Below are 46,598 nucleotides of genomic sequence, written 5' to 3'. Positions count from 1 at the left end.
GACACGGTGTAACTCCTTGAACAAAGATAACTGCGACGCAGGAAGAACCCTGGCCGAGACTGAGTGCAAAGAGCAGGAAAAATTCTTGTAGATGGTTGGATCGAAATTCAACATATCGTGTAGAGATTCTCAGTGACACAAGCAGCACAGTGGCGCCACCTTAACCCTTTTTCCGGGACGTGCCAATGCTTCTTGCGAAGGTTTCTCTGTTTTAAGGATCGGCGGTGTGACGGTTCGTCGCCAGACTGCGTAAATCATGGGGGATCGGCGAGAATTGCAGGCCGGACTTTGAACGTGGCGGCGCGCCCGGTAAGATGCCGGACAGAATTTTTCCACCTCGCTATTCAGGACACCCGCCATGAGCATCAAATCGGACAAGTGGATTCGCCGCATGGCGCAGGAACACGGCATGATCGAACCGTTCGTCGAGCGCCAGGTGCGCGGCAGCGATGACAGCCGAGTGATCTCCTACGGTGTGTCGAGCTACGGTTACGACGTGCGTTGCACCAACCACTTCAAGGTGTTCACCAACATCAACTCGTCGATCGTCGACCCGAAAAACTTCGACCCGGGCAGCTTCGTCGACATCCACAGCGACGTCTGCATCATTCCGCCAAACTCTTTCGCCCTGGCCAGCACCGTCGAGTACTTCCGCATTCCGCGCAACGTATTGACCATCTGCTTGGGTAAAAGCACCTACGCGCGCTGCGGCATCATCGTTAACGTGACGCCGCTCGAGCCTGAGTGGGAAGGTCACGTGACACTGGAATTCTCCAACACCACCAACCTGCCGGCGAAAATCTACGCCAACGAAGGTGTGGCGCAGATGCTTTTCCTTGAATCCGACGAGGAATGTGAAGTTTCCTACAAGGATCGCGGTGGCAAGTACCAGGGCCAGCGTGGCGTGACTCTGCCGCGTACCTGAGTCATCCATCCGGCAGATGTCGGGAATTCTTTGGCGGGCAGGCACTCTATGGGGTGTACTGCCCGTTTTTGCTTGTGCCGAAACGGGCCTTCGCCGAGGAGTGCCCTATGAAGATCGATCCGCATATCACTGCCGAACTGGCAAGGCTTGAGCCCAATCAGGTTGGCGTTTTAGCCTGGTCCTTGCTGGCACACCCGTCCATCAGCATGGCTGGCGGAATTCCTGGTCAACCTGATCCCGATACCCCCAATGAACAACCGACCGAACCGGGTGAGCCGACCCTGCCCGACGAGCCGCCTCCGGCACCTGTTGCCTGATCCCGATGGGAAATGCATGGCCAGTCAGTTGAAGTCCGCCAGGACTTCAACTGACTGGCCATATTTCGTTGTCGCCGATGACGAAAATCCTGCAGCTGTCTTCACGCTCGACCGGATAACCACCGGTAAACGCGCCGAATGCCGGCATCAGGCTGATGCGCTCGCCTAATCTGAAACACGCCAGGCGCAAGCTCTGCCGCCCCTTGCCATGCAGCCGATAGACCGGATGTACATGACCGGCCAATACATGCCGTTCCGGGTGCGGATCGGGTTCGTGTTGTAACGCAAATGGCCCGAGCAACAGCGGCTCCGGCACTACGCGAATGTTCAGCGATACCGGCGGATCACCCGCGCGTTTGTCGTGATTGCCACGAATCAGCGTCATCGGCAGATCAATGTGGCGCGAGCGCCATTCAGCCAGCGCGCTCAGAGTGCCCACCACGTGTGAGCCGGGGCCATGCAGGAAGTCACCGAGGAATATCAGTTGCCGGCAGGGCAGTTTCGCCAGCAATCGATCAATCACCGCAATATTGCTCGCCGTCGTGCCTTGAGGGACTGGCTGCCCGAGGCTGCGATAGGCGGCCGCCTTGCCGAAATGCACGTCGGCGATCAGCAGGGCTTGCTGCGCCGGCCAATACAGGGCTTTTTCCGGTAGCAGCCACAGCTCTTCACCGGCCAGGCGTACAGGGTAGGGCGCGTTCATGCCGGGCTACCCTTATCAGCGGATTTTTCCAGATCACCGACCATCCGTCTGATCCGATCCGCAAGTTTCTCCGAGCTCATGCTCTCGCGCATACGCTCAACCAGCAGGGGAAACCCCAGCGGCGTAGGGCGTTTGATCTGATGCACGTCCAGATTCATTTGATTGATGTGCTCCAGTGTCTGCTCCAGCCTGCGAATATCCAGTTCTTCCCGAAGGACTTCTTCCCCGGCCTGAGCCAGCAGCAGGTTATCGGCGTCGTATTGCTTGAACACTTCGAAAAACAATCCGCTGGAGGCCTGGACCTGGCGGGTGCTTTTCGGCGCGCCGGGGTAGCCGGAGAACACCAGCCCGGCAATCCGCGCGATCTCGCGAAAACGCCGCAAGGCCAGTTCGCCCGCGTTGAGGCTGGCGAGGACATCGCGTAATAAGTGCTCGGCGCTGAACAGCTCGGCATCGAGTTGTCGCGACCAATCCACTGGCGTGGCACTGAGCAACTCCAGACCGTAATCGTTGACCGCAATCGAGAACGTCACCGGCTGACGCTGACTGATGCGCCACGCCAGCAGGCTGGCGAGCCCCAGATGCACCTGACGCCCGGCAAACGGGTAGAGGAAAAGGTGCCAGCCTTCGCGGGACTTGAGCACCTCGACCAGTAAGTTGTTGGTTGCGGGCAGGCCAGACCAGCGTGCCTGGGTTTCCAGCAAGGGGCGTAACGCCTGCATTTCCGGCCCGGAAAACTCACCGTGTGCGGCAGCGGTGAAGCGCGTCACCACTGCTTGCGCCAGTTCATTGGAGAGCGGCATCCGCCCGCCATTCCAGCGGGGTACCGCGGCTCTCTTCGCGCTGCTGCGCTTGACGTAAGCGGTCATGTTTTCCACCCGTACCAACTCCAGCAAACGCCCGGCGAACAGAAAGCCATCACCCGGTTTGAGTCGTGCGATAAAGCCCTCCTCGACGCTGCCCAATTGCTTGCCGCCACCACCCTTGCTCCAGAATTTCAGCTGAATGCTCGCGTCGCTGACAATGGTGCCGATGCTCATGCGGTGCCGTCGCGCCAGACGTGCATCGGGCACACGCCAGATACCGTGCTCGTCGGGTTCGACTCGACGGTAATCCGGGTACGCCGTCAGAGACATCCCGCCATGGCGTACGAACGCCAGCGCCCACGCCCAATCGGCAAGTGTCAGGTCACGATAGGCCCAGGCGCCACGGACTTCTTCGTACAGGTCATCGGGTAAAAATCCGCCGCCCAGCGCCATGCTGACCAAATGTTGCACCAGCACATCCAGCGGCTTTTGCGGTGACAGGCGTGGTTCGATGCGTCGCTGCTCCACGGCATCACGGGCGGCGACGGCTTCGATCACTTCAAGGCTGTGGGTCGGCACCAGCGTCACCCGCGAGGTGCGGCCCGGGGCATGCCCGGAACGCCCGGCGCGTTGCATCAACCGGGCGACGCCCTTGGCTGAACCGATTTGCAACACGCGTTCCACCGGCAGGAAATCCACCCCCAGATCAAGGCTGGAGGTGCACACCACCGCTTTCAAAAGCCCGTCCTTCAAGGCCTGCTCAACCCAGTCGCGGGTGTCGCGCGACAAAGAACTGTGATGCAGCGCGATCAACCCGGCCCAATCCGGCCGCGCTTCAAGCAGTGCCTGATACCAGATTTCCGACTGCGCCCGGGTGTTGGTGAACACCAGACTGCTGACGCACACGTCCAGCTCGGCGACCACTTGCGGCAACATTTTCAGACCAATGTGCCCGGCCCACGGAAAACGCTCGAGGGTGGGCGGGAGCAGGGTGTCGATCGCCAGGGCTTTTTCGTTCTGACCCTGGACGCTGATGCCACCGCCCTGTGGGATCAGCACCTGTTCGGCGTGGGATTGATTACCGAGCGTGGCGGACACGCCCCAGACAATCAGGTCGGGCTGCCAGCGCCGCAGGCGGGCGAGGGCCAGTTGCAACTGCACGCCGCGTTTGTTGCCAAGCAGTTCGTGCCATTCATCAACGACGATCATGCGCAGTGTCGCCAGCGCCGTTTGCGCGTCGGCGCGAGCCAGCAGCAGGGTCAGACTTTCCGGGGTAGTGATCAGCGTGGTTGGCAGGCGTCGGCTCTGCCGGGCACGTTCACTACTGCTGGTGTCACCGGTGCGCAGGCCGATGCTCCAAGGGATCTGCAAGTCCGTCACTGGTGTTTGCAGGGCGCGTGCGGTGTCGGCGGCGAGGGCGCGCATCGGCGTGATCCACAGCACGGTCAGTGGTTCGGCAACCGGTTTGCGTTTGCGTGAGGTTTCAACGACGGGAGCGACTCGGGCGAAGCGGTTGAGTGCCGCAAACCACAGCGCATAGGTTTTACCGGCACCGGTACTGGCATGCAGCAGTCCCGATTCGCCGCGTTTGACCGCCGCCCACACCTGTTTCTGAAAGGCGAACGGCTTCCAGCCGCGAGCGCTGAACCAGGTTTTTGCGAGGTCGGAGGATTTCGCCATGCGGGCTGCGCGCGCTCTGGAGGTGTTCTTCCAGTGACCGCGGTAGCTGCTAACAAGTTTAATTTCGTCATTAGATGACTATCCCTGTGGGAGCGAGCCTGCTCGCGAAGGCGTCGTCACATTCAACATCATCGTTGACTGCCAGACCGCTTTCGCGAGCAGGCTCGCTCCCACAGGGGCCTGCGTTAATCGTTATTTGAGATTGCCGCTGAGGAATTGCTTCAGGCGTTCGCTTTTCGGATTGCCCAGCACTTCATCCGGTGCGCCTTCTTCCTCGACCAGACCTTGGTGCAGGAATAGCACCTGGCTCGAGACTTTACGGGCAAAGCTCATTTCGTGGGTCACCATGATCATGGTCCGGCCTTCTTCCGCCAGCCCTTGAATCACCCGCAACACTTCACCCACCAGTTCCGGATCGAGCGCCGAAGTCGGTTCGTCAAACAACATCACTTCCGGCTCCATCGCCAGCGCTCGGGCAATCGCTACGCGCTGTTGCTGACCGCCGGACAAGAACGCCGGGTATTGATCCGCCACCCGCGCCGGCAAACCGACCTTGTCCAGATAACGCCGCGCACGATCATCGGCTTCCTGTTTGCTGCAACCCAACACCCGTCGCGGGGCCATGGTGATGTTTTCCAACACGGTCATGTGGCTCCACAGGTTGAAGTGCTGGAACACCATCGCCAGGCGCGTGCGCAGGCGTTGCAGTTCATCGGCGTCGGCGACGTGCATGCCGTGACGGTCGGTGACCATGCGGATGGCCTTGCCGTCGAGGCTCATGGCGCCGTCGTTGGGTTGTTCGAGAAAATTGATGCAGCGCAAAAAGGTGCTTTTGCCCGAGCCGCTGGCGCCGATCAGGCTGATCACGTCGCCGGTCTTGGCCTTGAGCGAAACGCCTTTGAGCACCTGATGGTCGCCATAGCTTTTGTGCAGGCCTTCAACGGTCAGTTTGTACATGGGACAGACATCCTCAAGGCGAAAGTAGGTAGCCGCTGCGATAGGCTTCGGTGCCCGCAACGTGGGCGATGACCATGCCGGCCGTGGCCATGCGCCGTAGCGAGCGGGCGTACATCACGCCGGCGCTGGTGCAATGAATGGGGGTGACCCGGTCGTTGATCGGGTCGATGATTTCGGCAATCTGTTGCCCGGCCTCCATGTATTGCCCCGCTGTGGCGGTGTACACCAGCAAGCCGCCAACCGGCGTCGTCACCGGCTCGACCCCGGCAAGTGGCGTGGCGGGGTACGGCAAGCGTGGTTGTGGTTTGGTCTCGCCGACGATCGCATCGGACTGGATCAGGTAGTCGATCAGCGCCTGGCAGTCGCGACTGGCCATGGGATGCGTGACATCGCCCTGGCCGCGCAATTCGACGGTCACCGAGAAACTGCCGAGCGGAATCTCGAAGTGTTCGCCGAAACGTTCCTTCAATTGCCACCAGAGCAGGGTGAAGCATTCGTCGAACGATTGGCCACCGGAATCAGTGGCCAACAGGCTGGCCTGCGCTTCGATGTAACGCGCCAGCGGCTCGACCTGCGGCCACGCTTCGGGCGTGGTGTAGAGGTGAACCACCGATTCGAAATCGCAGTGCAGGTCGAGCACCATGTCCGCGTCGCAGGCCAGCCGTTGCAGGGTCAGGCGCTGGGATTGCAATTGCGTGCTGGCGGTCTGGCGGGCGAGGGCGTCGCGCAGATGGCTGCGGATCAGTTCGAGGTTGTGCTGCGGATCGTCCTTCAGCTTGCCCTCGATGGCATTGCCGATTTCCTCGCTGAGGTCGACAAACCAGCGGTTGAAGTTCTGCCCACTCTCCAATTCGTAACGGCCCAGCGGCACGTCCATCAACACTTGTTCGAGGCCGACCGGGTTGGCCACCGGCACCAGCACGATTTCGCTGCGCAGGCGCCCGGCGGCTTCCAGCTCCGTCAGGCGCTGCTTGAGGTGCCAGGCGACGAGCATGCCGGGCAGTTCATCGGCATGCAGCGAAGACTGAATGTAGACCTTGCCCTTGGCCTGCTCCGGGCCGAAGTGGAAGCTGTGGATCTGTCGTGCGGTCCCCGGCAGCGGGGCCAGCAGGTCATGGATCTGGTGTCGCATTACAAGGTTTCCTAGTGGGTCGGGCCGAGGAAGGCCAGCCATCGGCGTTCGGCGAGGCGGAACAGGCCGACCAGCGCAAAGGTAATGGTCAGGTAGATCAGCGCGGCGATGCCGAACGACTGAAAGGTCAGGAAGGTCGCCGAGTTGGCGTCCCGTGCGACTTTCAGGATGTCGGGGATGGTCGCGGTGAAGGCCACGGTGGTCGAGTGCAGCATCAGGATCACTTCGTTGCTGTAGTAGGGCAACGAACGGCGCAGCGCCGAAGGCATGATCACGTAGGCATACAGCTTCCAGCCTGTCAGACCATAGGCCTTGGCCGCTTCGACTTCGCCGTGGTTCATGCTGCGGATCGCCCCGGCGAAAATCTCCGTGGTGTACGCGCAAGTGTTCAGGGCGAAGGCGAGGATCGTGCAGTTCATCGCATCGCGAAAGAAACTGTCGAGGATCGGCTGCGCACGCACCGCCGCGAGGCTGTAGATACCGGTGTAGCAGATCAGCAACTGGATATACAGCGGCGTACCGCGGAACAGGTAGGTGTAGAACTGCACCGGCCAGCGCACGTAGAAGTGGCTGGAAACCCGGGCGATCGACAACGGAATCGACACCAGGAAACCGATGAAGATAGAGGCACTGAGCAGCCACATCGTCATCGCCAGGCCGGTAATGTTCTGGCCATCGGTATAAAGGAAGGCTTTCCAGTATTCCTGCAGAAGTTCGATCATCGTACGGCCTCCCGGGCACCGGCGGCGTAGCGGCGTTCAAGCCAGCGCAGGATGAAGTTCGAGGCACTGGTGATCAGCAAGTAGATCAAGGCAGCGAGGACCAGGAAGTAGAACAGTTGATAGGTGCTTTTACCGGCGTCCTGCGCGGCTTTGACCAGATCGGCGAGGCCGATGATCGACACCAGTGCGGTGGCCTTGAGCATCACCATCCAGTTATTGCCGATGCCGGGCAGGGCGAAGCGCATCATTTGCGGGAACACCACAAAGCGAAAGCGCTGGCCACGTTTGAGGCCGTAAGCGGTGGCCGCTTCGACCTGACCACGCGGCACGGCGAGGATCGCCCCGCGGAAAGTCTCGGTGAAATAAGCGCCATAAATGAAGCCCAGGGTCAGCACCCCGGCGCTGAACGGGTCGATTTCGATGTATTCCCATTCCATGTAGTCGGTGAGCGTCGTCAGCCAGGTTTGCAGGCTGTAGAAGATCAGCAGCATCAACACCAGATCCGGCACCCCGCGAATCAGCGTGGTGTAGAGCTGGGCGGGCAGGCGCACCAGTTTGATTTTTGACAGTTTGGCACTGGCGCCGAGCAGGCCGAGCAATACGGCCACCAGCAGCGACAACGCCGATAATTTGATGGTCATCCAGGTGCCTTCCAGCAGCAACGGGCCGAAGCCCTTGAGGCTGAAGGCGGAGAGCCCCAGATTTTGCAGGAGGGTTTCGAACATAAATCAGCAACCTGAGCGGATGGAAAAGGCGCCCATCGAGGATGGGCGCCGGGGCATTATTTGCCGCTGTACAGATTCAGATCGCCAAAGTGTTTCTTTTGAATCTCGGCGTATTTGCCGTCATCGTGTAACGCTTTGATACCTTTATCTAAAAGCGCCTTCAGCTCAGTGTTACCTTTCTTAATACCGACAGCGGTTTTGGCTGGCAGCAATTCGTTGTCGACTGGCTTGCTGACGTCATAGTCGGCGCCCTGTGGCGACTTCAAGAAGCCCAGTTCGGCTTGCAGCATGTCTTGAATGCCTGCATCGAGACGGCCGGAAGTCAGGTCGGAATACACCTGGTCCTGGTTCTGATAGGCCTGGGTTTTCACGCCGGCCTTGTCCAGTACGGCTTTGGCATAGGCTTCCTGAATGGTGCCTTGCTCGTAACCGACGGTTTTGCCTTTCAGGGACGCGACGTCTGCGGTGATGCCGGAACCTTTTTTCGACACGTAAGCGGTCGGGCCGGAGAACAGCTCGCTGGAGAAGTCGATGACTTTTTCGCGGGCCGGGGTCACGGTCATCGACGAGATCACACCGTCGAATTTGTTGGCCTTGAGGCCCGGAATCATGCCGTCGAAGTCACTTTCGACCCACTTGCACTTGACCTTCAGTTCGGCGCAGATCGCGTTACCCAGATCGATGTCGAAGCCCACCAGACTGCCGTCGGCCGCTTTCGACTCGAACGGTGCGTACGAAGGGTCAACGCCAAAGCGCAGCTCTTTGTATTCCTTGGCCAGCGCGGAGCCAGCGGCCATGCACAACGCCAGTGCAGAAAGGGTCAGCAATGCTTTTTTCATTATTCAATCCCTAAGAACCAATATGAGCGCTTGTGGCGCAGAATTATTGTTACTGGAACGCGTACGACCTATACAAAGTAGCAATTTCCGAACCAGAATCCCGAACAAGTGTTTTAAAAGGTGGGGCGGGGAAGGATGAGGGCGATTTGATGCCCGGAAATGGGCATCGCGATAGAGGTGCACCAAGTTAGTTCGTTTGACTTATTTCCTGTGGCGAGGGAGCTTGCTCCCGCTGGAGGGCGAAGCACTCCCACGCATTTCTCCAGACAGACCTGGATTTCAGGTTTTGCGACTGCTGCGCAGCCGAGCGGGAGCAAGCTCCCTCGCCACAGTTACTTTATTAGGTCATAGGTGATCAGTGTCCCGGGAAAGGGGGTCAGGCAAGGAGATCTTGCAGGGTGGCCAGACTATCCGCCTCATCCACAGTCTTGTCCTGCCGCCAGCGCAGCATCCGGGGAAACCTCACCGCAATCCCGCTCTTGTGCCGGCGCGACAGGGCAATCCCCTCGAACCCCAGTTCAAACACCAGACTCGGCTTCACACTGCTTACCGGGCCGAATTTCTCCACCGTGGTTTTGCGCACGATGCTGTCGACCTGGCGCATCTCCTCGTCGGTCAGCCCCGAATAGGCCTTGGCGAACGGCACCAGTGCGCGCTGACTGGATTCCGGCGGGCCGTCCCACACGGCGAACGTGTAATCGCTGTACAGGCTGGCGCGGCGACCATGCCCGCGCTGCGCGTAAATCAGCACCGCGTCGACACTGAACGGGTCGACTTTCCACTTCCACCACACGCCCATGTCTTTGGTGCGACCGACGCCATACATAGCGTCGCGGCCCTTGAGCATCATGCCCTCGACGCCCAGGCGCCGGGACGCTTCACGCTGCCGGGCCAAGTCAAACCAGTCGGTGCCGGTCAATACCGGGGAGGGCAGCAGCACCGGGTTGTTGCAGCGGGCAATGACTTCTTCCAATTGCGCACGGCGCTTGGTCTGCGGCTGATTACGCCAGTCTTCGCCTTGCCATTCGAGCAAATCGTAGGCGAGCACCACCACCGGTATGTCTTCGAGAATTTTCTTGTCGAGGGTTTTGCGGCCGATCCGTTGTTGCAGCAGGGCGAACGGTTGCACCGCGGGTGGCTCTGGCGATTGCGGATCGAAGGCGTCCTCGGTGCGCGGATGGGTGCTTTTCCACACCACGATTTCGCCGTCGATCACCGTGCCATCGGGCAAGCCGTGGACCAATACATCGAGTTCGGGGAAGCGTTCGGTGATCAGTTCCTCACCCCGCGACCACACCCACAACCGCCCGTCACGCTTGACCACTTGCGCGCGGATGCCATCCCACTTCCACTCCACCTGCCAAGCGCTCGCCGGGCCGATCAGTGTCTCGAACTCTTCAACCGGTTGCGACAAGGCATGCGCGAGGAAAAATGGGTATGGCTGACCGCCGCGCTGGGCATGTTCGTCGGCGGATTCGGCAGCGATCAGTTTCAAATAACTGGCCGCGTTCGGCCGATTGGACAGGTCGGTATAACCCACCAGTCGCTGCGCCACGCGCTTGCTGTCGAGCCCGGCCATCGATGCCAGTGCGCGGGTTACCAGCAATTTCGATACGCCGACACGGAAGCTGCCGGTGATCAGTTTGATACACAACATCAGGCTCGGCCGATCCAGTTGCGCCCACAACGCCGGCAATTGCCGGGAAAGGAACTCGGGCGTCTCACCGCGTAGCGGCAGCAGTTTGTCCTCGATCCATTCGGCGAGGCCGGCTTCAGAGCTGTGCAGATTTTCCGGGAGCACCAGCGAAATGGTTTCCGCCAGATCGCCGACAGCCTGATAGCTCTCCTCGAACAACCATGGCGTCAGCCCGGAGACTTCGACGGCGAGTTCGCGCAGGATCCGCACCGGCACCAGTTGCCGGGGCCGACCGCCGGACAGAAAGTACACCGCCCAGGCCGCGTCCTGGGGTTCGGCCTGGGCGAAGTAGGCTTGCATCGCCGCCAGTTTGGCGTTGCTGGACGTGGTGGCGTCGAGTTCGGCGTACAACTCGGCGAAGGCTTTCATGCGGGCATCTCGGCGATGGTCGGTTGAACGGCGATGTTTTCTTCTTCGTCATCACCGTATTCGGTGTTGAAACCTTGGGCATCGAGACCTTGTTCACGCAAATGACGCACCAGTACCCCGATCGAGCCGTGGGTGACCATCACCCGTTCGGCACCGGTCTGATTGATCGCCCAGAGCAGGCCGGGCCAGTCGGCGTGATCGGACAGCACGAAGCCGCGGTCCACCCCACGCCGCCGCCGCGTGCCGCGCAGGCGCATCCAGCCGCTGGCGAAGGCATCACTGAAATCGCCGAAACGGCGCATCCAGGTGCTGCCACCGGCCGAAGGCGGGGCGATCACCAGCGCCTGACGCATGATCGGGTCACTTTTTTTCACGTCACCGGCATAGATAGTTGGTGGCAGGTACACGCCGGCGTCGCGGTAGACGCGGTTCAACGGTTCAACGGCGCCGTGGCTGAGGATCGGGCCGAGGGTTTCGTCGATGCCGTGCAAGATGCGCTGGGCCTTGCCGAACGAGTAGCAGAACAACACGCTGGTTTTTTCTGCGGCGATATTCGCTTTCCACCACTCGTTGATTTCGCTGAACACCTGCGCCTGCGGCTGCCAGCGGTAGATCGGCAGGCCGAACGTCGATTCGGTGATGAAGGTGTGGCAGCGCACCGGTTCGAAGGGCGCGCAGGTACCGTCCGGTTCGATTTTGTAATCGCCGGAAGCGACCCAGACTTCGCCGCCGTATTCCAGACGCACCTGCGCCGAGCCGAGCACGTGGCCGGCCGGGTGAAAACTCAAGGTGACGCCGTGGTGGGTCAGGCGCTGGCCGTAGGCGAGGGTTTGCAGATTGATGTCCTGCCCCAGACGCGCGCGCAAAATCCCTTCACTGGCGCTGCTGGAAAGGTAGTGCTGGTTGCCGGTACGAGCGTGATCGCCATGGGCATGAGTGATCACCGAGCGCTCGACGGGGCGCCAGGGGTCAATATAAAAATCCCCGGCGGGGCAGTACAAACCTTCGGGGCGGGCGATAACAAGATCCATGTCGTTACCAGAAATGGGGGGCTTGTTAGCTATGAGGTTTGCGCGGGTGCAGAAGTTCTATGGATTTTTCGGAGATTTGAACGGCGAAAGATCGCAGCCTTCGGCAACTCCTACATTGATCTCTGTAGGAGCTGCCGAAGGCTGCGATCTTTTGATTTTGCTGTTTATTTACCCGGAATCAGGGTCAGCCGGTTTTTGCCATACACCCGGTCAAAGTTCTGCGGCTGCATCGGCAAGCCGATGTATTGCCCCTTCAACCACTGATCAATGCCATTGAGGTAATTCGGGCTGACCGGATTCCCCGACTGCCCTGTACCGTTCTGCCCCATCAGCGGTTCGGTCTGACCGAAATCGACGATGAAGCGCATCGATGGCGCACGCGTAGTGGTGAAATCCTGACCCCAGGCAAACGCCGCGGTGTTCAACGTGGTGTGATCGCCACCGGCTGCCAGTGGTCCACGAACCGTCTGGCCAGCGGCATTCTTCCACACGTAGCTGTGCAATTTGCCCCACTGCCAGGCTCTGTGATCGCCGCCCAACTGGCTGTCGCCCGCACTGATCGCCGCCGCCAGGCTACGTGCGAGGATCACCGCTTTATCCTCTTTCTGCGGTGTGCGGATGTCGTCCCAGAACGGACTGTCTTCGCGCCCCAGCAGATGATCGGCTTGCGCCGCGTAGGACAAATCGCCATTGGCGATAAACGTTTTCCACGCCGGGCTGGACTCCGGGCCGAGTTCGTCGAGGAAGATCTGCTTCATGCTTTCTTGCAGGAACAACTCATAGATGGCTGCATCCGCCGAGGTCGGGCTGAGCTTGCCGTCGAACGCCATCAACCGGGTGAACGCCTCGCGGGCCTTGCTGCGATCCGCTTCCGGCAATGCATCGATCGCCTGTTTCAGCGGTTGCTTCATGCCCGGCGCTTCGAAGACTTTCTTCAGCTTGGCGGCGAAGGTCGTCGTCTGGTCGTACTGCATGGCGATCACGCTGCGGCTGTCATGCTTGCCGCTGCCGGCCAGTTCCGCCAACCGCTCGCCGCGTTCCGGCGCGGCCCAGGAATTGGACAGTTGCATGCCGTAACCGTGGGGGATCACGCGCTGGTTGGCGGTGCCGAGCCAGCCTTGTGCCGGATCCTGATCGTAAGGGTGCAGCATCGGGTCGGCGTAACCGTCCCAGTCGTAACGACCTTCCCAGCCCGGCGAGGGCAGCAAACCTTCGCCTTCACGACGATTGGGGAAACGCCCGGTGACCTGCCAGCCGATATTGCTGGCATCGGCGAAGACCAGATTCAGCGCGATGGCGCGGATCTCGCGGCTCGCATCCGAGGCGCGTTCAACGTTCTGTGCACGGCTCAGATCAAAAAACGCGTCGAGGGATTTGTCATCGGTAAAGCTCGGCGTCTGCAACGCCAGGCCGAAACCGTTGCCTTGCGCCGCAGCCTGAGCACTGTTGAGCAACGCGCCGTGGCGAGTTTCGTACACCGCTTCGCGAATCGGCCGCTGGCCTTTGACGAAATAGGTTTCGTTGCGCACGCCCAGCGGCTGCCATTTGCCGTTGACCTCGTAGGTCAGGCTGCTGCCCTGACGACGGATTTTTTCCAGGAACAGGTCCTGGTTGTCGCCGAGCACGCTGGTCATGCTCCACGCCACTTTGCCGTTGAAACCACCCAGCACCATCGGCAAACCGGCGACGGTCACGCCTGCCGCCTGATATTTTGGCGCGCGGATCTGCACGAAACTCCAGAGCGACGGCACGGCCAATGGCCCATGGCTGTCGCTGGCCAGAATGCTCTTGCCGCTACGGCTGCGTTGCGGGGCAATGGCCCAGTTGTTTGAAGTCTGAGTGCCGAGCAGGTTCAGCGCTGACAGTTGCTGACTGGCGTTGCTCAATTCAGTCAGGCCGGGAATTTGCCCGTTGAGCTTGAGGCCTTGCAGCTTGTCGGCCTCGGTCAGCGGCAGATTCTCGTCCGGAGCGGACGGGGTCAACCAGGCGAGTTTGTCAGTGGTCACGGTTTGCGCGAGCACCAGGGATGAAATTTCTTCCGGCAGGTTGGCCGACTGGCTGAAGTTCAGCAGGGCGAAAATCAGCGCCGAATCTTCCGGCTTCCAGTATTCAGGCTTGTAGCCACTGGAGGCGAGATCGCCCGGCAACTTGTCGGCGTAGCGGAACAGGTAGGCGTTGACGCCCCGGGCATAGACTTCGAAGAAACGCTTGAGGCGTGGCGACGAGGCTTTGTACAGCTCACCGGCGCTTTTCTTCAGGTTGACCGCACGCATGTAGCGGTCGGCATCGAGCATCGACGCGCCGGACATTTCCGCCAGACGGCCCTGAGCCAACAGGCGCAGGGTGACCATTTGATTGATGCGGTCGCTGGCGTGGACGTAGCCGAGGGTGAACAGCGCATCGTGGAAGCTGTTGCTTTCGATCAGCGGCATGCCCATGGCATTGCGGCGCACCGAAACGTTCTGTGCCAGCCCCTTGAGCGGTTGCACGCCGGAGGTGGGCGGGAGAGTGTCCTGAGCGTTCCAGGTCTGGCAACCGGACAGGCTCAAGACACCGGCCACTGCTGCGGCAACGCCGAACCGGGGAAGAAAATGTGTGAGGGCTGGCGAGGCCATGGCAAAGCTCCTGCGGGGGGTAGCGTCAGTAAAGGCGCTACGTTAGTGAGCAGGAGGTGGCCGCGCAAGCGGGGCGAGTGGTTATTTCTCGATTTGCCTGACCAACTGCAAATCTTCAGGGATAACAGCGTTTTTGTGGCGAGGGAGCTTGCTCCCGCTGGAGTGCGAAGCCCTCCCAAACCCTGCACCGCGATTTATCAGCAAAAAGGCGTTGTCTGGATTTGCGACTGCTGCGCAGCCGAGCGGGGGCAAGCCCCCTCGCCACAAAAGCTCTTCACTCGGGATCAGGGTTTTGCCGGGTTGACCTGCTGCACCAGTGCATACGCCTTCACCGTCGCCGGGCGATCCTTGATGTGGTTGAACCAGCGCAGCACATGCGGGAAGTCCTCAAGGTTCTGGCTCTGCCACTTGTGCGAGACGATCCACGGGTAAATCGCCATGTCGGCAATGCTGTATTCGCTGCCCGCGACAAATTCGTTATCGGCCAATTGCTTGTTCAGCACGCCGTATAAACGGGCGGTTTCGTCAATGTAGCGTTTGATCGCATAAGGGATCTTCTCCGGCGCGAACTGGCTGAAGTGATGATTCTGCCCGGACATCGGCCCCAATCCGCCCATTTGCCAGAACAGCCATTGCAGCGCCGTTTGCCGACCGCGCAGATCCTTCGGGAGGAACTGGCCGGTCTTCTCCGCCAGATACAACAAAATGGCCCCGGACTCGAACAGCGACAGCGGCTCACCAGCATCGGCCGGCTGGTGATCGACGATGGCTGGAATGCGATTGTTCGGGGCGATTTTCAGAAAGTGCGGCTGGAACTGCTCACCCTGGCTGATGTTGATCGGGTGCACTTTGTACGGCAGGCCGGCTTCTTCGAGGAACAGGGAGATTTTGTGGCCGTTGGGGGTAGTCCAGTAATACAGGTCGATCATGGAAAGCTCCAAAACAGAAATTGGCTTACGTGCGGACAGCAAACGCCGGCATCAGGTCGTCCTGTGTGTTCGATGACTTGCTTAGTAGAAGCAAGTGATGCTCAAGTGCGGAAAATTCAATGACCGCGCGTGAGAAAAATCGCCATGGAGCTTCAGGCCAACGCAGCACTGATCATCATCGACCAGCAAAAAGGCATCCTGCAGCCGCGATTGGGGCGGCGCAATAATCCGCAGGCTGAAGAGCGAATCCTTGATCTGCTGGGGCTCTGGCGGCGCAACGAGCGGCCGGTCATCCATGTGCAGCATCTATCACGTGAGCCGGGTTCGGTGTTCTGGCCCGAACAGGAAGGGGTGGAGTTTCAGCAAAGGTTTTTGCCGCAGGACGGCGAATGGCTGATCCAGAAACACGTGCCGGATGCGTTTTGTGCCACCGGGCTGGAGACGCGGTTGCGTGCGGCGGGGATCGGGCAGTTGGTCATCGTCGGCGTGGCGACTAACAACTCGGTGGAGTCCACGGCGCGCACGGCGGGCAATCTGGGGTTCGATGCCTGGGTGGCGGAGGATGCCTGCTTCACCTTCGACAAGGCCGATTACTTCGGCACGTTGCGAACCGCTGAAGATGTGCACGGGATGTCGCTGGGGAATCTGCACGGGGAGTATGCGACGGTGGTCAGTTGTTCGCGGATTCTGGCGGCTGGCTGAAAAGTCTTCAGTGAATGTGCTGGCCTCTTCGCGAGCAGGCTCGCTCCCACATTGAATTGCATTTCAACTGAAGGAACTCGGTCAAGTGTGGGAGCTGGCTTGCCAGCGATAGCGGTGGGTCAGGCGACATCAATGTTGAAGGTGCCGGCGCCATCGCTGGCAAGCCAGCTCCCACAGAGTCTGCAATGACCCAAAAGCTTTGGGGTCGACGCAGATCAAATGTGGGAGCGAGCCTGCTCGCGAAGACGGCAGATCAGGCGAAGACGTTCTTCGCCCCGAGCATCAAGCGCCGTGGCACTTCTTGAATTTCTTGCCGTTGCCGCATGGGCAAGGGTCGTTGCGGCCGACGTCTTTCAGGGCGTTGCGCACCGGTTCCTGGTGGGCGTGGCCGCAGTTCGGGCCGTGAACATGGCCATGATCGTGATGATGGTCATGATCATGATCGTGGTTGCAGTCAGGGCCATGGACATGAGGTTGCTGAGTCATCGGTGTTGCTCCGGAATTAAATCGGCCGGGATTATCACGCTATTGCGCTCAAGGTGCACGTAGTGGGCGATGAATAAACCGGTTTCCATTTCGCCTTGTAACCGATAGGGAATCTGCTGATTGGGACTTTTCAGCATTTTCACCACCTCTTTTACCTGTGGCCACAAATTGGTGCGAATCGGTACTTTGTAAAAGGCGCTGCTTTTCGGCCCGACAGTAATCCAGTGTTCATACTCGCCTTCAGCCAGCAGCATGTCGGCCAGATGGATGCGGTACTCCAGACCGCGCACGGTCAAGTCGCTGTCGTTGGGGTTGTCGATGCGAAAGTGCAGGATGAATTTCTGTTCGAGCAACTTGGCGCGCACCACCTCGACTTTCACCAGATGCACGGCGGGGTCGCGGGTGTCATCGCTGAACCATGAGGCGCAGCCGCTGAGCCCGAGAAACAGCAGCAGGGTGAGGGTTTTCAGTGTGCGCCAGTGACCGAGCATGGATTGACTCCTTTTGCTGCCAGTCTAGACGCTAAAAGATCGCAGCCTTCGGCAGCTCCTCCATGTGAACGCATTCCAATGCAGGAGCTGCCGAAGGCTGCGATCTTTTGATCTCAGGCGCCGAAATACCCCGCGCAGCACTTCTTGAACTTCTGCCCACTGGCACACGGGCAACTGTCATTGCGGCCCAGTTTCAACTGCACCGTCGGGTCGATGAAGTACCAGCGGCCGCCGTTCTGTACGAACGAAGAGCGCTCGCGGTGGCTGTGTTCGCCCTGGTCGTCGTGCCAGCGCGCAGTGAAGGTGACGAAGGCGTGTTCCGGCTGGCCGCCGAAGACTTCCGAGCTTTCGACCTCAAGCCCGAGCCAGGTGCTCTGCGCGCACCAGGCACTGATCGACTGCCGATCAAGGCCCGACTGCTGAGCGGGCAGGGTGGTCGCCACCAGGTAGTCGATCAGGCCGAGCACGTAGGCGCTGTAGCGCGAACGCATCAAGGCTTCGGCACACGGGGCCGGATGGCCCTCGTGATAATGACCGCAGCAGGCATCCAGCAGATTGCCGCTGCCGCAAGGGCAAATGGCTGTACTCATCGCATTACCACCAGTATTTCCCGAAGTTTTCCGGATTGGCCCAGAACCGTGAATTGAGCCAGTCGGGGACTTGTTTGTAGTCAAGCAGATCGTAGGTGAACAGGGTCAGTACTTGCTCGTCACGCTGGAAGCGTTCGCTGGCTTGCAGCGCCAGCGAGTAGAAATCGGTTTCCTGCCAGCCACTGGCCGCCAGATCCGCCAGCACCGCGATGCGGCTGGCGTTGAGATTGCGAATACCGCCCAACAGGTTCAGGCCGTCGCGTTTGGGCAAGTGCTCCAGGCAATCGACCACCAGCGCCAGATCGAAACGCCTTGCCGCCAGTTCTGCCGGCAAGGCGCCCGGCGCGGCGTGAGCCACGCAAGTGTCTGGATGCGCTTGTTTGAAAGCGCTCAGCGCGGGGAACTCACTGGCACCGATCAGCAACAGCCGCGCCGGGGCGTAACGATCCAGCAAAGCGGCCAACGCCTGTTGCGGCGTACGGGAAGAAATGGCGACGTTCATCGAAGCTCCTCAATCAGACCGCCAAGACTAGCCTGCCTGACTGCAGCGGCAAAGAGCCCTGCCGCGCAGGTTTGCGGCAAATGCGCCAAAGTCCTGTGAACACGGTCGCAAACAGCAATGGCCTATTGCTGGCGGAGATTAAAACTCCGGTCTTTACTCCCTGAATCGGTTCTAAGCCGATCCCTCAGGAGAAAACCAGATGAGCATAGTTCGGACAGCATTACCTTTGATTCTGCTAACCAGTGTGTTGACTGGTTGCGCAGGTTTGCAGAAAACCGACTGGCCGACCTGTGCGGCGGTCGGTGGTGTGGTCGGCGCCGGTCTCGGCGCCACCGAAAGTTCGGCATGGGCCGGCTACGGCGCATTGCTGGTCGGTGGTACGGCAGCGGCTTACTGCTGGGTGCACGGTGATGGCGACGAAGACGGCGATGGTGTGCCGGACAGTCGCGACAAGTGCCCGCACACGCCTAAAGGCGTGCAAGTCGACGCTGACGGTTGCCCACCACCAGCGCCTGCACCCGTGGTCGAAGAAGCTGTAGTGGTCAAGGAAGAAACCATTGTTATCCGTGATGTGCACTTCCAGTTCGACAAAGCCACGTTGACCGGCCCTGACAAGCAAGTGCTCGACAAAGTCGCCACGCGCCTGAAACAGGAATCCTCGACTGCACAACTGACCGTGACCGGTCATACCGACAGCGTGGGCAGCGATGCCTACAACAAAAAACTGTCGGACCGTCGTGCGCACTCGGTGGTGGAATACCTGATCCAGCAAGGTGTGCCACGCGCCAGCTTCGTTTCGGTGTCCGGTATGGGTGAAAGCCAGCCAGTCGCCGACAACAAAACAGCTGACGGTCGTGCGCAAAACCGTCGTACCGAAATCAAAATCGTCCGCTAGCCCTCTCGCATCCGCGGCTTGTGCAGTCGCGGATGCGGGTCTTTACTCCTGTGTAACCGGTATGGGCCGGTGACACAGGAGCTTTCACAATGACTGTTTTCTCAAGGTCCGTCTTGCCGGTGCTGCTGCTAGGCAGCTTGCTCACCGGTTGCGCCACCCACAGCGATGGCACTGCACCCCTCAATCAACGTACGTGGCCGATCTGCAGCCTTATTGGCGGACTGGTCGGTGGCGGTCTCGGCGCCATCGAAAGTGGCGGCTGGGCCGGTGGCGGCGCGGCGCTGGGGATTCTTACCGGCGGACTGATCTGTTATGCCCAGGACGGCGATGAAGACGGCGACGGCGTATTCGACCGCCGCGACCGTTGCCCCGATACCCCGGCCAACACCCCGGTCGATCACCGTGGCTGTCCACTGCCGCAATATCCGGTGGCACAGAAACCTGTCGAACCGGCTCCGCAAAGCGAAGTCATCACCTTGAGCGATGCCGGCAACGTGCTCTTCGATTTCGACAAGTCCGACCTGACGCCGGCGGCGAAAGCCCAGCTCGACACGCTGATGGACAAACTGCGCAATGCCGACGTGGTGAGCATCAAGGTTATCGGTCATACCGACAGCAAGGGCTCGGATGCTTACAACCAGGCACTTTCCGAACGGCGCGCCAGCAGCGTGGCGGCGTATCTGCTGAGTCAGGGCCTGGCGCCGAACAAACTGACCAGTGAAGGGCGTGGCGAAAGCGAGCCGGTGGCGGATAACGCGACCGATGAGGGGCGCGCGAAAAACCGTCGGGTAGAGCTGCACATCAATCGCTAGGATGGGTCTGTAGTCCGCGAGCTAGAGCTGCCGGGGCGATCATCGTCAATCCGGCAGCCATTTGGCGGTTCGCCAAGGTTTTTTCATTTTTCCCTCTGGCTTAACCCCCGCAGAAGCCGTTACTGTGCGCCCAAAGAATAATTCGCAACACGGGGGAGCGTATGAAAGTGTTCTGGGGGCTGGGGCGGTTATTGACCCTGCTGTTCTGCTGTGTGGTGCTGGCCAATCAGCTTGTACCCTTTGTTCATCCGCTGCATCTGCTGGTCAATCTGGCCGGCGGTCTGCTGTTAACGGTCCATGTGCTCGAAGTGCTGCTGTGCAATCGCAGCCTCAAGGGGCGTCCGCACCCTTGGCGTGACCGTGGCCGCATCCTGCTGTTCGGCGTATTCCATCTGCTAACCATCCCGGCCCCGGCCGCTCCGGAGTCTTCTTCCCATGCGTAAACTGTGTCTGCTCGTTGCTTTTATCAGCCCATTGGCCTGTGCTCAGGTGGTCAGCGTCGAAACCAACTCGCTGATGCGTCTGCCTAGTAATACCGGCGCTTTGCAGCTTGAACGCCTGGAAGTGGCCGATTACGGCACCTTGCTGATCCCCGCCAACGTCACTGAACTGAGCGTCGGTGAGTTGCGCCTCGGTCACGAAGCACGTATCGCCATCGTTCCGGGTGCACAGGCGCTGGACATGAAGGTTGCTCGCGCAGAGTTCAGCGAAGGCAGTCAGATCACCGCGCGCGGTGCGCCGGGCACCTATGAAAAAGCCGCCCGGGCAGGGCGCAATCTGAATCTGCAATTCAAGGCATTGAATGCGCCGCAGCTATTGGTCGATGCCCGTGGCGGCACAGGGGCGCCGGGTTTTGTCGGTCTGGATGGCGGTAATGGTGAAGATCCGGGCTGCACTTATGGCTCGGCCGGGCACGGCGCGGATGGCAGTGACGGCAGTGATGGTCAACCGGGTGCGCCGGGCGGGCTGGTGCGCATTGAAGTGCCTCGCGAGTTTCCGGCCGAGTTGATCAAGGTCAATGTGGCCGGCGGTGCCGGTGGCCCGGCGGGCGTTGGCGGCAAGGCGGGCAAGGGTGGCAAATCCAAAGGCTGCCTGGTGTATCGCGCCGATGGCGGCAAGAATGGCAAAATCGGCGCCGATGGTCAGCCAGGTCCGGTGGGTGCGGCAGGTGCCGTGACCGTGCAACGCCTCTAAAGAACACTACTCACCTGTGGCGAGGGAGCTTGCTCCCGCTGGGCTGCGAAGCAGCCCCAAAATCAGCTGTCGCATTTATCCAGAAGAAACGCGGTGCCCGGATCAGGGGCCGCTGTGCGGCCCAGCGGGAGCAAGCTCCCTCGCCACAATAAGTGTTTGCTTTGGTTGAAACATTGCGGTTCAGAACATCGGTCTTGCGGCGACAATCGCCACCAATACCAGTCCGACAATCAGATTAAGCCCCACCACCCGGCGAATCCGCCCTAGCACCGCCGCACCTGCCGGCCAGTCCTTCGCTTCAACCGCTTTGCGCAACTCCGGCAGCATCAACCCCTGAATCCGGATAAACAGCGCCGTCATCACCACGTACAACCCGATCATCACCTGCACATACTTCGGTGCGGTTTCGAATCCGACCTGCTGCAAATGCAGCATGCCCACGCCGCTGATCGGCAACAGGATCACCGCGACCCAAACCCAGCGGAAAAAACCCTGAAACACTTCCACCCAGAGCGTGAGTCGGGCAGGGCCGTCGAGGGCCTTCACAGCCGCGGGACGCAAGACCATCCAGGCGAAAAACATGCCGCCGACCCACACCAGTGCGGAGAGGACATGCAGGGGGTAAACGAGGCTAAAAGGTGTCATTGGGGTACTCCGTTCTGCGCGGGACTGATTAGCGGGGTATGATAGCGGTCGATCCGAACCACTGAAAATTTATCCAGCGTTTTTGCGCCCGACACTCAATGATCAGCACTGAACTCAAAACCACGATCCAGGGCGCCTATTCGCGTTTTCTTGAAGCCAAGAGCCTCAAGCCGCGTTACGGCCAGCGCCTGATGATCGCTGAAATCGCCAAAGTCCTCGGAGATATCGATACCGACGACGAAGGCCGGCGCAGTGGCGACCCCGCGATTGTCGCGGTGGAAGCCGGCACCGGTACCGGCAAAACCGTGGCCTACAGCCTGGCGGCGATCCCGACAGCCAAGCTTGCGGGCAAACGGCTGGTGATCGCCACCGCGACCGTCGCGCTGCAAGAGCAGATCGTCTACAAGGATCTGCCCGACCTGATGCGCAACAGCGGGCTGAACTTCAGCTTTGCCTTGGCCAAGGGCCGTGGCCGCTACATGTGCCTGTCCAAACTCGACATGCTCCTGCAGGAAGGCCACGCACAAACTGCCACTGCGCAGTTGTTCGAAGAAGAAGGCTTCAAGATCGAGGTCGATGAGGCCAGTCAGAAGCTTTTCACCAGCATGATCGAAAAGCTTGCCGGCAATAAATGGGACGGCGACCGCGACAGCTGGCCCAATGCGCTGGAAGACGCCGACTGGGCGCGCCTGACCACTGATCACAGTCAGTGCACCAACCGTCATTGCCCGAACTTCGGCCAGTGCGCCTTCTACAAGGCTCGCGAAGGCATGGGCAAGGTTGATGTGATCGTCACCAACCACGACATGGTCCTGGCTGACCTGGCATTGGGCGGCGGCGCGGTGTTGCCCGACCCGCGCGACACCATTTACGTGTTCGACGAAGGCCACCACCTGCCGGACAAGGCCATCGGCCACTTCGCCCATTACACGCGCCTGCGCTCCACCGCCGACTGGCTGGAAACCACCGCCAAGAATCTCACCAAACTGCTGGCCCAGCATCCGCTGCCGGGCGATCTCGGCAAGTTGATCGAGCAAGTGCCGGAACTGGCGCGCGAGATCAAGACCCAGCAGCAGTTCATGTTTACCGCGTGCGAGCAGATTGCCGATTTCAAACCCGGTGAAGACGTCGAAGGGCGTGAGCGGCCACGCCATCGTTTCGTCGCCGGGGTTATTCCTGAACACATGCGTGAAATGGGTATCGAGCTGAAGAAAGGCTTTTCCCGTCTCAATGATCTGTTTACCCGCCTGACCGACCTGCTCAAGGAAGGCATGGATGGCGAGGTCAACATCGGCATCGCCAGCAATCAGGCGGAAGAGTGGTACCCACTGTTCGGCAGCCTGTTGTCCCGCACCTCCGGCAACTGGGAGTTGTGGACCGCGTTCACCGCCGAAGACCCCGAAGACAGCCCGCCGATGGCGCGCTGGCTGACGTTGGCCGAAAGCGGTTCGCTGTTCGATATCGAGGTCAATGCCAGCCCGATCCTTGCGGCGGAAACCTTGCGCCGCAGCCTGTGGAACGTCGCGTACGGCTGCCTGGTGACCTCGGCAACGCTGACTGCGCTGGGCACGTTCGACCGCTTCCGTATGCGTGCCGGCCTGCCGAAAAAAGCCGTCACCGCCGTGGTGCCGAGCCCTTTCCATCACGCCGACGCCGGCGTGTTGCGGGTGCCGGATCTCAAGGCCGACCCGCGTGATGCCGCTGCTCACACCGCGGCGATCATCCGCGAGTTGCCGGACCTGGTCGAAGGTTCGCGAGGCACGCTGGTGCTGTTTTCTTCGCGTAAACAAATGCAGGACGTGTTCGACGGTCTCGACCGCGACTGGCGCAAGCAAGTGTTCATTCAAGGCAACCTGTCGAAACAGGAAACTCTGAACAAGCACAAGGCGCGGGTCGATGGTGGTGATTCCAGCGTGCTGTTCGGTCTCGCCAGTTTTGCCGAAGGCGTCGACTTGCCGGGCGCGTATTGCGAACACGTGGTGATCGCCAAGATCCCGTTCTCGGTGCCGGACGATCCGGTCGAGGCCGCACTGTCGGAGTGGATCGAAGCCCGGGGCGGCAATCCGTTCATGGAGATCTCGGTGCCGGACGCCTCGCTGAAACTGGTTCAGGCCTGTGGCCGTCTGCTGCGTACCGAAGAAGACCGCGGCACCATCACCTTGCTCGACCGGCGTCTGGTGACCCAGCGCTACGGCAAGGCGATCCTCAATGCGTTGCCTCCATTCCGTCGTGAAATATCCTGAGACATCGGTGGGCAGTTTTGCCCGCCGCGCTGTCTATCTCTCTGCCAACGCTTTTCCATTGGCCTTTTGGTCGTTAGGGAGAACTCCGTTCTTATGATCCGCCGTTCGTTGCCTGCCGTGTTTGCCTTGATCTTCGCCGCCCCGTTGCTGGCGGCGCCTGCTGGCCAGCAGACGCTGTTCAACTTTGTCCGTCCCGCCGACGTGGTGAAAATCACCACGGAAAACGCCGACCTGCCGCAAGCCAACGCCGAACAAACCCCTGAGGGTGAAGTGCTGCGCCGGGTGACGTTCAACCCGGTGGCCCGCCCGACGTTGCGCCTGACTCCGCAGGCCGGCGCCTGGGACTGGTCGCAGTCCGGCATGATGAGCCTGCGCCTGCAGAGTGCGATGAACTGGGCCGTGACGGTCTATGTGCAGATCCAGAGCAACAATGGCCAGACGCTGACCAGTCGCGTCGACCTGCCGGCCGGTCCGGCGCAAACCTTGCTGGTGCCATTGGTGGCGACCACGCCACTGAGCCAAGGCATGAAGGCCGGGCCGCCGATGCCGATGACCGTCGATGGTCAGCGCATTCTGCTGGCCAGCAGCAGCGGTGAAATCGACCGCAGCCAAATCGTATCGGTGAGTCTGTCGATGGATCAGCCGAAAGTTGCCCAGAGCCTGCTGCTCGAACGCTTTGGCGTGCAGGACGGCGAGGCGGTCACGCAAGCGGTGTACGGCAATCTGGTCGACGCTTATGGTCAGTCGACCCGCAGCAAATGGCCGGAAAAAATCGCCACTGACGAACAACTGAAATCTGCCGCCGCCAAGGAACAGCAACAGCTGAAAACCTGGCTGGCCGAGCGCGAGAAGTCCTCGCTGGACAAGTTCGGCGGCTGGAACAAAGGCCCGGCGTTCAAGGCCAGTGGTTTCTTCCGCACGGAAAAACGTGAAGGTCGCTGGTATCTGGTGACACCCGAAGGGCATCCGTTTTACTCCCTCGGCGTCAACACCGTCAGCCCCGAGGTCAACCAGACCTACGTGGCGGGTCGTGAATACATGTTCGAATCCCTGCCAAAAACCGGCGATCCCCTCGCCATCCACTTCGGTGAAGGCGACAACCGTGGCGGCAACGGTGCCGATCAGGGCCGGGGCTACGGCAATGGGCGCTGGTACGATTTCTATGCCGCCAACCTGCAACGTCTGTACGGCGAGCCCTGCACACCGGACAGCGACAGCAAGGCCGGAATCGCTGAAGCGGCCAAGGCTGGCGCGGCGGAAGAAACTGCCGCGAAAGCCGCAGAGCCGGTAGCAGGTGCCAGCGAAGCGAAGTCCGGTGTCGCCGAAGCGGCGAAAACCGACGCGGTGGCGGCGACTGCAAACGAAAAAACGGCCGATCAAGCCGTCAGCGCGCCGTGCAAAACCACGGTCGATGAGCCGCAATGGACTAGCCACACCCTTGACCGCCTGCAAGCCTGGGGTTTCAACACGATCGGCAACTGGAGTGCCGATGCGCTGGGTGACGCCGACCGCGTGCCCTACACCTTGCCGCTGTCGATCGTCGGCGATTACACCAGCATCAGCACCGGCAGCGACTGGTGGGGCGGCATGCCCGACCCGTTCGATCCGCGCTTTGCCATGGCCACTGAGCGCGCCGTGGCCATTGCCGCCCGTGATCACCGCGACGATCCGTGGCTGATCGGCTATTTCGCCGATAACGAGCTGGCCTGGGCCGGTCCCGGCGACGATCCGAAATCGCGCTACGCGTTGGCTTACGGCACCTTGAAAATGACCACCGACGTGCCGGCCAAACGCGCCTTCCTCAAGCAACTGCGTGACAAGTACCGTAATCAGGCGGGGCTGTCGAAGGCCTGGGGCATTGATCTGCCGGCGTGGGAATTGATGGAAGATCCGGGTTTCGTGCCGCCGCTGCCCAACCCGGAGCACCCGGAAATCGAGGCTGACTTCAAATACTTCCAGAAGGTCTTCGCCGACACCTACTTCAAGACCATTTCCGACTCGCTGAAATGGCACGCGCCGAATCAGTTGCTGCTCGGCGGTCGCTTCGCCATCAGCACCCCGGAGGCCGTGGCGTCCTGCGCGCAATATTGCGATGTGCTGAGTTTCAACATGTACACGCTGAAACCGCAGGACGGCTATGACTTTGCCGCGTTGAACGCGCTGGACAAACCGGTGCTGATCACCGAGTTCAACTTCGGCTCCACTGATCGTGGCCCGTTCTGGGGCGGCGTGACGCAACTGGCCAAGGAAGAAGATCGCGGCGCAGCGTATGCCAACTTCCTCAAACAGGCCTTGAGTGAACCGTCGATTGTCGGCGTGCACTGGTTCCAGTATCTGGATCAACCGGTGACCGGGCGTCTGCTCGATGGCGAGAACGGGCATTTCGGTCTGGTGGGGATTACCGATCTGCCATATCAGGGCTTTGTTGAAACCGTGCGCAAGGGCAATTTGCAAGCAGTTGAACAGCTCGGTAAAGAGGCTGAGAAAGCCGCAGCGGTCGCCGGTCATGAAGCTGAAGGCGGGCGCAAGGGCGAAGCCGGAAAAGGCCCGGGGGCCGGACATGCGGGCGGGCATTCGGGCAATGGTCATTAACAGCTGATATCGCCAGGATCGCCGCCTGCATTGGATTCACTCTTCTTGTAGGAGCTGCCGCAGGCTGCGATCTTTTGATCTCGTTGTTGATTTGACCGTCGGGCCCGCAGCTGTTCCCAAATCCCTCAAGGGCTGGAACAATGCGGGCCACTTTGTAGAGCGTTTTCGCGGGGGAGTTGCGGGTGCAGATTCAGGGACATTACGAGCTTCAATTCGAGCCGGTGCGCGAGGCTTTCGCCGCACTGTTCGACGATCCCCAGGAACGCGGCGCAGCCTTGTGCATTCAGGTCGGCGGAGAAACTGTCCTCGACCTCTGGTCCGGTACTGCCGACAAGGACGGCGCCGAGGCCTGGCACAGCGACACCATCGCCAACCTGTTCTCCTGCACCAAAACCTTCACCGCCGTCACTGCGCTGCAACTGGTCGCCGAGGGCAAGTTGCAACTGGATGTTCCGGTCGCCCGCTACTGGCCGGAGTTCGCTGCGGCCGGCAAAGAGGCCGTGACCCTGCGCCAGTTGCTCTGCCATCAGGCCGGTCTGCCGGCCCTGCGCGAACTGCTGGCGCCCGAAGCCCTTTACGACTGGCAAACCATGGTCGACGCCCTTGCGGCGGAAGCGCCGTGGTGGACGCCGGGCACTGGTCATGGTTATGCCGCGATCACCTACGGCTGGCTGATCGGCGAATTGCTCCGTCGGGCAGACGGTCGTGGCCCGGGGGAGTCGATCGTCGCCCGAGTGGCCAAACCGTTGGGTCTGGACTTCCATGTCGGCCTGGCTGACGAAGAATTCCACCGTGTCGCGCATATCGCCCGGGGCAAGGGCAATGCCGGTGACGCCGCCGCTCAACGCCTGTTGCAAGTGACCATGCGCGAACCCACCGCGATGACCACCCGCGCCTTCACCAACCCACCGTCGGTGCTTACCAGCACCAACAAACCGGAGTGGCGGCGCATGCAGCAACCAGCGGCCAACGGCCACGGCAATGCGCGCAGTCTGGCCGGTTTCTACGCCGGTCTGCTCGACGGCAGCCTGCTGGAAAGCGACATGCTTGAAGAGCTGACCCGCGAGCACAGCCTTGGCGAAGACAAAACGCTGCTGACCCGAACCCGTTTCGGTCTCGGCTGCATGCTCGATCAACCGGATGTCGCCAACGCCACTTACGGCCTCGGTCCACGGGCATTCGGCCATCCGGGCGCGGGCGGCTCCATCGGTTTTGCTGACCCTGAGCATGATGTCGCGTTTGGTTTTGTGACAAATACCCTTGGGCCGTACGTCTTGATGGATCCGCGTGCGCAGAAGCTCGCGCGGGTGCTTGCCACTTGTCTGTAAAGCGTCATCAGAGGTTCCAGGGCCGGAACCTCGACAGAATTTTCGATTAAAAGCGACTGTTTATCCGGGCGAAAGTGCTCTGATTTTTTAATTACTTCATTTTGTGGATTTTCAATGTCATCTAAAAAGACTCTCGCCCTGGCCCTGTGTGTGGCGATCACCGGTTGCGCACAGACTCCTAAAAACGATGCGGACGGCGGTAGCTGGTGGCCGTTCGGGTCTTCCGACAAAGTCGCAGCCAAAGAGCCGGCTCCGGCCCCGTTGAAGCCTGCTGCCACTGCTCCGGTTGCCAAGACTGAAAGCAGCAGCCCATGGTACTGGCCGTTTGGCTCGGATGATTCGACCGCCAAGGCCGACACCCAGCCCGAAGCTAAGCCCGCAGCCAAACCGGTTGAGGTGGCCAAAGCCGATGCCGACAAGGGCGGCAAATGGTGGTGGCCGTTCGGCGGCAAGGATCAGGACACCGCCAAAGTCGTGCCGATGCCGGACCCGAAAGTCACTCAAGCCTGGCTCGATGACTATGAGCCGCGTCTGCGTACTGCGATCCTTGACAGCAATCTACAACTCGAACGCCGCGACAACGTGCTGGTCGTGACCGCGCCGGTCGAAGGCTCGTTCAACCCGGATCGCCCGGCGATGCTGCTGCCAGTAACCCTCGGCCCTTTCACCCGCGTGGCGAAAATCCTCGAGGCCGACCCGAAAACTGCGGTGTTGGTACTGGGCCACAGCGATTCCAGCGGTGCTGCGCCAGCCAACATCAAATTGAGTCAGGAGCGTGCCCAGGCCATTGCGGCGATCTTCCGCCTCAGCGGTCTGCAACGTGATCGCCTGATGCTGCGCGGTATGGGCTCGGAAGCACCGCGTGCCGCCAACGACAGCGTTGAAGGCCGTGCCTTGAACCGTCGGGTTGAATTGCTGGTGACTCCGCAAAACACCATGGTTGCGCTGCTGAGCAAGTACAACATGCCGGCGCCGAAGCCTGTGACCATGGTCGCAGCGCAAGACGTCAAGCCAGTGGCCAAACCGGTGACACCGGCGCCAGCTGCGAAGAAAGCCGCTGTACCGACCACTAAAAAGGCTCCAGCCAAGAAAGCCGCTGCCAAAGCTCCGGCGAAAAAGGCCCCAGCCAAGGCTCCCGCGAAGAAAACCGCACCCGCCAAAGCCGCCGCGACCGACAAGAAAGTCGCCGCTGCCGACTCCACCAAAAAGTGATTCGCTAACGAAAAGGACTGCGCCATGACCCAGGCTCTGGCAGATATGCGTCGTGATTACACCCGGGATGGTTTGACCGAGGCGCAAGCTCCGGCCGAGCCGTTCGCGCTGTTCCACCAATGGTTCGCTGATGCGGTGAAAACCGAACAGGCGCCGGTGGAAGCCAACGCCATGACCTTGGCCACGGTCGATGCGGACGGGCGTCCGCATTGCCGCATTCTGCTGCTCAAGGGCCTGGACGAACAGGGTTTCACCTTCTTCACCAACTACGACAGTGCCAAGGGCCAGCATCTGGCGGCCAATCCGTTTGCCGCCATGACCTTCTTCTGGCCGACCCTGGAGCGCCAGGTGCGCATCGAAGGCCGGGTAGTGAAGGTCACGCCTGAAGAGTCCGATGCGTATTATCAGGTGCGACCACTCGGCAGTCGTCTGGGCGCCTGGGCGTCGCCGCAGAGCCGGGTGATCAACGGGCGGGGAGAGCTGGAAGATCTGCTCAAGGCTACCGAGCAGCGTTTCAGCGATACCCAGCCTGATTGCCCGGAGCACTGGGGCGGTTACCGCTTGCTGCCCGAGCGCATCGAATTCTGGCAGGGCCGTCCGAGCCGTCTGCACGATCGCCTCAACTACCGTTTGAAGGACACCGACTGGATTCTTGAACGTCTGGCACCCTAGGCAGTCTACCGAGCGGGATAGCCTGCCGAAGCGGCCTCAAGCCACTTCGGCAGGTCTCGACGCTTGATTCTTTGCGCCTGAGCCTGGGCCAACCGTTCGAGCATGAAGGCGCGTTTGCCTTCGTCCTTGCCGGCCAGTGACAATGCCAGGTCGCGATCCATCCAGCGCTTGATCCGTACGTACAGCCACCAATGGAAGTACAAACCGGCGACGGTGGTGACGACAATGATGAAGTAATCCATGAAAATCCTTGGTGTCCGTGGCGCAGAATCGGTAATTTGGCGCTACTGTAGTGGCTACCTCAGGTAAAGCAGGTGTCTGTACCGCGCCTGAATGAAAGCCAATTTATCCGGGCGGTGTCGTGACAGGCGTCAAGCCGCGGAGTTTAATGAATATATGTTTCTTTGGAGTTGATGCTATGCGTAAGTCTGTTCTGCTGGTTGCTTCCTTTTCCACGATGGCGATGTTGCTTACCGGCTGCCAATCGAGCCTGACCGGTGACTCCTACTCCCGTGACGAAGCGCGTCGCGTGCAGACGATTCGCATGGGCACCATCGAATCCCTGCGCCCGGTGAAAATCGAAGGCACCAAGACCCCGATCGGCGGCGCTGCAGGCGCAGTGGTTGGCGGTGTCGGCGGCAGCGCCATCGGCGGCGGCAAAGGCAGCATCGTGGCAGCCGTTATCGGTGCGGTGGCGGGCGGCCTGATCGGCTCGGCTACTGAAGAAGGCCTGACCCGTACCCAAGGCGTGGAAATCACCGTGCGCGAAGACGATGGCAGCATGCGCGCCTACGTGCAGCAGGTTCAGGAGAATGAAGTGTTCCGTGTTGGCGAGCGCGTACGCATCTCCACCGTTGGCGGGACCAGCCGCGTTTCGCACTAAGCGGAAGGTAGGTTAAAGAAAACCCCGATCAGGTGACTGATCGGGGTTTTGTTTTTTGCTTCAAATTCGGTAAATCAGTAATCAGCACAGGTGCCCATGAAGAACTCCAAACCCTTCGGGAGGCTATCTTTGAGAAGAGTTTTCAGCGCATTGACTTGATCTGTAATCAACAACAGCTCTCCGGGTTCCAATTCAAGTCATCTTGAGCGTCATCAGGATAAAAGCCGTTCGAAAGGTAGCGCATTCAGTTAAATAGCCTGTTTTTCGGTGTTAACTGTAATCAAACGAAATTTGATAGTCGTTGGTACTCAGAGCGATTTGATGTTGAAAGTGCGGCTGAATGGTCGCGACCCAGTTCTCGACGACGTTGAAGCTGCCATTATTGATGTTGCCCTCCACCGGAATGCCTAAGGCATTAAGTACTGATTCATCCTCTCCCAGATCTTTTGAAAGCTCTTCGCCCTGGAATTGCAGGGATGCTGTGTCGTACCACTCCATTCTCAGTTTCAGTCCCATCTCTTCCTCACAGATATCTTTTTTTAATGCTTCTTTCTTTTATAGGCCCTTCGCGTTGCTCTCCTGTGTAGGGATCGTAGGCTCCTAGGTGAGTTCCATCACTTCGGTACATTTCTAACTCTCCATGCCTCGAATCCCATTCGTAAATTCTCCTTCCCTTGGCATCTGTCCAGCGTTTACGAAGTCCACCTCCGCCCTGGACGGGATTCTTGTCTTTAACTTTTTTCAATTCTGGAAATGCGGTGATTTGTTCTGTAGTCGGCGGTCCGTGGTAGCTATGGCCAGCAGGCGCCAAGCCTTTGCGTGTTGTGTTCAGTACAACGTATAACGGTTTTACCCCCGAACCCACCGGAAACACCAAAATGAAATCCCGGTACTCCGGCGGATAAACCGGATTCACCAGAATCCCGTCCGCCGCTTTCGTCGGCGGATACACCCAGATATGCGGTGCTTGCGGTGCAGCCTCCAAGGCAGGAATGCCGAGGATGTCGGAGCCATCCACCGCCGGCGTCCAGATCAGTTCGATACCTTCGCCCAGATCCGCGATGAACTGACTACCACGCGCGCTGAACTGCACGACATCAACCATTTCCCAATCGCGGTTCTTGCCGGTGTAAAAGCCGTAGCCCTTGAGACTGCCGTCTGCCTGCTGTTCAACACGCAGGCGCACGCGGGTGCGGGCTTGTTTCAGGGCGCGCAATTGGTCTTCGGTGTAAAGGGCGCTGTCGCCGAGGGTGGGTGTCCAGAACACCGCAACCACTGCCGAGAGCGCGGCAGCACCCGCCGCGCCAAGTGCTGTGATTGCGAGAGCGGCGAGGGTGGGTATGCGCACTGCGATGCGCTCGACGCCCAGTGAAACCGTATCGCCACTGATCGCTTGAAGATTCAACACGCCCGCGGCATCGGCATCGGCATCGGCTTCGCGAGCGCCGAGCCAGGCGATTTCACCGTAGTCCTTCAGGCTGTCGGTCGGCACCATGCCCGAAGGATTCGAGTAGTCGATGATGGCGTCCGGTAACTTGCAGGACTTGGCGAACACGCATCCCGCGCGCGGCACCTCAGGCGCTGCCGCAGCCATTTCGCGGGTGCGCTCAAAGGCATCCTGCCGGGCCAACATGGCGTCGTAAGCGTTTTGTCTGGATTCGCGAGCGGCCAGTTCGCTGGCCGTCATGTAACGGTGGGTGACGTGATGCCCGTCGCCCGCCGGTGGGTTGGGAACCCGGGGAATGTCCTTGTTGCCAGCCACTGATCGTCCTTTCGCTCATCCATCGACAGCCCTTTGAAAGGGCTGTGCGACGTTAACGAAGCACGAAAGATATGGCTGTAGGACGCGTCTCTAAAGACGTGGGATTATTCGACTACAGTAATTTGTCGAGAACGAACTCTTTGAACCAGGGTGGCTGGATATCTGATTTGATTTCAATCAGCTCGCCATCGGTGATTTCTGCTATTTGTGTCAGCCCTTCACTACCTTCATCCGAGTTATCGAAAATGTAAGCTCTGTTGGATGTCAGGATAGCCTCAGAAAGTAGCTCCAGAGATCTCCAGTAACGGGCCCTGATTTTTTCAGGAGGAACGTTGTGCCCACCTTGCGACACACGGTAGGCAACCCTGGCGATGTTGATTTCGGGATCGGCGGTAGCGACGTAATAAACATAGACTCTGTAGCCGGAGTTATGAGCGTCGGCAAGCAGTTTGACTTTGTCTGAGGAGGACATGACCGTTTCAAACGTAAAGCTGATGCGTTCTCTGATCAGCGACCTTCGTATGAAGTCGGAAAGGGCCGAAGCAACGTAGGAGTCGATCTCGGTATTTGCGAAGCTGAGTCTCTCACCTTCCATCGTGAGTGAATCCAGCTTTGCCAGCGAGCGAGGGGATTTCTCCAGTAGCGCGTGTTGGCGGAGAAAATCGAAAATCTGTTCTTTGTGAGATTCAATGTGATACGAGGTGAAGTCAAAATACCCCGTATCTTTAATCGCCCGCTCTATGTCATCCGGGTTGATGTAATTTCCCCGCAAGTGGGCAGGAACAAGTCGATTGAAGGTGCTTTTTCCCGATCCGTTCGGTCCCGCAAATATCCGTATTCTGGGTGTGCTCAAGAAGTGACCTGTTTTGCAGATTTATTGATGTGCAGGCGCGTGCCGCTTTTCAGATTTCCATAAGTGCCGATCGAGCGCAGTGCAATGGACGTCTTCTCTGTCACCTTAAATAGCTGACCATCTTTAGCGACAAGAACGGCTGCGCCATTGGCAAGTGCCATTTTGTAGGCATTGCTGAATGCCTTCAGGGCGATGTCTGGAATTCGGGATTCCTGGACGGCAATCTGGTCGTCCGTCATTGGGCGTTTTTCTGCTTTACGTGACATGGATGCCTCCGGGAATACCGTGCGGGAACGGCTGCTGGCTTGACGAAAGATATAGCACACTTGCACGGCTTATTGCTAAGCCGTGCAGTTGTCATGAGCCAGCACTCAGGCCCTTTGAATGGTGCTACTGCGACTCGCCGCCGCTGTCACCGCATAACCGATCAACGCCGCGAACAACGATCCGGTCAGAATGCCCATTCGATCCATGCCGGCGTAGTCGCTCACGCCCGGTTCAAAGGCCAGCGAACCGACAAACAGACTCATGGTGAAGCCGATGCCGCAGAGGATCGCCACGCCCAATACCTGACCCCAATTGGCACCCTGGGGCAGGGAGGCGATGCCGATCTTCACCGCCAGCCAGGTCAGGCCGAACACGCCGACGGTCTTGCCCAGCAAGAGGCCGACGGCGATACCCAACGGTACGTGGTGGGTAAAGCTTTCGACGGTGACGCCGCTCAGCGACAGGCCGGCGTTGGCGAAGGCGAACAGCGGCAGGATGCCGTAAGCGACCCAGGGATGCAGCGCGTGCTCCAGCGTCAGCAGTGGCGAAGGCTCGGCATTTTTCGTCCGTAGCGGGATGCAGAAGGCCAGGGTTACGCCGGCCAGCGTCGCATGGACACCGCTCTTGAGAACGCACACCCACAGGATCAAACCGATGATCATGTACGGCCCAAGCTTGACCACGCCGAGCCGGTTCATCGCCACCAGCGCGGCGATACATGCCGCCGCCAGGCCCAGCGACAGAGTCGACAGTTCACCCGAGTAGAAGATCGCAATGATTACGATGGCGCCGAGGTCGTCGATGATCGCCAGCGTCATCAGAAACAACTTCAGCGACACCGGCACGCGCTTGCCCAGCAGGGCCAGCACGCCGAGAGCGAAGGCGATATCGGTGGCGGTCGGGATGGCCCAGCCATCGAGCGCTGCCGGATTGTCACGGTTGAGGAACCAGTAGATCAGCGCCGGCACCAGCATGCCGCCGATAGCGGCCGCGCCGGGCAATACGATTTGCGATGGTTTGGACAGTTGACCGTCGAGGACTTCGCGCTTCACTTCCAGGCCAATCAGCAGGAAGAACAGCGCCATCAGACCGTCGTTGATCCACAGCAGCAGGGGTTTGGCGATTTTCAGCGCGCCAATCTGTGCCACCACTGGCGTGTCGAGCAGGCCGGTGTACAGCCACGACAGGGCCGAGTTGTTGATAATCAAAGCCAGAATGGCCGCGGCGATCAATAACAGACCGCTGGCAGCTTCCAACTGAAAGAAACGCGTGAAAGTGCTACGCAGAGGCAAGGTCGCTCTCCATCGAATCGTCAAAAAGGTGGAACACCCTAACCCGTACTGTTAGTTGTTAAAACAAAAGTTATATTCTTTTTTGTTATATGTCGTTACAAGGTGTCTGGCTCAAGCCACGGTGAGCCTAGCAGTTGCCTGACACATTGAGACTCAGCTGTATCTGTGCGCGATGCAGGAATTTTCCTAAGCTGACGGATGAGCCTTCCAGGGAGGCTGATCTCCTGCCCCGATCCAACGAGAACCATGACCATGAGCGACAACCGACAGTGGGCCCGCGAAGCCATCCGCATCATCGAAGCGGATTTCCAGCGCAGCGCCGACACCCACCTGATTCCTTTGCCGCTGCCGGGTTTCCCGGACATCGAGTTGTACTTCAAGGATAAGTCCAGCCATCCGACCGGCAGCCTCAAGCATCGGCTGGCCCGTTCGCTGTTTCTGTATGCGTTGTGTAATGGCTGGCTCAAACCCGGCGCGCCGGTGATCGAGGCATCCAGCGGTTCGACGGCGATTTCCGAAGCGTATTTCGCACGTATGCTCGGCCTGCCGTTCATCGCGGTGATGCCGGCGACCACGTCGAAAGAGAAGATTGCCCAGATTGCTTTCTACGGTGGTCAGAGCCATCTGGTAAAAGATCCGACGCAGATCTACGCCGAATCCGAGCGTCTGGCGCGCGAGCATGGCGGTCACTTCATCGACCAGTTCACTTACGCTGAGCGCGCCACCGACTGGCGAGCGAACAACAACATCGCCGAATCGATTTTCCAGCAGATGCGCTACGAGAAGCATCCCGAGCCGAGCTGGCTGATTTCCAGCCCCGGCACCGGCGGCACCACCGCGACCCTTGGCCGATACGTGCGCTATCGCCAGCACTGCACACGTGTGCTGTGCGCGGATGCCGAGCGTTCGGTGTTCTTCGATTACTACCAGACCGGCGATGCGAGTCTGCGTCTGGATTGTGGTTCGCGGATCGAGGGTATTGGTCGGCCACGGGTGGAAGCGTCGTTCCTGCCCAAAGTGATCGATGCGATGGTCAAGGTGCCGGACGCTTTGTCGCTGGCCGCCATGCATTATCTGGCGCAGCGTCTGGGCCGGCATGTCGGCGGGTCGAGCGGCACCAATCTGATCGGTGCATTGATGGCAGCGCAGCAGATGAAAGCGGCGGGGGAGTCGGGGTCGATCGTGGCGATTCTGTGCGATGGTGGCGAGCGTTATGCCGACACCTATTACGATCAGGCGTGGTTGAAGGCGCAGGGGTATGAGCTGGACGGGTTGATTGACGCGGTGGCGGCGAGTGCCGAACGCGGTGAGGTGCTGCCGACTTCAGTGCTGCGCGCCAATATTTGAGTCACTGAATACCAAATGTGGGAGCTGGCTTGCCAGCGATAGCGGAGGCTCAGTCAACATTAATGTTGAATCCAAGTCCGTCATCGCTGGCAAGCCAGCTCCCACAGGATTTCGTGTTGCTTCAGATGATTAATCAGTCAGACCCAGAATGTCGCGAGCCACGGCTTCCGCGATGCGAATCCCATCGACACCCGCCGACAGAATCCCGCCCGCATAACCCGCGCCTTCACCGGCCGGGAACAAGCCTTTCACGTTCATGCTCTGCAGCGTCTCGTTGCGCGTAATACGCAGCGGCGACGAGGTGCGTGTCTCGATCCCGGTCAATACCGCATCGTGCAGCGAATAACCGCGAATCTGCTTCTCGAACGCCGGCAACGCTTCACGAATGGCCTCGATGGCAAAGTCTGGCAGTGCCAGCGCCAGATCACCCAGCGCCACGCCCGGTTTGTACGACGGCTCGACTTCGCCCAGTTCGGTCGAAGGAATATCGTTGATGAAATCGCCGACCAGTTGTGCCGGGGCTTTGTAGTCGCTGCCGCCGAGGATGAACGCGTGAGATTCCAGACGTTCCTGCAATTCGATGCCGGCCAGCGGGCCGCCCGGATAATCGACTTCCGGGGTGATGCCGACGACGATGCCGGAGTTGGCGTTGCGCTCGTTACGCGAGTACTGGCTCATACCGTTGGTGACCACGCGATTCGGCTCGGAAGTCGCCGCGACCACGGTGCCGCCCGGGCACATGCAGAAGCTGTAGACCGAGCGGCCGTTCTTGGCGTGGTGCACCAGTTTGTAGTCAGCGGCTCCCAGTTTCGGGTGGCCGGCGTATTTGCCCAGCCGCGCACGGTCGATCAGCGATTGCGGGTGTTCGATGCGGAAACCCACCGAGAACGGTTTGGCTTCCATGAACACGCCACGGCCGTGGAGCATGCGGAAGGTGTCGCGGGCGCTGTGGCCGAGGGCCAGAACCACGTGCTTCGAATGCAGGATTTCGCCGCTGGCCAGTTGCACGCCGACCAGTTGGCCGTCTTCGATCAGTACGTCGGTGACGCGCTCCTGAAAGCGCACTTCGCCGCCCAGCTCGCGGATCTGCTCGCGCATGTTTTCAACCATGCCGGTCAAACGGAAGGTACCGATGTGCGGTTTGCTGACGTAGAGGATTTCTTCCGGCGCGCCGGCCTTGACGAACTCGTGCAGGACTTTACGGCCAAGGAACTTCGGATCCTTGATCTGGCTGTACAGCTTGCCGTCGGAGAACGTCCCCGCGCCGCCTTCGCCGAACTGTACGTTCGACTCGGGGTTGAGCACGCTTTTACGCCACAGGCCCCAGGTGTCTTTGGTGCGCTGACGCACTTCGGTGCCGCGTTCGAGGATGATCGGCTTGAAGCCCATCTGTGCCAGCAACAGGCCGGCGAAGATCCCGCACGGGCCGAAACCGACGACGATCGGCCGCTGGCTCAGGTCGCTTGGCGCCTGGCCGACGAATTTGTAGCTGACATCCGGCGCCACGTTGACGTTACGGTCGTCGGCGAACTTGCCCAACACCTTGGCCTCGTCGCGGACTTCGAGGTCGATGGTGTAGATGAAGCACAGTTCGGAGGACTTTTTGCGCGCGTCGTAACTGCGCTTGAACAAGGTGAAATCGAGCAAGTCATCGCTGGCGATGCCCAGGCGCTGCACGATGGCAGGGCGCAGGTCTTCTTCGGGATGGTCGATTGGCAGCTTGAGTTCAGTGATTCGTAACATGGCGAGGATCCGGGTTCGCGGGGCGCACAACTGCGCCAGGGCGTTTGAAGGCCGCGATTATAAGCCGCAAAGGCCGGATCCGGTGAGGCTAAAACGCTCAGTCGTTGCGCGATCCGCCGAAATACCCGCAGCCACGCTGCACCTGACCGTCGATGCGCAGTTCGGCGCTCATGTGCTGCACGCTGCCGGTTTTGCTGTCGACACAGCGTTGCGGCGCGACCCACAGTTCGATGCGTTGGTTATTGGCTTCACTGCTGAGGTTGAAGCGACCGTCGCCCAGTTGTTCTTCAACATAAGGCACGGCAAGCGGCGGCTGACCGTCGCGCTCGATGACCATGCCTTTGCCACTGACTTTTACGTTCCATTCCGGGCCATGGCCGCTGGCGCGCAGGATCAGCAGTTTGAAATTGGCGTCATCGCACGCGGTGCCGGAGCGCTCGACGCGATACAACTGGGTGAGGTCGAGGCGGTCGCCGGCGACTTTGCCGCGTACGTCGGCGAACAGTTTGCCCTGCTCATCGGCGAGGGTCGCCGCCTCCTGCAGAATGCTGGTGCCGCCGATGTCGTTGACCACGTACTGACGCTGTTCGCCACACGACTGGAATACCAGTTTGCCGTCGACTGCGGTCAGTTGCCCCTGCATCCGCGTCTGCCCGACATGCGAGGCACTTTCACGCTGGCCATCGAACAACTGGCAGGCGGCAAACAACGGTAACAAGGCAACAAGGACTAACGAACGGGCAACACGCATCTTCGGCTCTCCAGACAAGTGCCGCCACGTTACGCAGCCTGACCGTTCATCACAAGGGTTTAGCCCACGTGAAACGTCTGACCGGTTTGCAGTCCTTCAACACTTTTCGCGTAGGCCAATGCCACATCCGCCGCCGGAACCGGTTTGTAGCCACGGAAGTAGGGTGCATAGCTGCCCATGGCTTCCAGCAGGACGGTCGGGCTGATCGAGTTCACCCGCAGGCCGCGCGGCAGTTCGATGGCGGCTGCGCGCACGAAGCTGTCCAGTGCGCCATTGACCAGTGCCGCCGATGCGCCACTGCGGATCGGGTCATGACTGAGGACGCCAGTGGTGAAGGTGAAAGAAGCGCCGTCATTGGCGAATTCGCGGCCGATCAGCAGCAGATTGACCTGGCCCATCAGCTTGTCTTTGAGGCCCAGGGCAAAGCTGTCTTCGTTCATTTCACCCAACGGGGCGAAGGTCACGTTACCGGCCGCGCAGACCAGCGCATCGAACTTGCCGGTCTGCTCGAACAGCTCTCGGATGGATGCGCTGTCGCTGATGTCGACGTGGAAATCGCCGCTGTTGCGACCGATGCGAATGACTTCATGACGTTGCGACAGCTCTTTGTCCACGGCCGAACCGATGGTGCCGCCAGCGCCTATCAACAGAATTTTCATTGTGCTGTGCCTCAAGTGTTTGAACGAGATCTCAGTCTAGAGTGGTTTTTTCTGTAGATAAGCGCACTAATGGGCAACCTTTGGTTTTCAAATGGAAACAATCCATGAGCGAGATGGATGACCTCGCGGCGTTCGCCGTGTTGATCGAGGCCGGCAGTTTTACCCTGGCCGCACAGCAATTGGGTTGCAGCAAGGGCCAGTTGTCCAAGCGCATCAGCCAACTTGAAGCGCGATTTTCCGTGGTGTTGCTGCAACGCACGACCCGCCGTTTGAGCCTGACTGCAGCCGGCGCGGCATTGCTGCCGCAAGCCCAGGCGTTGGTCGTCCAGGTAGAACGGGCGCGTCAGGCATTGGCACGATTGAAGGACGACATGGCCGGCCCGGTCCGTATGACGGTGCCGGTGTCGCTGGGGGAGACTTTCTTCGATGGGCTGCTGCTGGAGTTTTCGCAGAAATATCCCGAGGTGCAGATCGAGCTGGAGCTGAATAACAGCTACCGCGATTTGTCCCGGGACGGCTTCGACCTGGCGATCCGCAGTGAAGTGGCCAATGACGAGCGACTGGTGGCCAAACCGCTGCTGGCCTGGCAGGAAATGACCTGCGCCAGTCCGGCGTATCTCGAACGTTTCGGCGAGCCGACGACGCCGCAGGCGCTGGCCGAGCACCGTTGTTTGCTTAACAGTCATTACAGTGGTCGCGAAGAGTGGCTGTATCACCAGCAACATGAGCTGCTGCGCGTGCGGGTATCAGGGCCGTTCGCCAGCAACCATTACAACCTGCTGAAGAAAGCCGCGTTGACCGGGGCCGGTATCGCCCGATTACCGTCGTACCTGCTGCAAGCGGAATTGGCCGACGGTCGACTGCGCTGGCTCCTGCGCGATTACCAGACCCGGCGCATGCCGATGTATCTGGTGCATCCGTATCAGGGCGGATTACCCAAACGTACGCAGGTATTGGCGGACTATCTGATCGGCTGGTTCAAACGCAGCGGCGAGGCGCTCGATCGCCTCCAGCGCTGACGTCATTTTCCTGTGGGAGCGAGCCTGCTCGCGAATGCATTGATTCAGTCAACACATGATGTGAATGTGAAACCGTTTCGCGAGCAGGCTCGCTCCCACAGGGGATTTGCTTATTTGGCGAAACGGTGTGCGATCAGGTGATCTATCGACAACCTGCCAGGGCCACGCGCCATCAGGAACAGCAGCACCGCTGCCCACGTGCCATGCGTCGGATAGGCGTCTGGATACACAAACAGCTGAATGGTCAGCGTCATCCCCAGCAGTGCCAGCGCTGAAAACCGTGTGGCGAATCCGATCAGGATCAGGACCGGGAAAAAGTGCTCGGCAAACGCAGCCATGTGCGCGGCGATTTCCGGCGACAGCAGTGGCACGTGGTATTCGCTTTTGAACAGTGGAATCGTTGAATCCGCCAGACGCGGCCAGCCGAGTTGAAACGTCCCGTCAATCAGGTCGATAGCCAGGCCCTCGACCTTGGTCTGCCCGGATTTCCAGAACACTGCCGCAATCGAAAAACGCGCGATGAACGCGATCAGACTGTGGGGGATTTTCTCCAGCAGCGCGATGGCGCGGGGGATGAGCGTGTTCATGGCGATTCCTTGTCGTTCAGATGAGTGATGGCGTTGTGTGCAATCAATAGGGCCAGGGTTTGACTGAGGTCGAACGGCGGGCTGTTTTCCGCTGCTGCCAGCAATGCCTGGCCATCAAGCAATTGACGGATAAACACGCTGGCGCCGTGTTCGAGGGCAAACACCTCGACGTCCAGACAGTTACGCAAGACCAGGGCGTACTGCTCTTGGTGGAGGTTGATGCCTGCAAGTGTTGCGTCGTATTGATGCGCTGCCCAGATCGCGACAACGGCATGGCTTGAGTCGAGCAGGCGCAACGACGGGTGAAGCCCGAAGCGCAGTTCGCTCAAAGAGTCGGGTGCAGACAGTGCGGCGGTGATTTCTTCCGGACTGATCGGGTTGGCATCGGCGGCGTGATAGGCGAGGGTACGCAGGTGCTCGAGGCGTGCGACATCGGCCAGATAAGGCACGCTGAATGTCGGTTCAAAGCTTTCGATGAAATCCGCAAAGTCTTCGCCATAGAAGCTCATCAACGGACTGTGGGGTGGCTGAGCCTGGATGAAAACGGCTGCCATGGCGCGGAAGAATTCCTCGCCAACCAGTTGCGCAACCACCGGGTAACTATCGCCCAGAGCGTTGATCAGCGAACTTTGCACGTTGTTGCGATACACCGCGAAGCGGCTCTCGGGATCGGCACCGTTGGCGCTGCACAGGCCTTTGGGGCAAGGCGATTGCACATCGAGCAGTGCCGCCGCGAAGGTCGCTTGAGTGCTCATGATCGACCCCCGGCTTGCATCAACAGGTCATCAGCCTGCCGGGCCTCGGCGAGCAAGACGCTGAACGCCGGCAAATTGTTGTCGCGTTCGATCAGCGTTGCTACCGGGCCTGTGCGCTCCAGCACTTGGCGGTACAGATTCCATACAGCCAGATCGATCGGCGCACCATGATCGTCGATCAGCAAACGGTCGCCGAGACTGTCGCGATCTTCTGCAAAACCAGCCAGATGAATCTCGCCAACCGCGTGCAATGGCAAGGCATCGAGGTAGGCCAATGGGTCGCGTTGATGGTTGATGCACGATACGTAGACGTTATTGACGTCCAGCAGCAGGCCGCAGCCGCTACGGCGGATGACGTCGGCAATGAAGTCAGCTTCGTCGATGGTCGAGCGCTGAAAGGCCAGATACGTCGCCGGATTTTCCAGCAGCATGGGGCGCCCGAGGCTGTTCTGCACTTGGTCTATGTGCTCGCAGACGCGGTTCAGCGTTGGCGTGTCATAGGCCAGTGGCAGCAAGTCATTGAGGAACACCGGGCCATGGCTGGACCAGGCCAGGTGTTCGGAAAAGGAGTGCGGTTGATAGCGTTCGATCAGTGCACCGAGACGCTTGAGGTGTTGAACATCAAGCGGCCCTTCAGCGCCGATGGACAGCCCGACACCGTGCAGCGACAGCGGGTACTGTTCGCGAATCAATCCCAGAAAATGATGAAACGGACCGCCGGCCACCATGTAGTTTTCGGCGTGGACTTCGAAAAAACCGAGGTCCGGTTGTGAGCCGAGCACTTCCCTGAAGTGCCCGGTCTTGAGACCCAGCCCAGCGCGGGCAGGGAGCCCGGTGTGGGCTGCCTGAGTGTCGGAAAGGGCAGGGTTGTTGATTGTGAACATGATCGTCACTCAGGCAGGCCGCAGGTCAGGATTTCGCTTTGAAGGCTTCCATCTGACCGAAGCCGGTCGGCGAGGTCTTGCTTTCAGTGGTGGCGCAAGTGCCTTTCGGAACGAGTTTCCAGGCGTTTGCCTGGTAGTCCATTTTCGCGGTGCCGGCACAGGTAGTGCCTGCACCTGCGGCGCAATCGTTATGACCTTTCATCGCCACGCCGAAGCATTTTTCCATGTCGGCGTCAGCGGCGTGGACGGTCGATACGGCGGCCATACTCAGAGCAGAGCCAAGGGCCAGAACCAGTGCAGTGGCGGACAGGGTGCGAGTGGTAGCAGTCATGATGTTTCTCCGAGTTGAGCTTGGGTTTTTACAAGCGAAGTGCGCTTGCTTACCCCACTAGAGAACGGTCATGGCGATGCGTTACAACCTCCTGAAAACTTTTTTCAAAAAACATCGCCCCCTGTAAGAGCTGCGGCACGCTGCGATCTTTTGATCTTAAAAACAAGATCAAAAGATCGCAGCGTGCCGCAGCTCTTACAGGGGAGTGTTCTATAGTCTTTTCAATGGCCACGTTCACAGGCCGATTTACCAGGACGGTATCTTATGAAAACGGAGCGCTCAGACTCAGGCGTGCTATCGCGCAGGACTTCAACTTTGGCCTTGGCGTGCGCGCTGCCGTTGCTGTGCAGCACGCTGGCCGCGCAGCCGTTGCTTGATCCGCAGGACACGCTCAAGCGCATCAATTACAACTACAACACCCTCAAGCAAGAGTGCCAGGAGCCGGACACCGGCGCCCCGCGCGGTCTCTACTATTGCAGTGGCGTGACCTTGCGCATGGTCAACGACGGGCCCTTCAATCCCTGGGATTACAGCCCCTACGCGGTCAAGATCGGTGCGACTTCCTACTCGTGGATTCGCAAGGATCTGAGTACCAAGATTCTCATTCACCCGGCCGGTTTGATCCTGCGAACCCCAACCGATGCAGCGGCGTTGAACCTGCCGGTCAAGGAGCAGGGGTTTACCTGCATCTACGCATTCGATGGCGGCACCGGGCCTGAGCGCAAATGGTACGGCTGCGGGTTTTTTGACAGTCGCGAGCCACCGCGTGCCGCCCAGGGCGTAATGAACAACCGCAATGCCGCGCTGGCCTACGGCACTTGTGCGGAAGCCGGGGTCACCACCGCAGAGCAATGGACGCAAAAATATACCGGGCTGATGAAGGGGCCGATCCAGTACGGCCAGTGTTCCTTTAACGCGGAAAAACCCAGCGACTGGCACGCGATGATCCGGGTTCACGAGTCCCGGCCGACCACCACCAACAAAGACCCGTTCTCTTACAGCGCCCAGGTCAACGAGTTCATGTTGAAGAACGCCACCGCAACCAACGATGGCAGCGAAAACATGAAGTACATCGATGCCTTCATCTACAACGTCAACAGCACGCAGAACTTCGCCACTCGCGGCGATCAGGCCCCGCCGAAACCGGAAAACGGCCTGAACAGCGCGCGCAACTTCCAGAAGAAACTCCAGGCACAGGGTTACAGCGTGCCAATCCTGCGGCTGGATTTCACCAAGCCTGCCGAGCAACGTTTCAGCTATGTCGCTGCTGACCAGGCGATAGACCTGACGGCGGCTGGCAGCGCGCAGCCGACACCGACACCCGCGCAGAAATACATCGCTGAAGCGGTGTGGGTCGAACGTTTCGATCCCGGCAGCAAGAAAAACGAATGGTCGCTCAAGATCACCCCCACTGCCCAAGGCAAAGCGATTCAGGCCAGTGATCAGGAGGCCTTGTACAAAGAACTGTTCGCCCTGCGTGGCGCCGATAGTCAGTGGCGCGACAACGAGAAATCGGCGGGCAGCATGCGCGGGCAACTGAGCTGCCTGATCCAGAACTATCCGGCAAAAACCGAATGGAATCTGGAACCGTTCCGCCCCAACGTTTCTGCGCAGGAATCGGCCAAGGCCGGTTGCAATCCGGTTCCGGTTGCGGCACCGACATACATTGCCTCCGCCAATTGGATCAAACGTTACGATCCCGGCACCAGCAAGGATGAGTGGAGCCTGAGCGTGGTCCCCACAGCGGCGGGCCGTGCCTTGCCCAGCGAGCAGGTGGCTGCGTTGTACGACCAATTGTTCGCGCTAAAAGGCGCCGACAGCAACTGGCGTGACAACGAAAAATCCGCCGGAAGCATGCGCCAGCAATTGAATTGCGTCCTGGTCAATTACCGCAACAAAACGCCGTGGAATCTTGAGCCTTTCCGGCCGGCGTTATCGGACAACGAGACGCGGGCTGCGGGTTGTAACCCGGTCCCGCGTTGAGGGTGTGTGTTGGCTAATCAAGGAGATGCAAGCCATGAAAAAACGCTTGAACAGGATCGCTCCATTGCTCATGTTCCCGCTGCTGATGCAGGCGACATGGGCCAATGCCGAGTCATGCGACGAGACGCTGAGGAAGGTCGAATCGTTGTACAACAAAACCGTCGACAGCTGCGGCCAGGATCCCGCCTCGGACTGTTCAGGGCTTTTGGTGCGTGGCACGCACCGCGCCGATCCGGCCAAGGGGCAAAAATGGGACGTCTGGAATCCCAGCCCGAAAGCGCTGGAACTGGGTACTTTTGCCGCGTCGTACATGCGCGCCGACCGTATCAGTTACGAAGACCCGGGCATGAGCACGCAGAACGGCTATCTGATTACGCCCAGAGATTTGGTTCGCGATCCCGAGACGCCGGTGCATGTCTATTGCGCGTTCCCCAACGATGCCTGGACTGATTTCCGCAATGACCGAGGTTGCGGCGACAATAAAAACACCGCCCCGACTGAAGCGGTCTGCCAGGCCATGAAACCACCGATCACCAGTCCGAACGCCTGGGTCGCGCACTTTACCCAGTACAACAACAATCGACAGCAGGATCAGTTGCAATGCGGCTTCAACATGCGCAATCCGATGAGCAGCAAGGAGCGCGTCGACGCTTTCCGCAACTTCATGGGCGCACGCAAAGTCATCAACAGTCGCGAGTTTCAGACCCAGACAGAACTGCGTCTGGGCAACCCGAAAACTGACGAGCTGCCGATTCTGGCTTTCTTCTACAGCGATCAACGTGGCTTGAACGATGCGATGGCCAACCAGCGCGACTACAAGGCCAAGACCGGCAAGGATCGCAATATCATCGGGATCGTCTTCCCGAAGACCCCGGACGCCAAGGCCACTTTCTCCTGCGTTCAAACGTCGACGCCTCCGGCACAACAGTTCTGCGAGAAGTACATCGAGTCGAGCACCTGGGTACAACGCCCCGATCCGAAACTGGGGCCGAACACCTGGTCGCTCTCCGTGGTGCCGACTGCTTGCGGCCGCGCAATCAAGGACGATCAGACCGACCGGATGTTTGCCGAGCTGTACAACAAGCATAAGGACGATCAGCAATGGCGGCAGTACAGCGTCAATGGCGGGTCATTGCGTCGGCAGATGGTTTGTCATCTGGCGGCTGTCTACGATGGCAAGCCTGTACGAAACAAGCCAGAGTGGAACCTTGAGCCGGCACGGCCATACGTCGATCAGGCCACGGCGGTAGCGCAGTACTGCAACCCGTACTAAGCGATTGCTACAACTCTCCACTGTGGGAGCGAGCCTGCTCGCGAAGAGGGAGCATCAGTCAGCACATTTGCTGAATGACACACCGCTTCGCGAGCAGGCTCGCTCCCACAGGGGGCTTGTGTTGGATTCAGGATTGGCAGATGAAAAAAAACGGCCCGAAGGCCGTTTTGTTGTTTGGCGAAATGCATCAACCGCCGAGGTACGCCTCGCGTACTTTCGGGTCGGTCAGCAGGGCTTCACCAGTGCCTTGCATGACCACGCGGCCGTTCTCCAGAACGTACGCGCGGTCGGCGATTTTCAGCGCCTGGTTGGCGTTCTGCTCGACCAGGAACACCGTCACACCGTCCTTGCGCAGTTGTTCGATGATGTCGAAGATCTGCTGGATGATGATCGGTGCCA

The 46,598-nt window shown here is 59.8% G+C and carries 47 protein-coding genes and 1 pseudogene; 17 read left to right on the top strand and 31 right to left on the bottom strand.

Annotation, left to right across the window (positions count from 1 at the left end):
• Positions 1–358: 358 nt before the first annotated feature.
• Both dcd and ACIOWE_RS09305 read left to right on the top strand, forming a co-directional pair.
• Positions 359–925, top strand: a complete 567-nt coding sequence (gene dcd, locus ACIOWE_RS09310) for a dCTP deaminase (RefSeq protein ID WP_201238834.1) — start codon at positions 359–361, stop codon at positions 923–925.
• A gap of 107 nt (positions 926–1,032) precedes the next feature.
• Complete coding sequence (locus ACIOWE_RS09305) at positions 1,033–1,242, top strand: hypothetical protein (RefSeq protein WP_201238833.1); 210 nt, start codon at positions 1,033–1,035, stop codon at positions 1,240–1,242.
• Positions 1,243–1,288: 46 nt separating this feature from the next.
• On the opposite strand, the gene pdeM is transcribed toward ACIOWE_RS09305, so the two are convergent.
• The 11 genes from pdeM to ACIOWE_RS09250 form a co-directional block, all read right to left on the bottom strand.
• Entirely contained in the window at positions 1,289–1,945 is a 657-nt protein-coding gene (gene pdeM / locus ACIOWE_RS09300) for a ligase-associated DNA damage response endonuclease PdeM (protein WP_401390159.1), read from the bottom strand.
• The gene (locus tag ACIOWE_RS09295) at positions 1,942–4,431 is read right to left on the bottom strand and encodes a ligase-associated DNA damage response DEXH box helicase (protein WP_401390157.1); all 2,490 of its coding nucleotides are present in this window, start codon (positions 4,429–4,431) and stop codon (positions 1,942–1,944) included. The genes pdeM and ACIOWE_RS09295 overlap by 4 nt, the downstream gene beginning before the upstream one ends.
• 192 nt (positions 4,432–4,623) lie before the next feature.
• A complete protein-coding gene (locus tag ACIOWE_RS09290) occupies positions 4,624–5,388 on the bottom strand; it encodes an ABC transporter ATP-binding protein (protein WP_401390154.1) in 765 nt (254 codons plus the stop codon).
• A 13-nt stretch (positions 5,389–5,401) separates the two neighbouring features.
• Positions 5,402–6,520, bottom strand: a complete 1,119-nt coding sequence (locus tag ACIOWE_RS09285; RefSeq protein ID WP_401390151.1) for a succinylglutamate desuccinylase/aspartoacylase family protein — start codon at positions 6,518–6,520, stop codon at positions 5,402–5,404.
• 11 nt (positions 6,521–6,531) lie between these two features.
• Positions 6,532–7,242 (bottom strand): ABC transporter permease, encoded by a 711-nt coding sequence (locus tag ACIOWE_RS09280; protein ID WP_401390148.1) that lies wholly within the window; start codon positions 7,240–7,242, stop codon positions 6,532–6,534.
• Positions 7,239–7,967, bottom strand: coding sequence for an ABC transporter permease (locus ACIOWE_RS09275; protein WP_103306583.1), 729 nt, complete (start codon positions 7,965–7,967; stop codon positions 7,239–7,241). Before ACIOWE_RS09275 ends, ACIOWE_RS09280 begins: the two co-directional genes overlap by 4 nt.
• 56 nt (positions 7,968–8,023) lie before the next feature.
• Positions 8,024–8,806: a transporter substrate-binding domain-containing protein gene (locus tag ACIOWE_RS09270; RefSeq protein WP_008083900.1), complete on the bottom strand. Its 783-nt coding sequence runs from the start codon at positions 8,804–8,806 to the stop codon at positions 8,024–8,026.
• A gap of 376 nt (positions 8,807–9,182) precedes the next feature.
• Positions 9,183–10,871 (bottom strand): ATP-dependent DNA ligase, encoded by a 1,689-nt coding sequence (locus ACIOWE_RS09265; protein ID WP_401390145.1) that lies wholly within the window; start codon positions 10,869–10,871, stop codon positions 9,183–9,185.
• Entirely contained in the window at positions 10,868–11,902 is a 1,035-nt protein-coding gene (locus ACIOWE_RS09260) for a ligase-associated DNA damage response exonuclease (RefSeq protein ID WP_401390142.1), read from the bottom strand. The genes ACIOWE_RS09265 and ACIOWE_RS09260 overlap by 4 nt, the downstream gene beginning before the upstream one ends.
• A 164-nt stretch (positions 11,903–12,066) precedes the next feature.
• The gene (locus tag ACIOWE_RS09255; protein WP_401390139.1) at positions 12,067–14,517 is read right to left on the bottom strand and encodes a penicillin acylase family protein; all 2,451 of its coding nucleotides are present in this window, start codon (positions 14,515–14,517) and stop codon (positions 12,067–12,069) included.
• A gap of 284 nt (positions 14,518–14,801) precedes the next feature.
• Positions 14,802–15,446 carry a glutathione binding-like protein gene (locus ACIOWE_RS09250; RefSeq protein WP_401390136.1) on the bottom strand — a complete coding sequence of 215 codons (645 nt, stop codon included), beginning with the start codon at positions 15,444–15,446 and terminating at the stop codon, positions 14,802–14,804.
• 144 nt (positions 15,447–15,590) lie between these two features.
• On the opposite strand from ACIOWE_RS09250, the gene ACIOWE_RS09245 reads away from it, so the two are divergent.
• Positions 15,591–16,148: a cysteine hydrolase family protein gene (locus tag ACIOWE_RS09245; protein WP_401390327.1), complete on the top strand. Its 558-nt coding sequence runs from the start codon at positions 15,591–15,593 to the stop codon at positions 16,146–16,148.
• Between the two features lie 282 nt (positions 16,149–16,430).
• On the opposite strand, the gene ACIOWE_RS09240 is transcribed toward ACIOWE_RS09245, so the two are convergent.
• The 4 genes from ACIOWE_RS09240 to ACIOWE_RS09225 all read right to left on the bottom strand — a co-directional run bounded on the left by ACIOWE_RS09240 (position 16,431) and on the right by ACIOWE_RS09225 (position 18,217).
• Positions 16,431–16,634, bottom strand: coding sequence for an SEC-C metal-binding domain-containing protein (locus tag ACIOWE_RS09240; RefSeq protein ID WP_030139406.1), 204 nt, complete (start codon positions 16,632–16,634; stop codon positions 16,431–16,433).
• A complete protein-coding gene (locus tag ACIOWE_RS09235; protein ID WP_401390132.1) occupies positions 16,631–17,125 on the bottom strand; it encodes an LEA type 2 family protein in 495 nt (164 codons plus the stop codon). The genes ACIOWE_RS09240 and ACIOWE_RS09235 overlap by 4 nt, the downstream gene beginning before the upstream one ends.
• Positions 17,126–17,238: 113 nt before the next feature.
• Complete coding sequence (locus tag ACIOWE_RS09230) at positions 17,239–17,715, bottom strand: YchJ family protein (protein WP_401390129.1); 477 nt, start codon at positions 17,713–17,715, stop codon at positions 17,239–17,241.
• A 4-nt stretch (positions 17,716–17,719) separates the two neighbouring features.
• Positions 17,720–18,217 carry a DUF6231 family protein gene (locus tag ACIOWE_RS09225; protein WP_401390126.1) on the bottom strand — a complete coding sequence of 166 codons (498 nt, stop codon included), beginning with the start codon at positions 18,215–18,217 and terminating at the stop codon, positions 17,720–17,722.
• Positions 18,218–18,416: 199 nt separating this feature from the next.
• On the opposite strand from ACIOWE_RS09225, the gene ACIOWE_RS09220 reads away from it, so the two are divergent.
• From ACIOWE_RS09220 to ACIOWE_RS09205, 4 genes are all read left to right on the top strand, one after another.
• Positions 18,417–19,112: an OmpA family protein gene (locus ACIOWE_RS09220; protein ID WP_401390123.1), complete on the top strand. Its 696-nt coding sequence runs from the start codon at positions 18,417–18,419 to the stop codon at positions 19,110–19,112.
• Positions 19,113–19,201: 89 nt separating this feature from the next.
• Positions 19,202–19,924: an OmpA family protein gene (locus ACIOWE_RS09215; RefSeq protein ID WP_401390120.1), complete on the top strand. Its 723-nt coding sequence runs from the start codon at positions 19,202–19,204 to the stop codon at positions 19,922–19,924.
• A gap of 161 nt (positions 19,925–20,085) precedes the next feature.
• Positions 20,086–20,367, top strand: a complete 282-nt coding sequence (locus tag ACIOWE_RS09210) for a DUF1145 domain-containing protein (protein WP_201238819.1) — start codon at positions 20,086–20,088, stop codon at positions 20,365–20,367.
• Positions 20,360–21,118, top strand: a complete 759-nt coding sequence (locus ACIOWE_RS09205; protein WP_401390118.1) for a collagen-like protein — start codon at positions 20,360–20,362, stop codon at positions 21,116–21,118. The genes ACIOWE_RS09210 and ACIOWE_RS09205 overlap by 8 nt, the downstream gene beginning before the upstream one ends.
• Before the next feature lie 180 nt (positions 21,119–21,298).
• Here the strand turns inward: ACIOWE_RS09205 and ACIOWE_RS09200 are convergent, their stop codons facing one another.
• The gene (locus tag ACIOWE_RS09200) at positions 21,299–21,763 is read right to left on the bottom strand and encodes a DUF2269 family protein (protein ID WP_401390115.1); all 465 of its coding nucleotides are present in this window, start codon (positions 21,761–21,763) and stop codon (positions 21,299–21,301) included.
• Positions 21,764–21,861: 98 nt separating this feature from the next.
• On the opposite strand from ACIOWE_RS09200, the gene dinG reads away from it, so the two are divergent.
• From dinG to pdxH, 5 genes are all read left to right on the top strand, one after another.
• Entirely contained in the window at positions 21,862–24,006 is a 2,145-nt protein-coding gene (gene dinG, locus ACIOWE_RS09195) for an ATP-dependent DNA helicase DinG (protein WP_401390112.1), read from the top strand.
• A 93-nt stretch (positions 24,007–24,099) separates the two neighbouring features.
• A complete protein-coding gene (locus tag ACIOWE_RS09190) occupies positions 24,100–26,598 on the top strand; it encodes a beta-agarase (protein WP_401390110.1) in 2,499 nt (832 codons plus the stop codon).
• A 182-nt stretch (positions 26,599–26,780) separates the two neighbouring features.
• On the top strand, positions 26,781–27,926 hold the full coding sequence (locus ACIOWE_RS09185) for a serine hydrolase domain-containing protein (RefSeq protein WP_401390107.1): 1,146 nt from the start codon (positions 26,781–26,783) through the stop codon (positions 27,924–27,926).
• Positions 27,927–28,040: 114 nt separating this feature from the next.
• On the top strand, positions 28,041–29,138 hold the full coding sequence (locus tag ACIOWE_RS09180) for an OmpA family protein (RefSeq protein WP_401390104.1): 1,098 nt from the start codon (positions 28,041–28,043) through the stop codon (positions 29,136–29,138).
• Positions 29,139–29,162: 24 nt separating this feature from the next.
• Entirely contained in the window at positions 29,163–29,810 is a 648-nt protein-coding gene (gene pdxH, locus ACIOWE_RS09175) for a pyridoxamine 5'-phosphate oxidase (RefSeq protein ID WP_401390101.1), read from the top strand.
• A 5-nt stretch (positions 29,811–29,815) separates the two neighbouring features.
• Here the strand turns inward: pdxH and ACIOWE_RS09170 are convergent, their stop codons facing one another.
• Positions 29,816–30,052, bottom strand: a complete 237-nt coding sequence (locus ACIOWE_RS09170; RefSeq protein ID WP_401390098.1) for a hypothetical protein — start codon at positions 30,050–30,052, stop codon at positions 29,816–29,818.
• A gap of 176 nt (positions 30,053–30,228) precedes the next feature.
• Here ACIOWE_RS09170 and ACIOWE_RS09165 point away from each other — a divergent pair, with 176 nt between their 5' ends.
• Entirely contained in the window at positions 30,229–30,693 is a 465-nt protein-coding gene (locus tag ACIOWE_RS09165; RefSeq protein ID WP_007969461.1) for a glycine zipper 2TM domain-containing protein, read from the top strand.
• A 74-nt stretch (positions 30,694–30,767) separates the two neighbouring features.
• Here the strand turns inward: ACIOWE_RS09165 and ACIOWE_RS09160 are convergent, their stop codons facing one another.
• From ACIOWE_RS09160 to nhaA, 6 genes are all read right to left on the bottom strand, one after another.
• A complete protein-coding gene (locus tag ACIOWE_RS09160) occupies positions 30,768–30,863 on the bottom strand; it encodes a hypothetical protein (RefSeq protein ID WP_401390324.1) in 96 nt (31 codons plus the stop codon).
• A gap of 100 nt (positions 30,864–30,963) precedes the next feature.
• A complete protein-coding gene (locus ACIOWE_RS09155; RefSeq protein WP_401390095.1) occupies positions 30,964–31,209 on the bottom strand; it encodes a colicin E3-like toxin immunity protein in 246 nt (81 codons plus the stop codon).
• Between the two features lie 7 nt (positions 31,210–31,216).
• The gene (locus tag ACIOWE_RS09150) at positions 31,217–32,455 is read right to left on the bottom strand and encodes an S-type pyocin domain-containing protein (protein ID WP_401390092.1); all 1,239 of its coding nucleotides are present in this window, start codon (positions 32,453–32,455) and stop codon (positions 31,217–31,219) included.
• 112 nt (positions 32,456–32,567) lie between these two features.
• On the bottom strand, positions 32,568–33,308 hold the full coding sequence (locus ACIOWE_RS09145) for a zeta toxin family protein (RefSeq protein ID WP_401390089.1): 741 nt from the start codon (positions 33,306–33,308) through the stop codon (positions 32,568–32,570).
• Positions 33,305–33,574: a hypothetical protein gene (locus tag ACIOWE_RS09140; RefSeq protein ID WP_401390086.1), complete on the bottom strand. Its 270-nt coding sequence runs from the start codon at positions 33,572–33,574 to the stop codon at positions 33,305–33,307. The genes ACIOWE_RS09145 and ACIOWE_RS09140 overlap by 4 nt, the downstream gene beginning before the upstream one ends.
• A 105-nt stretch (positions 33,575–33,679) precedes the next feature.
• Positions 33,680–34,867, bottom strand: coding sequence for a Na+/H+ antiporter NhaA (gene nhaA / locus ACIOWE_RS09135; RefSeq protein ID WP_201238809.1), 1,188 nt, complete (start codon positions 34,865–34,867; stop codon positions 33,680–33,682).
• Between the two features lie 252 nt (positions 34,868–35,119).
• On the opposite strand from nhaA, the gene ACIOWE_RS09130 reads away from it, so the two are divergent.
• Positions 35,120–36,214 (top strand): PLP-dependent cysteine synthase family protein, encoded by a 1,095-nt coding sequence (locus ACIOWE_RS09130; protein ID WP_401390082.1) that lies wholly within the window; start codon positions 35,120–35,122, stop codon positions 36,212–36,214.
• 129 nt (positions 36,215–36,343) lie between these two features.
• Here the strand turns inward: ACIOWE_RS09130 and ACIOWE_RS09125 are convergent, their stop codons facing one another.
• The 3 genes from ACIOWE_RS09125 to ACIOWE_RS09115 all read right to left on the bottom strand — a co-directional run bounded on the left by ACIOWE_RS09125 (position 36,344) and on the right by ACIOWE_RS09115 (position 39,367).
• A complete protein-coding gene (locus ACIOWE_RS09125) occupies positions 36,344–37,957 on the bottom strand; it encodes an NAD(P)/FAD-dependent oxidoreductase (RefSeq protein WP_401390079.1) in 1,614 nt (537 codons plus the stop codon).
• A gap of 97 nt (positions 37,958–38,054) precedes the next feature.
• Entirely contained in the window at positions 38,055–38,708 is a 654-nt protein-coding gene (locus tag ACIOWE_RS09120) for a COG3650 family protein (protein WP_401390076.1), read from the bottom strand.
• Positions 38,709–38,767: 59 nt separating this feature from the next.
• The gene (locus ACIOWE_RS09115; RefSeq protein ID WP_401390073.1) at positions 38,768–39,367 is read right to left on the bottom strand and encodes a short chain dehydrogenase; all 600 of its coding nucleotides are present in this window, start codon (positions 39,365–39,367) and stop codon (positions 38,768–38,770) included.
• Between the two features lie 104 nt (positions 39,368–39,471).
• Between ACIOWE_RS09115 and ACIOWE_RS09110 the strand changes: the two genes are divergently transcribed.
• Complete coding sequence (locus ACIOWE_RS09110) at positions 39,472–40,386, top strand: LysR family transcriptional regulator (RefSeq protein WP_401390070.1); 915 nt, start codon at positions 39,472–39,474, stop codon at positions 40,384–40,386.
• A 110-nt stretch (positions 40,387–40,496) separates the two neighbouring features.
• Here the strand turns inward: ACIOWE_RS09110 and ACIOWE_RS09105 are convergent, their stop codons facing one another.
• From ACIOWE_RS09105 to ACIOWE_RS09090, 4 genes are read right to left on the bottom strand one after another with little or no spacing between them, the layout of a single operon-like run.
• Positions 40,497–40,973, bottom strand: coding sequence for a DoxX family protein (locus tag ACIOWE_RS09105; protein ID WP_401390068.1), 477 nt, complete (start codon positions 40,971–40,973; stop codon positions 40,497–40,499).
• On the bottom strand, positions 40,970–41,728 hold the full coding sequence (locus tag ACIOWE_RS09100) for a DUF2063 domain-containing protein (protein ID WP_401390065.1): 759 nt from the start codon (positions 41,726–41,728) through the stop codon (positions 40,970–40,972). The genes ACIOWE_RS09105 and ACIOWE_RS09100 overlap by 4 nt, the downstream gene beginning before the upstream one ends.
• A complete protein-coding gene (locus ACIOWE_RS09095; protein ID WP_401390062.1) occupies positions 41,725–42,612 on the bottom strand; it encodes a DUF692 domain-containing protein in 888 nt (295 codons plus the stop codon). The genes ACIOWE_RS09100 and ACIOWE_RS09095 overlap by 4 nt, the downstream gene beginning before the upstream one ends.
• 25 nt (positions 42,613–42,637) lie before the next feature.
• Complete coding sequence (locus ACIOWE_RS09090; RefSeq protein ID WP_315446003.1) at positions 42,638–42,943, bottom strand: DUF2282 domain-containing protein; 306 nt, start codon at positions 42,941–42,943, stop codon at positions 42,638–42,640.
• A gap of 264 nt (positions 42,944–43,207) precedes the next feature.
• On the opposite strand from ACIOWE_RS09090, the gene ACIOWE_RS09085 reads away from it, so the two are divergent.
• Entirely contained in the window at positions 43,208–44,926 is a 1,719-nt protein-coding gene (locus ACIOWE_RS09085; protein WP_401390059.1) for a DUF2599 domain-containing protein, read from the top strand.
• 34 nt (positions 44,927–44,960) lie between these two features.
• Positions 44,961–46,199, top strand: coding sequence for a DUF2599 domain-containing protein (locus tag ACIOWE_RS09080; RefSeq protein ID WP_401390056.1), 1,239 nt, complete (start codon positions 44,961–44,963; stop codon positions 46,197–46,199).
• 187 nt (positions 46,200–46,386) lie between these two features.
• Here the strand turns inward: ACIOWE_RS09080 and ACIOWE_RS09075 are convergent.
• Positions 46,387–46,598, bottom strand: a pseudogene (locus ACIOWE_RS09075) (ABC transporter ATP-binding protein); the annotation flags it as partial.

Source organism: Pseudomonas sp. NPDC087598, assembly GCF_044743525.1.
GTDB lineage: Bacteria > Pseudomonadota > Gammaproteobacteria > Pseudomonadales > Pseudomonadaceae > Aquipseudomonas.
This window is presented reverse-complemented; position numbering and strand designations above follow the sequence as displayed.

Excerpts from the sequence above, each read along its gene's own strand:
- dcd (WP_201238834.1), top strand. The coding sequence starts at position 359 with ATGAGCATCAAATCGGACAAGTGGATTCGCCGCATGGCGCAGGAACAC.
- ACIOWE_RS09305 (WP_201238833.1), top strand. The coding sequence starts at position 1,033 with ATGAAGATCGATCCGCATATCACTGCCGAACTGGCAAGGCTTGAGCCC.
- pdeM (WP_401390159.1), bottom strand. The coding sequence starts at position 1,945 with ATGAACGCGCCCTACCCTGTACGCCTGGCCGGTGAAGAGCTGTGGCTG.
- ACIOWE_RS09295 (WP_401390157.1), bottom strand. The coding sequence starts at position 4,431 with ATGGCGAAATCCTCCGACCTCGCAAAAACCTGGTTCAGCGCTCGCGGC.
- ACIOWE_RS09290 (WP_401390154.1), bottom strand. The coding sequence starts at position 5,388 with ATGTACAAACTGACCGTTGAAGGCCTGCACAAAAGCTATGGCGACCAT.
- ACIOWE_RS09285 (WP_401390151.1), bottom strand. The coding sequence starts at position 6,520 with ATGCGACACCAGATCCATGACCTGCTGGCCCCGCTGCCGGGGACCGCA.
- ACIOWE_RS09280 (WP_401390148.1), bottom strand. The coding sequence starts at position 7,242 with ATGATCGAACTTCTGCAGGAATACTGGAAAGCCTTCCTTTATACCGAT.
- ACIOWE_RS09275 (WP_103306583.1), bottom strand. The coding sequence starts at position 7,967 with ATGTTCGAAACCCTCCTGCAAAATCTGGGGCTCTCCGCCTTCAGCCTC.
- ACIOWE_RS09270 (WP_008083900.1), bottom strand. The coding sequence starts at position 8,806 with ATGAAAAAAGCATTGCTGACCCTTTCTGCACTGGCGTTGTGCATGGCC.
- ACIOWE_RS09265 (WP_401390145.1), bottom strand. The coding sequence starts at position 10,871 with ATGAAAGCCTTCGCCGAGTTGTACGCCGAACTCGACGCCACCACGTCC.
- ACIOWE_RS09260 (WP_401390142.1), bottom strand. The coding sequence starts at position 11,902 with ATGGATCTTGTTATCGCCCGCCCCGAAGGTTTGTACTGCCCCGCCGGG.
- ACIOWE_RS09255 (WP_401390139.1), bottom strand. The coding sequence starts at position 14,517 with ATGGCCTCGCCAGCCCTCACACATTTTCTTCCCCGGTTCGGCGTTGCC.
- ACIOWE_RS09250 (WP_401390136.1), bottom strand. The coding sequence starts at position 15,446 with ATGATCGACCTGTATTACTGGACTACCCCCAACGGCCACAAAATCTCC.
- ACIOWE_RS09245 (WP_401390327.1), top strand. The coding sequence starts at position 15,591 with ATGGAGCTTCAGGCCAACGCAGCACTGATCATCATCGACCAGCAAAAA.
- ACIOWE_RS09240 (WP_030139406.1), bottom strand. The coding sequence starts at position 16,634 with ATGACTCAGCAACCTCATGTCCATGGCCCTGACTGCAACCACGATCAT.
- ACIOWE_RS09235 (WP_401390132.1), bottom strand. The coding sequence starts at position 17,125 with ATGCTCGGTCACTGGCGCACACTGAAAACCCTCACCCTGCTGCTGTTT.
- ACIOWE_RS09230 (WP_401390129.1), bottom strand. The coding sequence starts at position 17,715 with ATGAGTACAGCCATTTGCCCTTGCGGCAGCGGCAATCTGCTGGATGCC.
- ACIOWE_RS09225 (WP_401390126.1), bottom strand. The coding sequence starts at position 18,217 with ATGAACGTCGCCATTTCTTCCCGTACGCCGCAACAGGCGTTGGCCGCT.
- ACIOWE_RS09220 (WP_401390123.1), top strand. The coding sequence starts at position 18,417 with ATGAGCATAGTTCGGACAGCATTACCTTTGATTCTGCTAACCAGTGTG.
- ACIOWE_RS09215 (WP_401390120.1), top strand. The coding sequence starts at position 19,202 with ATGACTGTTTTCTCAAGGTCCGTCTTGCCGGTGCTGCTGCTAGGCAGC.
- ACIOWE_RS09210 (WP_201238819.1), top strand. The coding sequence starts at position 20,086 with ATGAAAGTGTTCTGGGGGCTGGGGCGGTTATTGACCCTGCTGTTCTGC.
- ACIOWE_RS09205 (WP_401390118.1), top strand. The coding sequence starts at position 20,360 with ATGCGTAAACTGTGTCTGCTCGTTGCTTTTATCAGCCCATTGGCCTGT.
- ACIOWE_RS09200 (WP_401390115.1), bottom strand. The coding sequence starts at position 21,763 with ATGACACCTTTTAGCCTCGTTTACCCCCTGCATGTCCTCTCCGCACTG.
- dinG (WP_401390112.1), top strand. The coding sequence starts at position 21,862 with ATGATCAGCACTGAACTCAAAACCACGATCCAGGGCGCCTATTCGCGT.
- ACIOWE_RS09190 (WP_401390110.1), top strand. The coding sequence starts at position 24,100 with ATGATCCGCCGTTCGTTGCCTGCCGTGTTTGCCTTGATCTTCGCCGCC.
- ACIOWE_RS09180 (WP_401390104.1), top strand. The coding sequence starts at position 28,041 with ATGTCATCTAAAAAGACTCTCGCCCTGGCCCTGTGTGTGGCGATCACC.
- pdxH (WP_401390101.1), top strand. The coding sequence starts at position 29,163 with ATGACCCAGGCTCTGGCAGATATGCGTCGTGATTACACCCGGGATGGT.
- ACIOWE_RS09170 (WP_401390098.1), bottom strand. The coding sequence starts at position 30,052 with ATGGATTACTTCATCATTGTCGTCACCACCGTCGCCGGTTTGTACTTC.
- ACIOWE_RS09165 (WP_007969461.1), top strand. The coding sequence starts at position 30,229 with ATGCGTAAGTCTGTTCTGCTGGTTGCTTCCTTTTCCACGATGGCGATG.
- ACIOWE_RS09155 (WP_401390095.1), bottom strand. The coding sequence starts at position 31,209 with ATGGGACTGAAACTGAGAATGGAGTGGTACGACACAGCATCCCTGCAA.
- ACIOWE_RS09140 (WP_401390086.1), bottom strand. The coding sequence starts at position 33,574 with ATGTCACGTAAAGCAGAAAAACGCCCAATGACGGACGACCAGATTGCC.
- ACIOWE_RS09130 (WP_401390082.1), top strand. The coding sequence starts at position 35,120 with ATGAGCGACAACCGACAGTGGGCCCGCGAAGCCATCCGCATCATCGAA.
- ACIOWE_RS09125 (WP_401390079.1), bottom strand. The coding sequence starts at position 37,957 with ATGTTACGAATCACTGAACTCAAGCTGCCAATCGACCATCCCGAAGAA.
- ACIOWE_RS09120 (WP_401390076.1), bottom strand. The coding sequence starts at position 38,708 with ATGCGTGTTGCCCGTTCGTTAGTCCTTGTTGCCTTGTTACCGTTGTTT.
- ACIOWE_RS09115 (WP_401390073.1), bottom strand. The coding sequence starts at position 39,367 with ATGAAAATTCTGTTGATAGGCGCTGGCGGCACCATCGGTTCGGCCGTG.
- ACIOWE_RS09110 (WP_401390070.1), top strand. The coding sequence starts at position 39,472 with ATGAGCGAGATGGATGACCTCGCGGCGTTCGCCGTGTTGATCGAGGCC.
- ACIOWE_RS09105 (WP_401390068.1), bottom strand. The coding sequence starts at position 40,973 with ATGAACACGCTCATCCCCCGCGCCATCGCGCTGCTGGAGAAAATCCCC.
- ACIOWE_RS09100 (WP_401390065.1), bottom strand. The coding sequence starts at position 41,728 with ATGAGCACTCAAGCGACCTTCGCGGCGGCACTGCTCGATGTGCAATCG.
- ACIOWE_RS09095 (WP_401390062.1), bottom strand. The coding sequence starts at position 42,612 with ATGTTCACAATCAACAACCCTGCCCTTTCCGACACTCAGGCAGCCCAC.
- ACIOWE_RS09090 (WP_315446003.1), bottom strand. The coding sequence starts at position 42,943 with ATGACTGCTACCACTCGCACCCTGTCCGCCACTGCACTGGTTCTGGCC.
- ACIOWE_RS09085 (WP_401390059.1), top strand. The coding sequence starts at position 43,208 with ATGAAAACGGAGCGCTCAGACTCAGGCGTGCTATCGCGCAGGACTTCA.
- ACIOWE_RS09080 (WP_401390056.1), top strand. The coding sequence starts at position 44,961 with ATGAAAAAACGCTTGAACAGGATCGCTCCATTGCTCATGTTCCCGCTG.